Genomic DNA, 56,557 nt, shown 5'->3' with positions numbered 1-56,557 from the left:
GCTGGCGAAGTTCCTGCGCCGCAGCGGCGAGCTTGGCGTGCGCCGCGCGCTGGGTGCATCGCGGCGCGCGATCTTCCTGCAATGCCTGATCGAGGCCGGTGTGGTGGGCCTGGTCGGCGGCGTGTTCGGGCTGGCGCTGGCCGGGCTCGGCATGCTGCTTGTGCGCCACCAGCCCACCGACTACGCGGCGTTCATCCATATGGATCTGCGCATGCTGCTGGGCACGTTCGTGCTGGCCCTGACGAGCAGCCTGCTGGCCGGCCTGCTGCCCGCATGGCGGGCGATGCAGGTGGCGCCCGCCGCCGCGATCAAGTCGAATTAGGAGAGCGCCCATGCACTTCCGCCACATCCTCAGCGCGCTTGGCCGCCACCGTATCGCGGTATGCCTGCTGGTGCTGGAAATCGCCTTCTCCTGCGCGGTGGTCTGCAACGCGCTGTTCCTGATCGGTGCACGGCTGGATCGCATGCATCGACTCACTGGCGTCGATGAGGCGCACCTCGTGGAAGTGGGGGTGCGCAGTGTCGCGCCCGGTTCGCCGGAGGCGATCATGGCGCAGACGCGCACCGACCTCGCTGCGCTGGGCACCATTCCCGACGTGGCCAGCGTGTCCATCATCAACCAGACCCTGTTCGGCGACTCGTTCAGCGGAAGCGGCGTCGGCCTCAGCGACGCGCCCAATGCGCCGACCATCACGGTGACCCAGTACTTCGGCAACGCGCAGCTGGCTGGCACGCTGGGCCTGAAATTGGTCGACGGGCGCTGGTTCAAGCCGGACGAATTCGTCAGCGACGAACAGCTGGAAGGCGGCGGCGCCACCGTGCCGGTCATCATCACCCGTGCGCTGGCCGAGCATTTTTTCCCGGGCCAGTCGGCGGCCGGCAAGGTGATCTATGCCTTCGGCACCAACCGCGTCGTGGGCGTGGTGGATCGACTGGTGCAGCCGAAGGATTACGGGCCTGCGGAGTCCTACGAATACGCCATGCTGTTCCCGGTGAACCTGTCGTATGCGCAAGGTGCCTACCTGCTGCGCGTGAAGGACGCGTCGCAGCGCGATGCGGTGATCCGCACTGCCTTGCAGGCATTGAAGGGCGATGGCCCGTTGCGGCTGGTGTCGCCGAAGAACGCCCGGACGCTGGAAGCGGCGCGCGCCAAGTACTACCGCAACGACCGCGCGATGGCCTGGATGCTGGTGGGCGTGTGCCTGCTGCTGTTGATCGTCACCGCAGTCGGCATCGGTGGCCTGGCCAGTTTCTGGGTGGCGCAGCGCCGCCGGCAGATCGGCATCCGTCGCGCCGTCGGGGCGACGCGCAGCGACATCCTGCGCTACTTCCAGACCGAGAACTTCCTGATCGCCACGCTCGGCATCGTGCTGGGCATGGTGCTGGCCTACGGCCTCAACCTGGTGCTGATGCTGCATTACGAACTGGGGCGCCTGCCGGGTTGGTATTTCCCGGTGGGTGCCGTGACGCTGTGGATCATCGGCCAGCTGGCCGTGCTCGGCCCCGCGTTGCGCGCGTCGCACGTGCCGCCGGTGGTGGCGACGCGGAGCGTGTGACGGCTTTGAAGCCTCTCCCTTGAAGGGGGATTTGGAGGAGAAACAGAGATGTTCGGTTACTACCTCGACCTCGCCTTGCGCAGCCTCCGGCGCAACAAGGCGCTCACCGCGCTGATGGTGCTGGCGATCGCGCTGGGCATCGGTGCTTCGATGACCACGCTTACCGTGCTGCACGTGCTGTCCGGCGATCCGCTGCCGGGGCGCAGCGGGTCGCTGTATTACCCGCAACTCGACCCCCGTGACGGCCATGGTTACCTGCCAGGCAAGACGGAGCCGATGGATCAAATGGCCTGGATCGACGGCATGAACCTGCTGCAGGCGAAGCGCGCGGACCGGCAGGCGCTGATGACCGGCGGCGATGCGGCGATACAGCCCGAGAACGGCGCGTTCGATCCGTTCTACGAGGACATGCGCTTCACCACGGCAGGCTTCTTTCCCATGTTCGGCGTGCCGTTCGAGTATGGCCATGCCTGGGGCGAGGCGGAAGACGATGCGCATGCGCGGGTAGTGGTGATCAGCAGCCAGCTCAACGACAAGGTTTTCGGCGGCGGCGACAGCACCGGCAAGACGCTGCGGCTGGATGGCTCGGCCTTCCGCGTCGTCGGCGTGATCGGCGACTGGCACCCCAATCCGAACTTCTACGACCTGAACCGCAAGAACTACAACGAGAACGAAGGCGTGTTCCTGCCGCTGTCCACCTCGCAGGACCTCGGCATGGCCCACGACGGCAGCGTCGACTGCTGGGGCAACGGGGGCTCCGGCCAGGCGCCGGACCATGACTCGCCTTGCGCGTGGCTGCAGTTCTGGGTGCAGTTGGACAGCCCGGCCAAGGTCGCCGGGTACAAGGAGTTCCTTCTGCACTACGCCGAGCAGCAGAAGGCGCTGGGGCGTTTCCAGCGGCCACCGAACGTGCGGCTGCGCAACGTGATGCAATGGCTGGCTTACCAGCAGGTGGTGCCCGACGACGTGCGCCTGCAGGCGGGGCTGGCCTTCGGTTTCCTGCTGGTATGCCTGGTGAACACGGTGGGCCTGATGCTGGCGAAGTTCCTGCGCCATGCCGGCGAACTGGGCGTGCGCCGTGCGCTGGGTGCCTCGCGCCGCGCGCTGTTCGCGCAGCTCCTGGTGGAATCCGGCGTGGTCGGGCTGGTCGGTGGCGCGGGCGGCCTGCTGCTGGCGCTGGCCGGCCTGTGGCTGGTGCGCCGTCAACCGGCGGAGTACGCGTCGCTGGCGCATCTCGATCCGATGATGCTGCTGGCCACCTTTCTGCTGGCGCTGGGTGCGAGCCTGCTGGCCGGCCTGCTGCCCGCGTGGCGCGCCTGCCAGGTGACGCCTGCCCTGCAATTGAAGAGCAATTAATCCGCTTGCCCTGCACGCGGGAGCGGCCGTCGATGGCCGCACTTCTCAAGAAAACGCTCCGCTTGGGGCATGAGGCGACACCATGGAATTGCGACCGATCCTTTCCACCCTGCGGCGGCACAAGACCACGGCGTGGTTGCTGATCCTGGAAATCGCGCTGACCTGCGCCATCGTCTGCAACGCGGTGTTCCTGATCGGCCAGCGCCTGCAGCGCATGGATCTCCCCAGTGGCATCGCCGAGCACGAGCTGGTGCAGATCCAGCTGGGCCACGTCGGCAAGAACGTCGATGCCAAGGCGCAGACGGAAGCGGACCTGGCCGCCTTGCGGCAGATTGCCGGAGTACGGCAGGTGGCGGTGGCCAACCAGTTGCCCTTCAGCTTCGGCAGCGACTCCAACGGTAGCCTCATGCTCGATCCGCGCCAGCAACAGAAGACCGCGCAAGTCGCGGAGTTCATGGGAGGGCCGGGTCTGTTGCCCACCCTGGGTGCGCAACTGGTGGCGGGACGCGATTTCCAGCCCGGCGAGTACGTCGATTTCGATGCGGCGGTGCAGGCGTTGCACGATGGCGACGCGCGTGGCCTGCCGCAGGAGATCATTCTCACCCGCGGGCTTGCCAAGCGCCTGTGGCCAGGGCAGGACGCATTGGGCAAGACGGTCTATTTCGGCAACAACCTGCCGTTCCGCGTCATCGGCGTGGTCGCGAGCCTGGCGCGGCCGAAACAGCTGGAGCAGGGCGTCCAGTACAGCACGGTGCTGCCGATAAGCATGACGGCGGCCGACGGTTCCAGCTACATCCTCCGCACGTCGCCGCAGGAGCGCGGAGCGGTGCTCAAGGCCGCAGTGGCCAAGCTCAAGCAACTTGATCCCAATCGCGTGGTGCTGGTGAAGCGCACCTACGACGCGGCGCGCCGCGAGTATTTCGCCGACGACCGCGCGATGGCCGGCATCCTGGTCGGCGTGATCGTGGCGCTGCTCACCGTCACCGCGCTGGGTATCGTGGGCCTGGCCAGTTTCTGGGTGGGGCAGCGCCGCCGCACGATTGGCGTGCGCCGTGCGCTGGGCGCCACGCGCGGCGACATCCTGCGCTACTTCCAGACCGAGAACTTCCTGCTCGCCAGCTTCGGCATCGCGCTCGGCATGGTGCTGGCCTACGGCCTCAACCTGTTCCTGATGCTGCATTACGAACTGCCGCGCCTGCCCGGCATCTACCTGCCGGTGGGCGCGCTGGTGCTGTGGGGCATCGGCCAGCTTGCGGTGCTCGGTCCCGCGCTGCGTGCGTCGAACGTGCCGCCGGTGGTGGCGACGCGCAGCGTGTGAACTCTTCCTTCTCCCGCCTGCGGGAGAGGGCTGCAATTGAGGAGAAGCGGACATGTTCGGTTATTACCTAGACCTGGCCTTGCGCAGCTTGAAACGCCACCGGGTGCTCACCGGATTGATGGTGCTGTCGCTGGCGCTGGGCATCGGCGCCTGCATCACCACCACGACCGTGCTGCGGCTGCTTTCGGGCGATCCGCTGCCGCAGAAGAGCGACCGGCTGTTCTATGCGCAGGTCGATCCCAACGCCAAAGAAGGCTATATCGCCGGCCAGACCGAGCCGCCGGCGACGATGACCTACGTCGACGCGATGTTCCTGCTGCACGCGCACCGCGCGAAGCGGCAGGCGGCGGTGGCGCTGACCTCGGGCAAGATCGCGCCGCAGCGGGCCAACGAGCGGCCCTTCTACAGCGACGGAGTGCAGACAACGGCGGATTTCTTCGGCCTGTTCGATGCGCCGTTCGAGTACGGCAGCGGCTGGACGGCGGCGGACGACGAGGGTGGTTCCCGGGTGATCGTGATCGCGGGCTTCCTCAACCAGAAGCTGTTCGGCGGCGCCAACAGCGTGGGCAAGACGATCCGCATGAACGACCACGACTTCCGGATCGTCGGCGTGCTCAAGCCGTGGTCGCCGCAGCCGCGCTTCTATGCGCTGGACCTGGGCGGCCATGACTACGGCGGCGATGGCGATGCGATGTTCCTGCCGCTGAAGACCGCCATGGACCTGAAGATGGGGCCGCAGGACATCGAGTGCTACAACGCGGTCACCGATGTCGACAACCTCGCGGCCGCGCCGTGCATGTGGCTTGGCATGTGGGTCGAGCTGCCGGACCAGGCGGCCGTGGCCGACTACCGGACGTTTCTCGCCAACTATGCGAAGCAACAGGTGGCCCAGGGTCGCTTCAGCCGCGACGAGACCGCGCTGCTGGATCTGATGGGCTGGCTGCGCGACCAGCAGGTAGTGCCCGACGACGTGCGGCTGCAGGCCGGCCTGGCGTACGGCTTCCTGTTGATCTGCGTGCTGAACACGGTGGGCCTGCTGCTGGCCAAGTGCCTGCGCCGCTCGCGCGAGATCGGCGTGCGTCGTGCGCTGGGCGCCACGCGCGGTGCGATCTTCGGCCAGTTCATGGTCGAGGCCGGCATCGTCGGCCTGGTCGGCGGCCTGCTCGGCCTCGGCTTTGCCGAGCTGGGCCTGTTCGGGATACGCCACCAGCCTGCCGAGTACGCCAGCCTCGCGCACCTGGACCTGTCGATGTTCCTGTTCACCTTCGTGGTGGCACTGGTGGCCAGCCTGATCGCCGGGCTGCTGCCCGCATGGCGTGCCTGCGCGGTGGCGCCGGCACCGCAACTCAAGGCCAGCTGAGGAGATACCCATGGAAATCCGTCCGATACTCGCCAGCCTGAGCAAGCACCGCATCCCGACCGTGTTGATCGTGCTGGAGATCGCGCTGACCTGCGCCGTGCTGTGCAATGCCGTGTTCATGATCGGCCAGCGCGTGAGCGCCATCCGCCTGCCCAATGCCATCGACGAGCACAGCCTGAGCATGGTCGGGCTGAGCGGCACCGACGAGAAAACCGCCGGCAGCGACATCCCGCGCAACCTCGCGGCGCTGCGCGGCATTCCCGGCGTGCAGGCGGCAGGGGCAATCAGCACCTTGCCGCTCAGCCACAACAACTGGGGATGGAGCTTCGGTACCTCGCCGGATGTGTCCGTCTTCGACAAGAAGACGGTCAACTTCTCGCTGTTCTTCCTCGGCGAAGGTGCCGACAAGGCGTTGGGCCTGCGCCTGCTGGAAGGGCGCTTCTTCAACGCCGACGACTACGCGGACAGCTCGTTCGGCAGCGCGCCCCTGCCGGAGACGCACGTGACTCTGGTGACGCACAGCATCGCGGAGCGCATGTGGCCCGGGCAGTCGGCGCTGGGCAAGACCTACTACACCACGTCGCATTACTACACCGTGGTCGGCGTGATCGCCGACGTGCTGCGCCCGAACATCGATGGTCCGGGCGAGGCGGCCAACTACTACAGCGCCTTCTTCCCGATGAGCGCGGAAGGCTCCAAAGGCAACCTCCGGCGCTATGTGCTGAGCAGCGCGCCGGGCGACCGTGATCGTGTGATGCGCGCTGCGGAGCAGAAGCTCGACGAGCTGAATCCCAACGGCGTGACCAAGAGCGCGATCTACTCGGACATGCGCGACCAGTACTTCGCCGACATGCGCAGCATGGCGTGGATGCTGGTGCTGGTCTGCGTCGTGATGCTCGCGGTGACCGCGTTCGGCATCGTCGGCCTCACCAGCTTCTGGGTGGGGCAGCGGCGCCAGCAGATCGGCATCCGCCGCGCGGTGGGCGCCAGCCGCAGCCACATCCTGCAGTACTTCCAGACCGAGAACTTCCTGCTCAGCGGCGCCGGCGTGGTGCTCGGCATGTCGCTGGCCTACGGCATCAACCTGTACCTGATGCGGCACTACGAAATCACGCGGATGCCCTGGTACTACCTGCCGGTCAGCGCGATCGCGCTGTGGGTACTGGGCCAGCTCGCCGTGCTCGGTCCAGCGCTGCGCGCAGCGAACGTGCCGCCGGTGGTGGCGACGCGGAGCGCGTGAGTTCCCCTTCTTCCGCCAGCGGGGGAAGGAAATGCAACAAGGAGAAACGGAAATGTTCGGCTATTACCTGGACCTGGCCTTGCGCAGCCTCAAGCGCAACAAGGTGCTCACCGTGCTGATGGTGCTGGCCATCGCGGTGGGTATCGGCGCGTCCATGACCACGCTGACGGTGATGCACATCCTGTCCGGCGACCCGCTGCCGGGCAGGAGCGCGCACCTGTTCTATGCGCAGTTGAATCCGGACATCGCCCGGCCACATGCCAAGGAGCCGGCTTACGTAATGGATTACCACTCCGCGATGGATCTGTGGGGAGCACATCGCGCCGACCGCCAAGCGTTGATCGTGAACAGCGCGATCAAAGTAGTCGCGCCGGAGTCCGCCGTGCCGCCACTGCAGCTGGACATGCTTTCGACCACGACGGATTTCTTCCCGATGTTCGGCGTACCGTTCCACTATGGCAGCGGCTGGAGCGCGGACGATGACGCGCAACATGCGCGGGTAGTGGTGATCTCCGACGATCTCAACAACAAGCTGTTCGGCGGTGCCAATAGCGTGGGCCGCACCCTGCGTCTGGGTCGCAGCGACTTGCATATCGTCGGCGTGCTCAAGCCGTGGCGGCCTGCGCCGCTGTTCTACGAGGCATGGGGAAACTACACCAGGCCGCAGGACGTGATGACGCCGCTGACCTCCGGCCTGGAGATCAACGACGGCCATTTCATGCAGTTCACCTGCTGGGATATGCCATCCACGCCAGGCCATCTGCAGAATGCACCATGCGAATGGGTTGGGCTGTGGGTGCAACTGGACGATGCCGCCAAGGTGTCCGCGTACAAGCAGTTTCTGGGCGATTACGCCGCGCAGCAGAAATCGCTTGGCCGCTTCACCAGCGGCGTCACGCGTTTGCGCAGCCTGATGCAGTGGCTGGATTACCTTGGCGTGGTGCCGGACGACGTGCGCCTGCAAAACTGGCTGGCCTTCGCCTTCCTCGCCATCTGCCTGTTCAACACCATTGGCTTGTTGCTGGCGAAGTTCCTGCGTCGGAGCGGCGAGATCGGCGTGCGCCGCGCCTTGGGCGCGAGCCGCGCGGCGATCTTCGCACAATGCCTGGTGGAGGCGGGGCTGCTTGGCCTGCTCGGTGGCATCGGCGGCTGGCTGCTGACGATGGCGGGCCTGTGGTTGGTGCGCCGGCAGCCGACTGACTACGCCGACCTCATCCGCCTCGACCTGCCGATGTTCCTGGCCACGTTCGCGGTGGCGATCGCCACCAGCGTGCTGGCCGGCGTGTTGCCAGCGTGGCGTGCCTGTCGCGTCGCGCCGGCGCTGCAACTGAAGGCTTTGTGATGCGCACTCCCAACCAGAGCGCTTTCCATAAAGGTACCGCCACCATGCAGATCAAGCCCATTCTTTCGGCACTGCGCAAACATCGCCTCGCCACGCTGCTGATCGCGCTGGAAGTCGCGCTTGCCTGCGCGGTGTTATGCAACGCTTGCTTCCTGATCGCCTCGCGCATGGAGGCGATGAACATCCACAGTGGCGTGGACGAGGCCGCACTCGCACAGATCACGCTGGATTGCGACGACTGCAATGCAAACGACGTCAATGCGCGCGTGCTGTCCGGCCTGGGTAAGTTGCCCAGCGTGCAGTCGGTGAGCGTGATCAACGCGGTGCCCTTCGGCAACCATGCCGGCACCGCAGGCATCACACTGGACGCGGCAGGCCAGCATTCCGGTGGCGTGGTGGATTTCTATGTCGCAGGGCCGGGCAGCTTCGAGGCGCTTGGCCTGCAAGTTGTAGCCGGTTCGGCGCCTGCGCAGGGCGATTTCCAGGCCGTCGAAAACTTCCTGCCGGCGGACGCCTCCGTATGGGTGACGCGCGCGCTGGCCGGGCATCTGTGGCCGGATGAATCGCCGCTGGGCAAGGAGTTCTGGATGGGCAAGTACCACTTTCGCGTGGCCGGCGTGCTGGCGCATTTCGCGCGACCAGGTGGCGGCGAGGGCGGGCCGTCCACGCGCGAATGGTCGGTGTTCGTGCCGGCATTGCCCGGCAAGCAACTCACCAACAACTACCTGTTACGTGCCGACCCGGCGCATTTGCAGCAGGTATTGCGCGATGCGCGTGCGGCGATCGCCAGCATCGTTCCCGAGGCCGTGCTCGACCAGCAGGCCAGTCGCACGATTGGCGAATTGCGCGATAGTTACTTTCAGGCGGATCGCGCGATGGCCGGCATCCTGGTCGGCGTGATCGTCGCGCTGTTGCTCGTCACCGCACTGGGCATCGTCGGCCTCGCCAGCTTCTGGGTGGCGCAGCGGCGCAAGCAGATCGGCATCCGCCGTGCGATCGGCGCCACGCGCGGCGACATCCTGCGCTACTTCCAGACCGAGAATTTCCTGATCGTCACGTTCGGCATCGCGCTCGGCATGCTGCTGGCCTACGTGATCAACGCGGTGCTGATGAAGTTCTACGAACTGCCGCACCTGCCGCTGTACTACCTGCCGATGGGCGCGCTGGCGCTGTGGGTGCTGGGGCAGCTCGCGGTGCTCGGCCCGGCGTTGCGCGCGGCGGCGGTGCCGCCGGTGGTGGCGACGCGGTCCGTGTGATTTTCCATGGGCGGGGGAACCCGCCACCAATCGTTGACCTTGATGGAGTGATGCATGAAGAAGATTCGGCGGGCAGTCGGTGCCCTGTTGGCTGCGGCCACGCTCGTGACGGCAGGTGTCGCGGGTGCCACCGCGGCGGAACAGGATGCCGCGCATTGGATGACGCGAGCCCAGGTCACCGGCGTCATCGCCGCCAACCAGAAGATCGTTTCGCAGAACGGCATCCAGGAGCAGATCAAGGTACGCATCAACGGTATCGACCAGTGGCTGACGATACGCGGCCGCGATCTCCGCAACCCCATCCTGCTGGTGCTGCACGGCGGCCCGGCATCGCCGGACATGCCGCAGGCCTGGACGTTCGAGTCGCCGTGGCAGGACTACTTCACCGTGGTCGAGTGGGACCAGCGCGGCGCAGGCAAGACCTATGCCGCCAATACCGAAGCGCTGATGGCGCCGGGCATGAGCATCGAGGGCATGACCGACGATGCGGCCCAGGTCGTGGACTACCTGCGCCAGCGCTTCCACAGGCAGAAGATCTTCGTGATGGGGCACTCCTGGGGCAGCGTGCTGGGCGTGGAACTGACGCAGCGCCACCCGGACTGGTTCTACGCCTATATCAGTGTGGGCCAGGTCGTGAACATGCGCCGCAACGAAGAGGACGGTTACGCCTTCGCCATGCGCGAAGCCAAGGCGCACGGCAATGCCGCCGCCGTGCGCGAGCTGGAAGCGATCGCGCCCTATCCGGGGCTGAAGGGCATCACGCTCGACCAGATCAGCGTGCGCGACAAATGGGAGATGTACTACGGCGGCCTCGCCTGGGGGCGCCAGGACTACCAGTTCGCGGCGGATACCTGGGACCTGTCGCCCGACTACAGCGCAAGCGACGTCAGCGCCATCGGCAAAGGCAGCGTCTTCTCGCTGAAGCACCTGCTCAAGCCGCTGCTGTCGGTAGATTTCGACCGCACCACCCGGTTCGGTTGCCCCGTGGTGATGTTCGTCGGCGCGCATGACAACACCACGTCGCACACGTTGGCCGAGCAGTGGTTCGACAAGCTGCAGGCGCCGTCCAAGCGGCTGGTGGTGTTCGCCGATTCGGCGCACATGATCATGCTGGAGCAGCCTGGTCGCTTCCTGATCCACCTGGTGGACGACGTGCTGCCGTATGCGCAGAAGGCGGGCGACGCGGCGCCGGCCGAGACGGTGCGCGACCACTGATCCGGGGGGCGGCCGTGATGCCCTGGCATCGCGGCCGGCTGCGTGGGATGGCCGTGGTACATACACACATGGAGATGCGATGTTCACTTATTACCTCGACCTGGCACGGCGCAGCCTCAGGCGCACGCCGGTCCTCACCGGCCTGATGGTGCTGGCGATCGGCCTGGGCATCGGCGCGTCGATGACCATGCTGACGGTGCTGCACGTGATGACGGACGACCCGATGCCGGGGCGCAGCGCGCAGTTGTACACGCCGCACCTCGATCCGCTGCCACTGGATCACAAGCGGCGCGGCGACGGCCCCGACCCCACCGCCGACCTGACCTGGCCCGATGCGATGGCGCTGCTCGCGGCGCGGCGCGGCGTGCGGCAGGCGGCGATGGCGGGCGGTTCGCTGCTGCTGCGGCCGGAGCGGGCAGGACTGCGGCCGTTCTACGTGGCGGGACGCTATGCCACGGCGGATTTCTTCGCGCTGTTCGGCGTTCCGTTCGAGCGCGGCGGCGGCTGGAGCGCGGCGGCCGACGCGGCCGACGCGCAGGTGGTGGTGCTGAGCGACGCGTTGGCGCGCAAGCTGTTCGGCGCAGGCAATGCGGTCGGCCAGACGGTGCACCTGGGCGAGCACGATTTCCGCGTGATCGGCGTGACGGCGGATTGGGCGCCGAAGCCCTTGTTCTATGCCGACCAGACCGGCACCCAATACAGCGACGCCGACCTGTTCTTCCTGCCGTTGTCGGTGGCGGTGAGCCAGAAGTTTCAGGTCAGCGGCAACCAGTCCGGCTGGGGCAAGGGCGATTCGATGTCGCTGACCAGCGCGAACATGAGCTGGCTGCAGTTCTGGGTGCAGCTGGATACGCCGGCACAAGTCGCGGCGTATCGGCAATACCTGGTCGACTACTCCGCGCAGCAGAAGGCGCTGGGCCGTTTCCAGCGCCCGCCGACGAACGCGAAGCTGTACGGCTTGATGGGCTGGCTGGCGCACGAGAACCTGGTGCCCAACGACGTGGACCTGCAATTGTGGCTGGCGCTGGGCTTCCTGTTCGTGTGCATGCTCAACATCGTGGCGCTGCTGCTGGCCAAGTTCCTGCGCCGTGGCGGCGAGATCAGCGTGCGCCGCGCGCTGGGCGCCAGGCGGCGTGACATCTTCGTCCAACTCGGCATCGAGTCGGCGCTGATCGGCGTGGCCGGCGGCGTGCTGGGCCTGGCCATCGCGCAACTCGGCCTGTGGAGCATCCGCCAGCGCCCGGACGACTACGCCAGGCTGGCGCAGATGGACGTGCCGATGCTGCTGGGCACGCTGGCGCTGGCCGTCGTCGCCAGCGTTCTGGCCGGCCTGCTGCCGTCGTGGCGCGCCTGCCGGGTGGCGCCCGCGCTGCAGTTGAAAACCATGTAGTAGCGCGCCCTGCGCGCGATGGAGCCGGCGTCGCCGGCTCCCGTCCCGGAGAAAACACGATCATGCAAATCCGACCGATCCTTTCCACCCTGCGTCACCACAAGCTCACCGCCATCCTGCTGACCCTGCAGGTGGCCTTCACCTGCGCCATCGTCTGCAACGTGGCCTTCATGGTGGCCAAGCGCGTGCAGCGCATCAGCGTGCCCACCGGCATCGCCGAGAACGAGCTGTCGGCGATCTCCAGCAGTGGCATCGAAAAAGGCGAAAACATGCAGGCGCGGCAGACGGCCGACCTGGCGGCCCTGCGCGCGATTCCCGGGGTGCGTTCCGCCGTGGCGGTCAGTTATTCGTTGCCGCTGAACCAGAGCGAGTCGTCCAGCGGCATCTGCCCCAGCAAGCAGGCGCTGGACCGGGCGATGCAGCTCAATTCGATCGACGGCAGCGGTTGCGTGCAACCCGCCTCGTACGACGGTACGCCGGGTTTGATCGCCACGTTGGGCCTGCAGCTCGTGGCGGGGCGCGACTTCCTGCCGGACGAGTACGTGGGCAAGGGCAAGCCCGCGGTGGCGATCATCACGCGCGCATTGGCGCAGAAAATGTATCCGGGGCGGCCGGCGCTGGGGCAGAGCATGTACGACGGCGACCACTTCATCCGCGTCGTCGGCATCGTGGATACCCTGCTGCGGCCGGCCTTGCGCAAGCCGGGCGTCGACGGCGACAGCCTGATCTGGCCGCAGCGCCCCGACGGCTCCGGCGTCACCTATGTGCTGCGCAGCGCCCCGCAGGACCGCCAGCGCGTGCTCAAGGCCGCCGAGGCCGCGTTGCTCCAGGCCAGCCCCAACCGCATCATCGCCCCCGGGCAGATGCAGACCTACACGCAGATCCGCCGCGCCTATTTCCAGCGTGACACCACCATGATCGGCCTGCTGATCGCCTCCGCGCTGGGCCTGCTGTTCGTCACCGCGCTGGGCATCGCCGGGCTGGCGAACTTCTGGGTGCAGCAGCGCACGCGCAGCATCGGCATCCGCCGTGCGATAGGGGCGACGCGCGGCGACATCCTTCACTACTTCCAGACCGAGAACTTCCTGATCGTCACCGCCGGCGTCGTGCTTGGCGTGGTGCTGGCGGTGGTGCTGAACCTTTTGCTGATGACGCACTACGAATTGCCGCGCCTGCCGCTGTGGTACCTGCCGATCGGCGCGCTGGCGTTGTGGGCGCTGGGCCAGCTTTCGGTGCTGTCGCCCGCGCTGCGCGCGGCGGCGGTGCCGCCGGTGGTGGCGACGCGCAGCGTGTGAAGTTTTCCCCTCTCCCGCCTGCGGGAGAGGGTGCTTGAAGGGCGGGAGAGGGCAGGGCGGGGCGTGACATTGCGCGCTGGCCAAGCCCCCTCCCCCGACCCCTCTCCAGCAAGCGTGAGAGGAGAGAGCTCAACGAAGGAGTGACGGATGTTCGGCTACTACCTCGACCTGGCCTGGCGCAGTCTCGGGCGCAACAAGGTGCTCACCACGCTGATGGTGCTGGCCATCGCGCTGGGCATCGGCGCCAGCATGACGATGATCACGGTGCTGCACGTGATGACGGCCGACCCGATCCCGGGGCGCAGCGGGCAGCTGTTCTATCCGCAGGTCGATCCACAGGGCATGGAGGGCTACAGCAAGGCCAGCGATCCGCCGGACCAGTTGACGTGGCTCGATGCGATGAGCCTGCTGCATGCGCGCAAGGGCGTGCGCCAGGCGGCGATGTCGGCCGGCCGGGTGACGGTGGTGCCGCCACAGGGGGCGACGCACGCCTTCATTGCGGATGCCCGTTACGCCACGGCGGATTTCTTTCCGATGTTCGACGTGCCGTTCGCCGATGGCGGCGGCTGGGCGGCCAGCGACGACGACAAGCATGCGCGCGTGGCGGTGATCGCGCGCGAGCTGGCCGACAAGCTCTACGGCACGCCGCATGCGGTGGGCCAGTTGCTGCGGTTGGGCAAGTACGACTTCCGCGTCGTCGGCGTGCTCGACGACTGGAACCCGGCACCGCATTTCTACGATCTCTCGATGGGCAGCTACGCCAAGCCGGAACAGGTATTCCTGCCGTTCGAGACGGCCATGGAGCTGAAGCAGGGCACCCAGGGCAGCATGATGTGCTGGGGGGATTTCCCGACGGACGGCGACATGACGAAGGCCAACGGGTGCGCCTGGGTGCAGTTCTGGGTGCAACTGGACACGCCGGCGCGAGTCGCCTCCTATCGCGACTTTCTCGCCGGCTACTCGGAACAGCAGAAGGCGCTGGGCCGTTTTGCGCGACCGCCGAACGTACGGTTGCGCGACGTGATGCAATGGCTGGACTACAACCACGTGGTGCCGGGCAGCGTGCAGCTGCAGACCCTTCTGGCGCTGGGTTTCCTGCTGGTGTGCCTGGTCAACACGGTGGCGATGCTGCTGGTGAAGTTCCTGCGCCGCGGCGGCGAGCTCTCCGTGCGCCGCGCCATGGGCGCCTCGAAACGCGCGGTGTTCGCGCAGTTGCTGGTGGAGGCTGCGCTGGTCGGCCTGGCGGGTGGCGCCGTGGGGCTGCTGCTGGCGGCCTTCGGCTTGTGGGTCGTGCGCCAGCAGCCGGTGGAATATGCGGCGTTTGCGCACATGGACGGGGCCATGCTCGCCGCCACCTTCGTGCTGGCCGTGTGCGCCGCCTTGCTGGCGGCCTTGTTCCCGGCATGGCGGGCCTGCCGCATCGTGCCGGCCCGCCTGCTGAAGACACAATGAGGACGTGAGCATGCATCCCATCGTTTCCGCCCTGAAGCACCACAAGACCACCGTCGTACTGGTGGCGCTGGAGATCGCGCTGACCTGCGCCATCGTCACCAATGCGCTGTTCCTGATCGGCGACCGCGTGGCGGCCATGCGCGTGGTCACCGGTGTGGCCGACCATGAACTGGTGTGGGCGCGCACCACCGGCCTCGACCTTGGGCAGGACACCAGGATGGGCGCCGATATCGATGCCGACCTGGCCGCCCTGCGCGGCATGCCCGGCGTCGAGTCGGTGGCGATGGCCAACACGCTGCCGTTGAGTCGCAACTACATGAGCGTGGGAGCATGGCGCCGCCCCGGCGACAAGAAAAGCGAAATCGACAACGTGGTCGAGTACGCGGGAACGCCCGGCCTGCTGCATACGCTGGGCATCAAGCTGTCGGCGGGGCGCGATTTCCTGCCGCAGGACTATGTGCCCTACACCCCTGGCCTCTTTGGCAGTCCGGACAGCAAGGCGCCGCCGCCAACGGCCGCCATCGTCACGCACACGCTGGCCGAGGCGCTCTGGCCCGGCGAGAACCCGCTGGGGAAAACCTTCTGGCTGGACAGCGACGGCAAGGAGCCCGTGCAGGTGGTGGGGGTGACCGGCCATCTGCTCAATCCGCGCATCACCAAATACCAGGGCGCGGACCGCAACATGATCTTGCCGTCGACCAGGCTGGTCGGTGGCGTGTACGTACTGAACGTGAGGCCGGACATGCGCGGCGCGGTCGCGCGCGACCTGCCCGGCGTGCTCACCCGCATCGACCCCGCGCGCATGGTGAAGGCGGAGATCTACGCCGATACCATCGCGGACTACTACCACGGCGACCGCGCCATGGTCTGGGTCCTGCTGGTGGTCACCGGCTGCCTGCTGGCGCTGACCGCACTGGGCGTGGTGGGCCTGTCCAGCTTCTGGGTGCAGCAGCGCACGCGGCAGATCGGCATCCGCCGCGCCATCGGCGCCACGCGGCGCGACATCCTGCGCTACTTCCAGTTCGAGAACCTGCTGATCGTCACGATGGGTATCGCGGTCGGCTCGCTCGGCGCGGTCGGGTTGAACCTGTGGCTGATGCGGCGTTACGAGCTGGCGCACATGCCGCTGGCGTGGCTGGCCTCGGGCGCCGTCGTGCTGTGGTCGCTGGGGCAGTGCGCCGTGCTCGGTCCTGCGCTGCGCGCGTCGCGCGTGCCGCCGGTGGTGGCGACGCGGACGGTGTAGGAGCGCACCCCGTGCGCGAATGCCCTTGGCTTTGATCCGGCATCAAGGCATTCGCGCGCAAGGTGCGCTCCTGCGGAAACGAAATGAAGGAGTGATGGATGTTCGACTACTACCTGCGCCTGGCCCTGCGCCGCTGCCGGCAGAACGTGCCGATGGTGCTGCTGCTGGTGCTGACCATGGCCATCGGCATCGCCGCGTGCATGACGGCGATGACCATCTTCCGCGCGCTGTCCGGCGCGCCGTTGCCCGGCGTCAGCCCGTACCTCTACGTGGCGACGATGGACGCGCGCGAGGAAGTGGACAAGGATAACCCCGACTACAAGCAGCCCGACAGTCTGCTCAAGCTGGTCGACGCCAGGGTCCTGGTGGACGCGCATCGCGCCGTGCAGCAGGTGGCGGTGGCGCAGAGCCTCACGCTGCTGGGCGACATGGACGGCAGGAAATCCGAGCAGGCCTATGGCCTGATGGCCTACGGGCTGGCGGTGCAGGCCCTGGGCGTGCCGCTGCGCTACGGGCGGCCGTGGACCGAGGCCGAACTGGCCGCGAATGCGCCGGTGCTGGTGATCGACACGCACGTGGCGCAGAAGCTGTTCGGCACCGAGGACGCCGTCGGCCGCAGCGTCATGCTGGGGCAGCGCAGCTTCCGCGTGATCGGCGTGTCCGGCGAATGGAAGCCGCGCGTGCAGATCTTCAACCTGGCCGAGAACGCCGGCAGCGTGATGGGGCAGGAGGAGAACTTCTTCGTGCCGGCGCAGGCCGCGCTGGACGCGGGCGTGGGGCCGCTCATCGCGGGCGAATGCGGCAAGGGGGCGCCGGTGGTCAGCTTCCAGTCGGCGGCGGTGGCGCAGTGCCGCTGGATGGAGACCTGGGTGCGGCTGGACACGCCGTCGCAGCTGGCCGACTACGGCCGCTTCCTTGCCGGTTACGCGGATGCCCAGCACGATGCCGGCCGCTTCGCCTATCCGCCGCAGGCGAAGCTGTACGGCACGCAGGCGTGGATGACGCTGAACCGCGTGGTGCCGGACGACGTGCACCTCAACCTGATGCTGGCGGGCGCCTTCCTGCTGCTGTGCCTGGTCAACGTGGCGGGCCTGCTGGCCGCGCGCTTCCTGCGCCGGCAGGGCGACGTGGCGATCCGCCGCGCGCTGGGCGCCTCCAGGCGCGACGTGTTCGTGCAGCACCTGGTCGAGACCGGGCTGCTGGGCCTGATCGGCGGCGCGCTGGCGCTGCCGCTGACCTGGCTGGGGCTGTGGATCGTGCGCATGCAGCCGGTGAGCTACGCGGAGGCCGCGCGTTTCAGCCCGGGCGTGTTCGTCATCCTGTTCGCGCTCTCGGTGGGCGTGGGCCTGCTGGTCGGCATCCTGCCGGCATGGCGCGTGTGCCGGCAGCCGCCGGCGTTGCAGATCAAGATCGCGTAAGGGAACCGCCATGCGACACATCATCAAGCCGCTGTTCCGCCATCGCATGATGCCGCTGCTGGTGCTGCTGCAGGTGGCGCTGGCCTGCGCCATCGCGTGCAACGCGCTGTTCCTGCTGCAGCAGAAACTGGTGCCCATCGTGTCCCCGGACGGCGTGGGGAACCCGGATCGCCTGATCGTGGCGTGGAACATCGCGCCGCGCGGCCAGCCCTGGCCGACCAGCCGACTCGACCAGGTCGCGGCGGAACTGCGCGCCATTCCCGGAGTGGGCTCGGTCAGCGTGGCCGGCTCCTTCCCGATGGAGACCGTGGCGCAGATGAACGGCGGCGTGTACGGCGAAGGCGCCCACCCGGCCAAGGCCGATACCGCGGTCTACATCGGCACCCATCTGCGCGACACGCTGGGCCTGAAGCTGGTGGCGGGGCGCGACTTCAGCGCCGCCGAGGAAGGCGTGTCGTACAAGGGCATGGGCCTCGACGAGAACGGGCCGGCGATCATCACGCGCGCACTGGCGGAGCGGCTGTTCCCCGGTGGCGACGCGCTGGGCCATGTGCTGCGCCTGGGCGATGCCGCGGACGCGGGACGGCGCACCGTGGTCGGCGTGGTCGAGCACCTGATGCGCAACAAGTTCGGCCAGGACGACCGCGAGGACATCGACTACAGCATGCTGTTCCCGAGCATACCCACGAACTGGCCGATGCCGATATTCGCGCTGCGGGCGCGCTCGGCCGCGGAGGTGGACGGCGTGCTCAAGGCGGCCAAGGCCACGCTCAAGCGCGAACTCGGTCCCGAGATGATCCAGGGCATCGACCCCGCCTACGAGATGTACGGCGACATGCGCGAACGCCAGATGGCGCAGCCGAAGGCCGCGGTGTGGCTGCTGTCCGGCGTCAGCCTGATCGTGCTGCTGGTCACCGTGGTCGGCATCATGGGCCTGACCAGCTACTGGGTGCAGCAACGCACGCGGCAGATCGGCATCCGCCGCGCGCTGGGCGCGCGCCGCGGCAACATCCTGCGCGACGTGCAACTGGAGAACCTGCTGGTGGTGGGCGGCGGGATCCTGCTCGGCATGGCGCTGGCCTACGCGATCAACCTGTGGCTGATGCACCACTACGAGCTGGCGCGCCTGCCGTGGACCTACCTGCCATATGGCGCGGCGCTGATGCTGCTGCTCGGCCAGCTCGCCGTGCTGTCGCCGGCATTGCGTGCCGCGCGCGTGCCGCCGGTGGTGGCGACGCGGTCGGTGTAGGAGCGCACCCTGTGCGCGATGGCTCCGATGCTTGATCGAAGCAAAGGCAATCGCGCACAGGGTGCGCTCCTGCAGGCACGAGACAAAGGGGGATGGATGTTCGGCTACTACCTTGAAATCGCCGTGCGCAGCCTGCGCCGCAGCATGGGGCTCACCCTGTTGATGGTGCTTGCCATCGGCTTTGGCGTGGGTGCATCGATGACGGCCTACGCGGTATTCCGTGCAGTATCGGGAGACCCGATCCCATGGAAGTCATCCCGTTTGTTCGTGCCGCAGATCGACGCATGGGGGCCGGCGGAGCGTGGCGGGAGCGGCGAGCCGCAGGATGCGCTGGCCTACGCCGATGCGATGGCCCTGATGCGCGATCACCGTGCCGCACGGCAATCGGCGATCTATGCCGTAGCCCCTTCGGTGCTGCCCACGGACGCCAGCCGCACGCCGATTCCGCTGGATGGCTTCGCGGTGTATGGCGAGTTCTTCCCGATGCTGGATGTCCCGTTCGAATACGGCAGCGGCTGGGGCTCGGGGGACGATGCGCGCGGCGCGCCCGTGGCGGTGATCGGCGATGCGCTCAACCGCAGGCTGTTCGGCGGTGCGAACAGTGTGGGCAGGACGGTGGGCATCGACGGGCGCGGCTACCGCGTGGTCGGCGTGATGAAGCCATGGAACCCGCAGCCGGCGTTCTTCGACGTGGTGGACACCGGCGGTTTCGGCGGCGACGGCCCCGATCTGTTCCTGCCCTTCCAGGCCGCCATTGCAGCCGGCATGGAGAACGCCGGCAGCACCAACTGCCCGAAGGGCGGCACGCCGGCCGCGCCGGGTTTCGCCGGCCTGCAATCGTCGGCCTGCACGTGGATCGTCTACATGGCCGAACTGGATGATGCGGCGGCGGTGCGCGGTTACCGGCAATACCTCGACGAGTATGCGCGCGAACAGCAGCGGCTCGGCCGCTTCGGCTGGTCGCCCGACAACCGGCTGCGCGGCCTGCGGGCCTGGCTGGACCACGAACACATCGTGCCCGACGACACCAGGGTATCGATGCTGGTGGCCCTGGGTCTGCTGTTGGTGTGTCTGCTCAACACGGTGGGGCTGCTGCTGACGAAGTTCCTGCGACGCAGCGGAGAGATCGGCGTGCGCCGCGCGTTGGGAGCCTCGCGCAGCGCGGTCTGCATGCAGTTCCTCGCCGAGGCCGCGGTGATAGGCATGGCCGGTGGAATGCTTGGTCTGTTGCTGACCGGGTTCGGCGTGCTTGCGGCCGACCAGGTGCTGCCCATGGACCTGACCGGCCTGGCGCATGTGGACGTGAGCCTGCTCTTGCTCGCCGTGGCGGTGGCCGTGCTGGCGACCATGCTGGCCGGCCTGTATCCGGCGATACGGGCTTCGCGCGTGCAACCCGCGTGGCAGTTGAAGACGCAATGAGGGGAATGCGATGAGACTGCACCCGATCCTCGCCGCCCTGCGCCCCCACAAGACCGGTGTCGGGTTGATCGCGCTGCAGATCGCGCTGACCCTGGCGATCGTCTGCAACGCGACCTTCATCATCGGCCAGCGCATGGTGCGCATCGATCGCCCGACCGGTGTGGCCGAAGCTGGCCTGGTCCGCATTTCGCAACAATGGCTGGACGCGCCGGTGGGCGACGATGCCGCCGCCGTCGAGCAACTGGACGCCATGCAACGCACGGATCTCGCCGTGCTGGGCGGCCTGCCCGATGTCCAGCAGGTCGCGGCCTCCGCCAGCATGCCACTGCAAGGCATGATCTGGAGCGGCTACCTCACGCTTGTGCCGCAGCCGACAGCGCCGAACGTGCAGGCGGCCTACTACTACGGTGACGAACATCTGCGCAGCACGCTCGGCCTGCAACTGGTTGCGGGGCGCGACTTCACGGCCAGCGAAATCCAGCACCGCGCGATCCGCGGCACGGCCGGTTCGTCCGTGGTCATCGTGAGCCAACCGGTGGCGGATGCGCTGTTTCCACGGGGCGGCGCGCTGGGCAAGACGATCTACCAGGACGGCAAGCCGGCGACCATCGTCGGCATCGTGCGGCGGTTGCAGACGCCGACGCTGTCGGCCTGGGGCAGCGGCTGGTCGTACAACTCGGTGCTGGAGCCGATGCGCCTGGACGGTGCCGCGGCCAGCTATGCGCTGCGCGCGAAGCCGGGCCGCGAGCAGGCCGTGATGCGCGAGGCGCGCAAGGCGTTGCTGGCGGTCGATCCGATGCGGCTGATGCCGGACAGCTGGGGTGTCCAGCCGTTCTCCGAAATCCGGGCCAAGGTCTATCGTGCCGACCGCGGCATGGCGCTGTTGATGGGCGCGATCTGCCTGATCCTGCTGTGTGTCACCGCCGCCGGCATCGTCGGCCTCACCAGCTTCTGGGTGGGTCAGCGGCGCAAGCAGATCGGCGTGCGCCGTGCATTGGGTGCGCGCAGGATCGACATCCTGCGGTATTTCCAGCTCGAAAACCTTTTCATCGCAGGGATGGGCGCCGCGTTGGGCCTGTTGCTGGCGATTGGTTTCAACTTCTGGTTGATGCACCGCTACGCGCTCGAGCGGTTGCCCACCGCCTACGTGCTGGCCGGCATGGTTGCCATGCTGCTGCTGGGGCAGGCGGCGGTGTTCGTGCCGGCGCGGCGGGCATCCCGCGTGCCGCCGGTGGTCGCCACGCGCAGCGTGTGATGTGCGCAGAATTTCATATACGTAGGCCAATCGTCATGGCAACCTTTTCGACCGGAGCCGCATCCATGCGGACATGTGCAGGAAAAGCATGAGAACCGTACTGATCGTCGACGACAACCCGGCCGTGGGCGAGGCGCTGTCGCTGCTGCTGTCGCTGCACGACATCCGCCCGCTGGTGGCGCTGAACCAGGCCGAGGGGCTGGCGGCGCTGGAGCGCGAGCGGGTGGACGTGGTGATCCAGGACATGAACTTCACCGCCGACACCACCTCGGGCGAGGAGGGCGTGGAGCTGTTCCGCGCGATCCGCGAGCGGCACCCGGACCTGCCGGTGATCCTGCTCACCGCGTGGACGCACCTGGAGACCGCGGTGGAACTGGTGAAGGCCGGCGCCGCCGACTACCTCGCCAAGCCGTGGGACGACAACAAGCTGCTGGCTACGGTGGAGAATCTGCTGGAACTGTCCGAGTCCACGCGCGAGGCGAGCCGCGCGCGGCGCGAGCGCCGCCGCCGCCGCGAAGTGCTGCAGAACACCTATGAACTGGATGGCCTGGTGTTCGCTTCCGAGGCGATGGCGCGCACGCTGGACCTGGCCTGCCAGGTGGCGCGCGCCGAGGTGCCCGTCCTCATCACCGGGCCGAACGGTGCGGGCAAGGAGCGCATCGCGGCGATCGTGCACGCGAACTCGCTGGTGAAGAAGGGCCCGTTCGTGGCGGTGAACTGCGGCGCGTTGCCGGGCGAGCTGATCGAGGCCGAGCTGTTCGGCGCCGATGCCGGTGCCTATACCGGCGCGAACAAGGCGCGCGAGGGCCGCTTCGAACTGGCCGACGGCGGCACGCTGTTCCTCGACGAGATCGGCAACCTGCCGCTGCCTGGCCAGATGAAGCTGCTGCGCGTGCTGGAAACCGGGCAGTTCGAGCGGCTCGGTTCCGGCCGCACGCGGCAGGCCAAGGTACGCGTGCTCTCCGCCACGAATGCCGACCTCAAGGCGATGATCCGCGCCGGAACCTTCCGCGAGGATCTGTATTACCGCCTCAACGTGATCGAGGTGAACCTGCCGCCGCTGTCCGAGCGCACGGACGACGTGCTGCTGCTGGCCGAGCATTTCCTTGCCGGCCGCGCCACGCTGGGCGACGCCGCGCGCGAGGCGCTGCTGGCCTATCCGTGGCCGGGCAACGTGCGCGAGCTGAAGAACGCGATCGAGCGCGCCGCGCTGCTGGCCGGCGGCAAGCCGATCACGCCGGAGCTGCTCAATTTGCCGCAGGTCGCGCCGGCCGCCGCGCGCAACCTCGACGAACCCAGCCGCGAGGCGGTGGAGGGCGCGTTGCACCAGGCCGAAGGCGTGGTGAGCCGCGCGGCGCAGTCGCTGGGCCTGTCGCGCCAGGCGCTGTACCGGCGCATGGAGCGTTACGGGCTGACGGCGCCGGCATGAGTTGCCTTTTCTCCCTTTGGACGCGGGGAGCAGGCATGGGTGGCCGTGTCTTGAGGAGCGAGGAAGAGGGGAGGGGATGAGGAGGCGGTCGAGGTGCGTTGCCGATGTCTTGTGCAAGTCATCGGCGTTTCGCTCCGCCCGAACCCTCACCGCCCAGCAATCCCCTCTCCCGGAGGGAGAGGGGATTGCTGGGCGGTGTTCCCGTGTGTGCCGGGATGGTGGCAGGGGTGCCATACCTCCCTTGTCGCTGCCGCAGGTTGCGACGAAACTGCCGCGAGTAACCACTGGGAGCACATCATGCGTATCCTGAAGTTCGTTGCCTTGCCGCTCTGCCTGTCCGCCTTTGCCGCGTCGGCGCAGACGACGACCGCTTCCGACCAGTGGGCTCCCGTCACGCCTGCCGCCAGTGTCGTTTCCGACGGCAACCATGCGGCGCACGCCGGCGACGCGGCGGCCAGGCCTTCGCCGTTCAAGTTCAAGGAGCCGCGCAAGACCTGGGAGAAGGAGCCGCCGCCGCCGCGCGCCAACGACCAGGAGACGGTGATGGGTACCCAGCACGCATGGATGAACGGCCAGCCGCCGGTCGCCTGCGCACAGACGCCGCACGACCCCGCATGCCGCTGATGTGGCGCCACCTGAGCTCGCTGCAATTCCGGCTGACCGTGCTGCTCGCGGTGGCAGCGGTGACCGGTGCGCTGGTCTACGTGGGGCTGACCCAGTGGCCGCTGCCGCAATTGATCGGCTGGCTGCACAAGGACCTGTCGGTGTCGCTGCGCACGCCGGCGCAGATGGGCGTGTATGGCGGCCTCGTGGTCAGCGTGCTGGTGCTGCTGCCGCTGGCGTGGTGGCTGGCCTACCAGGTGATGTCGCCAGTGAGCCGGATGCTGCGGGCGCTGGAGGGCGCGGTGGCGAGCTACCGCGACGGCGACTTCAGCTTCTCCATCGCCACGCGCCGCAGCGACGAACTGGGCGAGCTGATCCGCATGCACAACGCGCTGGGCCAGACCCTGCGCGACCAGCGCCAGAGCCTGGTGCAGCGTGAACTGCTGCTGGAGACGGTGGTGCAGAACACGCCGGTGGCGCTGGTGCTCACCGACGTCGGCGGCCGCGTGGTGTATTCCAACATCGCCTCGCGCCATCTCTTCAACGACGGCAGGAGCCTCAACGGCCTGGACTTCGCCGAGGTGCTGAAGACCGCACCGGAGGCGCTGTCACGCGCGGTGGAAAGCGGCGAGGATGCCCTGCTCAGCGTGGAGCTGGACGGCACCGAGGAAACCTTCCACCTGTCGCAGCGCGCGTTCCGCCTGCAGGGCCGGCCGCACCGGCTGCACCTGTTCCGGCGCATGACGCGCGAGCTGTCGCGGCAGGAAGTGGCGACGTGGAAGCGGGTGATCCGCGTGATCAGCCACGAGCTCAACAACTCGCTGGCGCCGATTTCCTCGCTGGCGCATTCCGGCGCGGAGCTGGCGCGCCGCGGCGACCTGGAACGCCTGCCCGGGGTGTTCGCCACCATCAGCGGGCGCGCCAAGCACCTGCACGGCTTCATCGCCGGCTACGCCAGCTTCGCCAAGCTGCCGGCGCCGCAGCCGCAGGTGGTGGAGTGGGAGCCGTTCCTTGCCTCGCTGGCGCTGCATTGCCGCTACCAACTGGCTTCGCCCGTGCCCACGCATCCCAGCCGCTTCGACCCGGTGCAGATCGAGCAGGTGCTGATCAACCTGATCAAGAACGCGCACGAATCGGGCAGCGCGGAGGACGAGGTGAGCCTCGCCATCCTCGACGTCGGCAGCGAGCTGCGCATCGAGGTGGCCGACCGCGGCCCCGGCATGAGCGAAACCGTGCTGGCGCAGGCGCTGCTGCCGTTCTATTCCACCAAGCGCTCCGGCACCGGCCTGGGCCTGGCGCTGGCGCGCGAGATCGCCGAGGCGCACGGCGGGCGCGTGCTGCTCGCCAACCGCGAGGGCGGCGGCCTGCGCGTGAGCCTGCGCCTGCCGCAATACGGCGCACGCTAGGCGGGAACCGGCAGGAGCGCACCCTGTGCGCGAATGCCCTGATGTTCGATCGGAGCAAAAGCCATCGCGCACAGGGTGCTCCTACGATGGCGGGTGCGCTCGCCTATACTGCAGGCCTCACTGGGAAGAGGGGCAAGTCATGGGATCGGTTCTCGCGTTGGTCATCGTGGTGCTGGTGGTGGTCGCCCTGCTGAAGATGGTGCGCATCGTGCCGCAGGGCTACGAGTGGACGGTGGAGACCTTCGGCAAGTACACGCGCACGCTCGAGCCCGGGCTGCACCTGCTGGTCCCGGTCTACCAGTCGGTCGGGCGCAAGATGAACCTGATGGAGCAGGTGCTGGACGTGCCCTCGCAGGACGTCATCACCAAGGACAACGCCGTGGTGCGCGTGGACGGCGTGGTGTTCTACCAGGTGCTGGACGCCGCCAAGGCGGCCTACGAGGTGGCGCAGCTGGAACAGGCCGCGCTGGCGCTGGTGATGACCAACATCCGTACCGTGCTCGGTTCGCTGGACCTGGACGAATCGCTCAGCAAGCGCGACGAGATCAATGCGCGCCTGCTCAAGGTGGTGGACGAGGCGACGCATCCGTGGGGCGTCAAGGTCAACCGCATCGAGATCAAGGACATCGCACCGCCGCGCGACCTGGTGGACGCGATGGCGCGGCAGATGAAGGCCGAGCGCGAGAAGCGCGCCAACATCCTCGACGCCGAGGGCTTCCGCCAGGCGGCGATCCTCAAGGCCGAGGGCGAGAAGCAGTCGGTGATCCTTGCCGCCGAAGGCGAGAAGGAGGCCGCCTTCCGCGCCGCCGAGGCGCGCGAGCGCACGGCGGAAGCCGAGGCCAAGGCCACGACGATGGTGTCCGAGGCGATCGCCGGCGGCAACGTCAATGCGCTCAATTACTTCGTCGCCAACAACTACGTCGAGGCGCTGAAGGCGATGGCCGCCTCGCCCAACCAGAAGATGCTGCTGCTGCCCATCGAGGCCACCGGCGTGATCGGCGCGATGGCCGGCATCGCCGAGCTGGCCAAGGAGTCGCTGGGCCAGCAGCAGGCGGCGGCCAAGGTCGTGCCGCCGCCGCGTTGAGGAAAGGCGCCCGCTCCCCCGGCCCCTCTCCCGCAAGCGGGCGAGGGGAGTCTGCGGTCCGAGGGGTTTTGCTCCCCTCTCCCGCTTGCGGGAGAGGGGAGGGGTTGGGGGAGAGGGGCTTTTCACGGAGGAACCAGGCATGAGCCATCTGGACCACGCCAAATCCCTGCGCTCGACCCAGACGCCCGCCGAAGAACGCCTGTGGTATCACCTGCGGGCACACCGCTTCCTCGGTCTCAAGTTCTAGCGACAGAAACCGCTCGGCCCCTACATCGTCGATTTCGTCTGCATGGAATGCATTCCTGGTGGTCGAGCTGGACGGCAGCCAGCATGGCGATCAAGTCGCCTATGATCGTGGGCGTGAGGCGTGGCTGGCGGGGCAGGGTTTCACCGTGCTGCGCTTCTGGAACCACGATGTATTGAACCGGACGGAAAGCGTGCTCGAACGAATCAGGCAATTCGTCGAGGGCGTGCCCTCTCCCCCAACCCCTCTCCCGCAAGCGGGAGAGGGGAGTTGAACGGAAACCTCCCATGCTCGGACAGATCGCAACGCACTACCTGTGGTGGATCCTCGCCCTGCTGCTGATCGCGGGCGAGGTGATGATGCCCGGCTACTTCCTGCTGTGGGTCGGCATCGCGGCGGCGGCGATGGGCGTGCTGCTGTGGCTGTTCCCGGGCCTGGGCCTGCTGGCGCAGGCGGTGTTGTTCGCCGTGCTGGCGCTGGCCGCGTGCCTGGCCTATGCGCGCTGGCTGCGGCCGCGCGTCGAGCGCGATGCGCCCGGCGGCGAACGGCTCAACCGCCGTGCCGAGCAGATGGTCGGCCAGCGCTACGAACTGGTCGAGCCCATCGTCAACGGACGTGGCAAGGTGCGCGTGGGCGACGGCCAGTGGCTGGTGAGCGGGCCGGAGGACCTGCCGCTGGGCAGCACGGTGGAGGTGGTGGCGGTGGATGGCACCACGCTCAAGGTGCGTGCGGCCGCATGAGCGCATCGCCCGTGAGCGTGCACCCGCCGGTCACCGCGGCGTTGAACACGCGCATCGCCTTCCTGCTGGAACTGGCGCGGCGGCTGCACCAGTACGGCACCTCGGCGCCGCGGCTGGAGATGGCCATCGACCTCTGTGCGCGCCGGCTGGGCCTGCAGGCCGACGTATGGTCCAGCCCCACCGCGATCATCGTTTCCTTCGCGGACCTGGCGCAGGGCAACGAGGGCGTGGCGCAGACCACGCAGGTGATGCGGCTGGCCCCCGGCGACGTGAACCTGGCGCGCCTGTGCGAGGCGGATGCGATCGCCGACCGCGTGATCGCGGGCGAGCTGGACCTGCGCCAGGGCTGGCGCCTGCTGCGTGCGCTGGGCGCGCCGGAGTCGCGCAAGGCGATGGTCAACACCGTGGTCAGCTACGGCCTCTCCGCGGCCAGCATCGCGGCGCTGTTCCTGCACAGCTCCTGGGCCGACCTCGTGGTGGCGGCAGTGATCGGCATGCTGATCGGCGTGATCACCCTGCGCGCGGCCAGCCGGCCGCGGCTGGCCGCGGCCAGCGACGCGATCAGTGCCATCGTGGCGACCGCGGTGGCGATCCTGGTCAGTGCCTTCGTGGTGCCGCTGTCAATCAAGTCGGTGGTGCTGGCTGCGCTGATCATCCTGGTGCCCGGCATGTCGCTCACCACGGCGGTGCGCGAGGTGTCCAGCGGCCACCTGGTATCCGGCATGGCGCGCATGGGCGGCGCCACGGCGACCCTGCTCAAGCTGGTCTTCGGCACGGTGGCGGCCAGCGAGGTCTGCGACGCGCTCGGCATCCATGCGCGCGATTTCGCGCTGCCGCCGCTGCCGGAGTGGGCCGACTGGCCGGCCCTGCTGGTGGCCGCGGTGGCGTTCGCGATGCTGTTCCGCGCGGCATGGCGCGACTGGCCGGCGGTGATCGTGGCGGTGATCGCCGGCTACCTCGCCACGCGCTGGGGCGGCGAGTTCTCCGGCCGCCTGCCCAGTGCGCCATTCGGCGTGTTCGTCGGCGGCCTGCTGGTCAGCGCATTGTCCAACCTGTATGCGCGGCAGTGGCGGCGACCGGGCGCGGTGATCCGCGAGCCGGGCATCCTGCTGCTGGTGCCGGGCAGCGTGGGTTTCCGCAGCGTCTCCTTCCTGCTCGAGCGCGATACCAGCCTGGGCATGGATACGGCGCTGCTGCTGGTCACCCTGCTGGTGTCGCTGGTGGCGGGCCTGCTGTTCGGCGAATTGCTGGTGTCGCCGCGCCGCTCCCTGTAATCAGCCACCGGTCGTATCCCGAATAAGCTGGAACAAAAACGCCGACCCGGAAGTCGGCGTTTTCGTCAAGAGTGCGGCCAGGGATGGCCGCCCGTTTGATCTCCGCGATCACGGATGATCGCAAAGCATCGAATCAGACCAGCAGGTCCTTTTCCTTCTTGCCGGCCTTCAGCGCGTCGTTGAACCAGCGCGGGCGCTTGCCGCGGCCGGACCAGGTCTGCTCGGCATTCGCCGGGTTGCGGTACTTCGGGGGCACCACGCCACCGCTGCGGCGCTTGCCGCGGGTGCCGCCGAAAATGTCGTCGAAGCTGTAACCCTCGGCCTTGATCAGGGCGTGGATCTTTTCGCGCAGCTTGACGACCTTTTCCTTTTTCATTTCGTGCTGGCGCGACTGCGCCTTGCTGATCAGGTCGTTGAGCTGGTTGTGGTTGAGGTTCTTGATATCGATGGCGGCCATCGGAGACTCCAGTGACAGGATGGATTTAATGCGATCCGGATGCGCGCAGACGGGCATTGCCGGTGCGGTCGCCATTTTTACCCGAATAAATGCCATTTTGCAAAAGACATGGCGTCGCGAATTGGCCGTTGCGCGCATTTAGGCAATTAGCCGGGATAATCCGTGGCGCGGGCACGAAAGCAAACGGCCGCGCGAGGCGGCCGTTTGTCGTTGCATTTGAAACCGTTTTCAGTCGAGCATTCCCAGCAATTCGTCGCGCGTTACGGCGCGGCTTTCCGCTTCGTGGCGCGCGCGGTATTCCAGCGTGCCGGCGGCGAGGCCGCGTTCGCTGACCACCACGCGGTGCGGAATGCCGATCAGTTCCATGTCGGCGAACATCGCGCCGGGGCGCAGGCCGCGGTCGTCCAGCACCGTCTCGATGCCGCGCGCGGCGAGCTCCTGGTACAGCGATTCGCCCGCGGCGGCGATCTCCGGGTTGCCCTTGGGATTGATCACGCACACCGCCATGCGCCACGGCGCCATCGCCTCCGGCCAGACGATGCCGGCCTCGTCGTGGCGCTGCTCGATGGCGGCGGCCACGATGCGGCTGATGCCGATGCCGTAGCAGCCCATCATCATCACCTGGGCCTTGCCCTGGTCGTCCAGCACGGTGGCGCCCAGCGCCTCGGCGTACTTGCTGCCGAGCTGGAACACGTGGCCCACCTCGATGCCGCGGGCCAGGCGCAGCGTGCCCTTGCCGTCGGGCGAGGGATCGCCCTCGACCACCTGGCGGATGTCCTCGACGCGCGTGATGCGCGCGTCGCGCTCCCAGTTGGCGCCGGCATGGTGGGTGCCGTCGGCATTGCCGCCGCAGACGAAATCGGCCAGCACGGCCGCGCTGCGGTCCACGATCACCGGGATGGTTCCCGGCAGGCCGGCGGGCCCGATGAAGCCGGGGCGCGTGCCGGTGGCGGCGAGGATCTCCGCCTCGCTGGCGAGCTCGACCTCGTCGGCCAATTCGGCCAGCTTGCCGGCCTTCACTTCGTTCAATTCGTGGTCGCCGCGCAGGCACAGCGCCACCAGCCCGTCGCGGCCTTTCACCAGCAGGGTTTTCACGCATTGCGCGGGTGAAACGCCGAGGAATGCGCTGACCTCGGCAATGGTTTTCTGGGCGGGCGTGTCGACGCGCTGCAATTCGGCGCGGGCGGCGGGGCGCGAAACGGCCGGCGCCAATGCCTCGGCCTTTTCCACGTTCGCCGCGTAATCGGAACCGTCGGAAAACACGATGGCGTCCTCGCCCGAATCGGCCAGCACCTGGAATTCGTGGCTGGCATTGCCGCCGATCGCGCCGGTGTCGGCCTGTACCGCGCGGAACTGCAAGCCCAGCCGGGTGAAAATGCGCGAATAGGCGTCGTACATCGCCTGGTAGGTTTCGGCCAGCGATTCCTGCCCGAGATGGAAGGAATACGCGTCCTTCATCAGGAACTCGCGCGCGCGCATCACGCCGAAGCGCGGGCGGATCTCGTCGCGGAACTTGGTCTGGATCTGGTAGAAGTTGACCGGCAGTTGCTTGTAGCTGTTGAGTTCGTTGCGCGCGTAATCGGTGACGACTTCCTCGGCGGTGGGCGCGTAACAGAATTCCTGTTCCTTGCGGTCCCTGATCTTCAGCAGCTGCGGACCGAATTTCGCCCAGCGGGCGGTTTCTTCCCACAGCTCCTTCGGCTGGATCGTGGGCATCAGCATCTCGATGGCGCCGGCGCGGTTCATTTCCTCGCGCACCACGTTTTCCACCTTGCGCAGCACGCGCAGGCCCAGCGGCGACCAGGTGTAGAGGCCGGAGGCGAGCTTGCGGATCATGCCGGCGCGCAGCATCAGCCGGTGGCTGGCGACCTCGGCGTCGGCGGGTACTTCCTTGACGGTGGCCAGGTGGAATTGGCTGAGGCGCATGCAGGCGGTTTCCGGCGTTGAAAGAGCCGGATTATAGCCGTGCGGAACCGTTCCGACGGTTCCGCAAAACAGGCGCCGCTTCCGATGTGCCGGGTTATGCGCTACGCGTGAAGCGACTATTTGCCCGAGCAATACTGCTGGTATTGCGCATTGGCGGTATCGACCTGCTGCTTGCGCTGCGCGTCGTCCAGCACGGCAGGCTTGCCGCCCTGCTGCATCACCACCGGGCCGCTGCCCTGCAGGGCGGCGAGGTTGGACTTCAGCGTGGCACACAGCTTGGCGCGGTTGTCGGGCGTATCGGCCATCGGCGCCGCGGGCGCGGGAGCAGGGCTGTCGGCCGGAGCGGGCGTGTTGTTGTCGGTGGCCGGCTGCTCGGCCGGCGCGTCGCCGTTGGCGGATTCCACCCCGCCGGCCAGCTTCACCTGCTGGTACTTGGTGCCTTGCGCCGGCGCCGACTGCGAGTAGTGCACCGTGCCCGACGCATCGGTCCACTTGTAGATTTGCTGGGCGGTGGCCAGCGGGGCGAGCAGCAGCAGCGCCACGGCGATCAGCGAACGGGACATGGAGTTCTCCGGTGGACCGGGGCTCCCCGCCCCGTCAGGTGCATTAGTAGAACTCCCGCGCCGCCAGGACTCAAGCGGGCGATGGCGGGGAGCCTGCTCGCTGCCTTCCCGGCGCGGGCCATGCGAAGGCATCGAACAGGCTCTAAACTGCGTGCAACCTGTCACGGATAGCTCCATGAGCGACTCGCTGCCCGCCCGCCAGCCCCGGCACCGCGGCATCTACCTGCTGCCGAACCTGTTCACCACCGGGGCGATGTTCGCCGGCTTCTACGCGATCCTGGCGAGCATCGGCGGCCATTACGCCGACGCGGCGGTGGCGGTGTTCGTCGCCGCGCTGCTGGACGGGTTGGACGGCCGCGTGGCGCGGCTCACCGGCACGCAGAGCGAGTTCGGCGTGCAGTACGACTCGCTGTCGGACCTGGTGAGCTTCGGCCTGGCGCCGGCGCTGGTGATGTACACGTGGTCGCTGTCCACCCTGCGCGACTTCGGCCCGCTGTGGGGCAAGCTGGGCTGGGCCACCGCCTTCATCTACGCCGCCTGCGCCGCATTGCGGCTGGCGCGTTTCAACACCCAGGCGGGCGTGGCGGACAAGCGCTATTTCCAGGGCCTGGCCAGTCCGGCGGCGGCGGCGGTGTGCATGTCCTTCGTGTGGACGATGGACAAGTTCGGCATACCGGGCGCCGAGCTGTGCTTCATCACGCCGGGGATCGCCGCGGTCACCGGCCTGCTGATGGTCAGCCGCATCCGCTATTTCAGCTTCAAGTCGCTGCCGCTGGGCGACCGCCAGCACGTGCCGTTCGGCTGGATCGTGGCGGCGCTGCTGATCCTGGTGCTGCTGTACCTCGATCCCCCGCGCGTGTTGTTCGTCGGCTTCAGCATCTACCTGTTGTCCGGCCCGGCGATGACGCTGTGGGGCCTGGCCGCGCACCGCCGGCGCGCACGGCGCGGGGGCGCCTGATGTCCGCCGTCGCGCACCGCGGGCGCGTGCTGCGCGCGCTGGGGCTGGAGCCCTGGCAGCGCCGGCAGCCAGTCGATGGTGAGGCGCCGGCCGTGGCGGACGAGGCACCGCCGATGGCCGTCGCCGGCGCCGAGTGCGTAGTGCTGCTGCCGGCGGCCTGCGAGGCGCGCGAACTGGACCTGCTGGGCCGTGCCCTGACCAGTGGCGGCGCGGCATTGGCGCGCGCCGCGCGCGTGCGGGTGCAGCCCGGGGCGGCGGAGGTCGACGTGCCGCAGGCCCGGGCCTACCTGGCCTGCGGCGAGGCACAGGCGCACGCGCTGGGCCGCAGCCTGCCGATGCAGGTGACGTCGCAAGCGCAGATCGTGCTGGTGGACGAGCCGGCACGGCTGCTGGGCGACGCCGCGGCCAAGCGGCGCTTGTGGATCGCGTTGCGCACCCTGCGCCGCGGTCTTGCGACGGGGCAGTAGGCGCGCGATGGTCGCGGTGGCCAGGCCGGCCAGCCACATGCGCCTGATGCGCATGGACGACCTCGATGCGGTCGCGGCGGTGGAGCAGGCCTCCTACGATTTCCCGTGGACGCGCGGCATCTTCGCCGACTGCCTCAGGGCGGGGCACCCGTGCTGGGTGCTGTGCATCGACGAGGAGGTGGCCGGCTACGGTGTCCTCTCGGTGGGCGCGGGCGAGGCGCACGTGCTCAATATCTGCATCGCTCCCGTGCACCGGGGGCTTGGCCTGGGGCGCCACCTGCTGGGGCGGTTGCTGGACGTGTCGCGCTGGAGCGGTGCGCAGCGCGTGTTCCTGGAGGTGCGGCCCTCGAATCCGTTGGCCAAGGCGCTGTACGAATCGGTGGGCTTTCGCGAGATCGGCCGCAGGCCGCGCTACTACCCCGCGAAGGATGGGCGGGAGGATGCGATCGTGATGGAGTTGCCCGATATGGCCGGATCGCGCACCTAGGCCGCGTCGCGGCAGGAGCGCACCCTGTGCGCGAATGCTCTTGGCTCCGAACGGGCGTCAGAGCCATCGCGCACAGGGCGCGCTCCTGCGCGCGGTGGATTCAGCCGGCCAGCTTCTCCGCCTGCTCGCGCATCGCCGCGAGCTGGGTGTTCCAGTCCACGATGCGCTGGCGCTCCTGCGCCACCACTTCCGCTGGCGCGTTGGCGACGAAGTTCGCGTTGCCTAGCTTGCCTTCGCACTTCCTGATCTCGCCTTCGACGCGGGCGATCTCCTTGGCGAGGCGGGCCTTTTCCGCGCCCAGGTCGATCAGGCCGGCCAGCGGGATCAGCACGCGCAGCGAGCCGACCACGGCGGCGGCGGCGGCGGGTTCATCCGCGTCGGGCGCTATCCAGGCGGGAGATTCGGTGCGGGCGAGGAAGGCGATCTGCGCGGCGAACTTCGCGGCGCGCGCGCGATCCGCGGCCTCGCCGCCGGCGAGCAGCAGCGGGATGGTCTTGCCCGGCGCGATGTTCATCTCAGAGCGGATCCTGCGGACGCCCGAGAGCACCGCCTTGAACCACTCGATCTCGGCGGTGGCCGCGTCGTCGGCCGTGAAGTCCGACGCCTGCGGATACGCGCATTGCAGAATGCTCTTCGTTGAAGAGTCCGGCAGGGATGCCGGTTTGTTCTTTGCGCTCATGGAGGAGCGCACAAGTGCATGCGAAACTTCTTGATAGATCTCCTCGGTGATGAAGGGGATCACTGGATGCAGCGCGCGCAGCACCGCTTCCAGCACCACCAGCAGGGTGTGGCGGGTGGAGGCGGCGGCTTCGGCGTCATCGCCATTCAATGCGGGCTTCGACAGTTCGAGGAACCAGTCGCAGTACTCGTTCCACACGAACTCGTAGAGCGCCTGCGCCAAGTGGTCGAAGCGGTACGAGGCGAAGTGCTGCTCCGCTTCCGCCAGCGTCTGCCCGAGGCGCGTCAGGATCCAGCGTTCGGCCTCGGTGGCCGGTGCCAAGCCCCTCTCCCCCCGGGAGAGGGGTTGGGGTGAGGGTTCGGCCGTGCCGGGAGCTCGCGCTCCGCCCGAACCCTCTCCCGGCGCATCCGCGCCACCCTCTCCCGCAGGGAGAGGGGAGACGTTCATCAGCACGAAGCGCGCGGCGTTCCACAGCTTGTTGCAGAACGCCTTGTAGCCTTCGGCGCGCTTGATGTCGAAGTTGATGGTGCGGCTGTAGCTGGCCAGCGCGGCGAAGGTGAAGCGCAGCGCATCGGTGCCGATCGCCTTGATGCCTTCGGGGTATTCCTTGCGGATGCGCTTCTCCACCTTCTCGCGCACCTGCGGGATCAGCAGCGACCGGGTGGATTTCTCCACCAGCGGTTCCAGCGCGATGCCGTCGATCAGGTCCAGCGGGTCCAGCGTGTTGCCCTTGGACTTGGACATCTTCTGGCCTTCGGCGTCGCGCACGATGGCGTTGATGTACACCTCGCGGAACGGCACCTGGCCGGTGAAGTACCTGGTCGCCATCACCATGCGCGCGACCCAGAAGAAGATGATGTCGAAGCCGGTGACCAGCACTGCGCTGGGCAGGAAGATCTTGTCGGCCTGCCAGTCGGCGACGACTTCGCCGCGCTCGTTCTTGACCGGGCCATCGGCCGGCCAGCCCAGCGTGGAGAACGGCCACAGCGCGGAGGAGAACCAGGTGTCGAGCACGTCCTCGTCCTGCTTCAGTGCGCCCACCGGTGGAACGGCGGCATGTGCGCGCGCGTCGGCCTCGTCCTCGCCCACGAAGATGTTGCCGGCCTCGTCGTACCACGCCGGGATGCGGTGGCCCCACCAGAGCTGGCGGCTGATGCACCAGTCCTGGATGTTGTCCAGCCATTGCGTGTAGGTGGTGGTCCAGTTCTCGGGCACGAACCTGATCTCGCCGGAACGCACGGCGTCCAGCGCGGGTTCGGTGATCGCCTTGCGGCCGCCCGGACGGCCGTCCGCCTGGACGTCCGAGGTGAGGTCGACGAACCACTGGTCGGTGAGCATGGGCTCGATCACCGCGTCCGAGCGTTGGCTCACCGGCACCTGCAGCTTGTGCGCCCTGGTCTCGACCAGCAGGCCGGCGGCTTCCAGGTCGGCCAGCACGCGCTTGCGGGCGTCGTAGCGGTCGAGGCCGCGGTAGGCCTCCGGCGCGTTGTCGTTGACCTTGGCGTCCAGCGTGAAGATGGTGATCGGCGCCAGCTTGTGGCGCTGGCCGATGGCGTAGTCGTTGAAGTCGTGCGCCGGGGTGATCTTCACGCAGCCGGTGCCGAATTCGCGGTCCACGTAGTCGTCGGCGATCACCGGGATCTGGCGGTTCGACAGCGGCAGCGTGAGCGTCCTGCCGACGAGGTGCGCGTAGCGCTCGTCCTCCGGATGCACGGCCACGGCGACGTCGCCCAGCATGGTTTCCGGACGGGTGGTGGCGACGACGATGCTTTCGTCGCTGCCGGTGACCGGATAGCGGATCGACCACATGTGGCCGTCACGCTCCACATTGTTCACTTCGAGGTCGGAGACGGCGGTGCCCAGCGCCGGGTCCCAGTTCACCAGGCGGTTGCCGCGGTAGATCAGCCCGGCGCGATACCACTCCACGAACACCTTGCGCACCGCGGCGGACAGGCCCTCGTCCATGGTGAAGCGCTCGCGCGACCAGTCGGCGGCGGCGCCGATGCGGCGCATCTGGTGGGTGATGGTGGAGCCGGATTCCTCCTTCCACTGCCACACGCGCTCCACGAACGGCTCGCGGCCGAGGTCGTGGCGCGTCTTGCCCTGCGCGGCGAGCTGGTTTTCCACGATCTTCTGCGTGGCGATGCCGGCATGGTCGGTGCCCACCTGCCACAGCACGTTCATGCCGCGCATGCGCTGGTGGCGCACCAGCATGTCCATCACGGTCTGCTGGAACGCGTGGCCCATGTGCAGCGTGCCGGTGACGTTGGGCGGCGGCAGCAGGATGCAGTAGGGCTCGCCCGGGCCGCCCGGCTTGAACGCGCCGCTGGCTTCCCAGCGGGCGTACCACGTCGACTCGATCTGGGCGGGTTCGAAGCTCTTTTCCATGGGGACTCGCGTTGGCACGCACCGGCCGGGTGCGAAATCTGGCGTCAAAGCCATGAATTGTACGGGGCGGGGGCAGGGCTGACAAAACGCCGATGCCGCCGGCAACCCAGCCGCCAGGCGGCCATGGCTCAGGGTTCGACCAGCTCGCCGCCCCAGTCGGCGGGATCCACATCGGCCACCGTCTGCGTGAACGTCCACAGGTGGCCGCCGATGTCCATGGCCGAATACTGGCGTTCGCCAAAGGGCCAGCTGGCCGGCTCGCGGACGATGCGCGCCCCCGCGGCGACGGCATGCGCATGATGTGCGTCGGCATCTTCCACCCGCACCATCACGGATTGCCGCGGCGGCCGTTCGTCGCTTTCCGGGCCGGCATCGCTGGCCACCATCGCGCCGTCACCGTAGACAAGCTGGATGCGATGGTCGCCGATGCGCAGCTTGGTACGGAGCCCGAAAGCCCGGCACAGCCAGTCGGCGGCCTCGTGCACGTCGGCATAGCCGAGCACGGGGATGATGGTGGCGTTGGGGACGGATCGGTTGGTACGCATGAGTGGACCTCGATGCGGGGTGGCGACTTCAGCCAGGTGCCGTGGCGACGCTTCCTCCGGGGATCATTCCAGCTTTCGCGCGATGACGTAAGTGGCGATGGCACAGGCGCTGGCGACGTTCATCGAGGAATTACCGCCGCGCATCGGGATGTGCACGGTGGCGTCCGAGGCGTCCAGCAGCGACTGGCAGACGCCGGCGCTCTCGTTGCCGAGGACCAGGCAGATGCGCTCGCCGGGCGCGATGGCGAGCTTGGCGAGGTCGATGCTGGTCGAACTGATTTCCAGGCTGACGATGCGGTAGCCGGCCTGCTTCAGCGCGGCCACGACCGGCAGCGGATCGTCGGCCTGCTCGAACGGCACGCGTTGCTCGGTGGTGCGCGCGGCCTTGCGTGCCTTCGGGTGCGCCGGCGTGCAGGAGCCGCCGGTCAGGAAGATCTTCTCGATGCCCAGCGCGTCGGCGAGACGGAACAGGCCGCCCACGTTCGCGGGTCGCCGCACGTCGTGCGCCAGCAGGCAGAGTGCGTGCTTCGCGGGCGCGGGCTGGTGCGTGCGGTGGCCGAGCTGCGTGTTCGACATGCCTGGAGGCGGCTGGTGGGGTTGTGTAGGAGCGCACCCTGTGCGCGATTGCTTTTCGCTCTGATCGAAGCGCCAGAGCCATCGCGCACAGGGTGCGCTCCTACGGAGGCGCAATCAGGCGTGGCGGTGCCGGTTGATGTCGTCGCGCAGCGCCTGCGCGGCGGCGCGCGCGGCCTGCGCGAAGTCCTCGCCGTTGCCGGCGTAGAGGATGGCGCGCGAGGAGGAGATCATCAGGCCGTCGCCGCCGGCGGTGAGGCCGTGCCTGAGCACGGCTTCCAGGTCGCCGCCCTGCGCGCCGATGCCGGGCACCAGCAGGGGCATGTCGCCCACCACGCCGCGTACCCGGCCCAGTTCCTCCGGCCAGGTGGCGCCGGTGACCAGGGCGCAGTTGCCGTTGGCGTTCCAGTCGCGGGCGATGGTTTCGGCCACGCGCAGGTAGAGCGGGGCGCCGCCGCAGTCCAGCGCCTGGAAGTCGGCGCCGCCGGGGTTGGAGGTGCGGCAGAGCAGGATCACGCCCTTGTCGGCGCGGTCGAGGAAGGGCGCGATGGAGTCGCGGCCCAGGTAGGGGTTCAGCGTCACCGCGTCCGCGCGGTAGCGCTCGAACGCCTCGCTGGCGTAGTGCTGCGCGGTGCTGCCGATGTCGCCGCGCTTGGCGTCGAGGATCACCGGCACGCCGGGGTGCTTGTCGTGGATGTGCGCGATCAGGCGCTCCAGCGCTTCCTCGGCGCGCAGCGCGGCGAAGTGCGCGATCTGCGGCTTGTAGGTGCAGACGAGGTCGGCGGTGGCGTCGACGATGGCGCGGCAGAACTCGAAGACCGCGTCAGGATGGCCCTTCAGGTGCGCGGGGAATTTCGCGGGTTCCGGGTCGAGGCCGACGCAGACCAGCGACTGGTTGCGGTTCCATGCGTTTTGCAGGGATTGCATGAAGTGCATCACAGGCTCCGTTCCAGGTGTTTCCCTGCTCCCGCCGGGAGAAGGTGCCCCGCAGGGGCGGATGAGGGTGCGGGCGGAGCGGGGCGATGGAGCTTTCCGGTCGAGTCGGTGGTGCGCTCCGCCCGGACCCTCACTCCAACCCTTCTCCCTCCAGAACCTGATCAGCGTAGAGTCCCAGCGGTGAGCCGATTTGCTCCACCCCCTGCTTGCAGGGGGAGGTTGGGAGGGGGTGAAACCTTGCGAAAGACGCTCATGGATGGCTTTCGCAAGCGCTTGACCCCACCCCAGCCCTCCCCTGCACGCAGGGGAGGGAGACAGAACATGGCACGACTGAGACTCGACGCCAATCAGGCCGACAGCAGAGGGGCTTGAAGCCTGCTCAGGCCAGTTTCTTGTACTTCACGCGGTGCGGTTTGGCGGCCTCGTCGCCCATGCGGCGCTTCTTGTCCGCCTCGTACTCGTTGTAGTTGCCGGGGAAGAACTCGACGTGCGAGTCGCCTTCGAACGCGATGATGTGCGTGGCGATGCGGTCGAGGAACCAGCGGTCATGCGAGATCACGATCGCCGCGCCGGGGAATTCCAGCAGCGCGTCTTCCAGCGCGCGCAGGGTTTCCACGTCGAGATCGTTGGACGGTTCGTCGAGCAGCAGCACGTTGCCGCCCTGCAGCAGGGTCTTGGCCATGTGCAGGCGGCCGCGTTCGCCGCCGGACAGGCTGCCGACGATCTTCTGCTGGTCGGTGCCCTTGAAGTTGAAGCGGCCGATGTAGGCGCGCGACTGGATCTCGAAGTTGCCGATGGTGAGGATGTCCGAGCCGCCGGAGACTTCCTGCCACACGTTGTTCTTCGGGTCGAGCGCGTCGCGCGACTGGTCGACGTAGGCCAGCTTGGTGGTGTGGCCCAGCTTCACCTCGCCCGAGTCCGGCGTTTCCTTGCCCATGATCATCTTCATCAGGGTGGATTTGCCGGCGCCGTTCGGGCCGATCACGCCGATGATCGCGCCCGGCGGCACCTTGAACGACAGGTCCTCGATCAGCACGCGGTCGCCGAACGACTTGGTGACGTTTTTGAACTCGATCACTTCCTGGCCCAGGCGCTCGCCCGGCGGGATGAAGATCTCGTTGGTCTCGTTGCGGCGCTGGTAGTCGACCGAGTTCAGCTCCTCGAAGCGGGCCAGGCGCGCCTTGCCCTTGGACTGGCGGCCCTTGGCGGCCGAACGCACCCACTCCAGCTCCTTCTCGATCGCCTTCTGGCGCGACTTCTCCTGGTTGGCTTCCTGCTTCAGGCGCGCGTCCTTCTGCTCCAGCCACTCGGTGTAGTTGCCCTTCCACGGGATGCCGCGGCCGCGGTCGAGTTCGAGGATCCACTCGGCGGCGTTGTCGAGGAAGTAGCGGTCATGCGTGACCGCCACCACGGTGCCGGGGTAGTCGTGCAGGAACTGCTCCAGCCAGTCGACGGATTCGGCGTCGAGATGGTTGGTGGGTTCGTCCAGCAGCAGCATGTCGGGCTTGGACAGCAGCAGGCGGCACAGCGCCACGCGGCGCTTCTCGCCACCGGACAGCGGGCCGACCTTGGCGTCCCACGCCGGCAGGCGCAGCGCGTCGGCGGCCACTTCGAGCTGGCGCTCCAGCGCGTGAGCGTCGTTCGCGGCGAGGATGCCTTCCAGCTGTTCCTGTTCCTTGGCGAGCGCGTCGAAGTCGGCACCTTCCTCGGCATAGGCGGCGTAGACCTCTTCCAGCCGCTTCTGTGCGTCGAGGATCACCGACACGCCTTCCTCGACCACTTCGCGCACGGTCTTTTCCGGGTTCAGGTCCGGCTCCTGCGCCAGGTAGCCGACCTTGGTGCCGGGCTGCGCACGCGCCTCGCCCTGGAAGTCGGTATCCACGCCGGCCATGATCTTCAGCACGGTGGACTTGCCCGCGCCATTGACGCCGAGCAGGCCGATCTTCGCGCCGGGGAAGAACGACAGCGAGATGTCCTTGATGATCTGGCGCTTCGGCGGGACGATCTTGCTGACCCCGTTCATGGTGTAGATGTATTGCATGGGTGCTCCTCAGGGCAGCCCGCAGGCCGTGATGGCGGGCTGGGTGGGCAAGGGGAAACAAAAGACCCCCAATTATCGCCGATAGCCTCTTTCCCCGCCATCGCGGGCTGGCAAAATGCCGGCTTCACGCTTTGCTCGTCATTCCTGCGCAGGCAGGAATCCGGTGTCCTTGCACTCACGATCCGCCGGCGCTGGATCCCGGCCTCCGCCGGGATGACGAGCAAAGCCAGGTAACTGGACCATTTCACGTCAATCCCGGATCCCATGCCGATGCCCGCCGCCTGGTCGCTGCCCCTGCTCATCCTCGTCTCCTTCGCCGCCGGCGTGCAGAATGCGCTGGCGGGCGGCGGCTCGTTCATGACGTTCCCGGCGCTGCTGTTCGCCGGCCTCGATCCGCGCATGGCGAACATCGCCTCGACCATCGCGCTGTTCCCGGGGCAGGTGACCACCGGGCTGGCGGGTCGCAGGCAGGTCTCGGGCGCCGAGGGCCTGTCGTTCCGCACGCTGTTCTGGATCAGCCTGGCCGGCGGTGCGGCGGGCGCGGTGCTGCTGCTGGTGACGCCGGTCAGCGTGTTCACCCGGCTGGTGCCGTTCCTGGTGCTGTTCGCCACCGTGGTATTCACCTGGGGCAGCTTTTTCCGCAAGCCGCGCAAGGAGGGCGAGCCGCCGGCGCTGGGTCACAAGGCGGCGCTGGCGGCCCAGGTCGGCATCGCCATCTACGGCGGCTACTTCGGCGCCGGCATCGGCATCCTGATGCTGGCGGCGCTGACCGCGGCGGGACTGGGCGTGCGCGTGGCCGCCGCCACCAAGAACGTGCTGGCGGCAGTGATGAACGCGGCGGCGGTGGTGATCTTCATGGCGCAGGCGCATGTACTGCCGTGGCTGCTGATCGCCTGCGTGGCGGTGCCGGCCATCGTCGGCGGCCAGATCGGCGCCTACCTGCTGCGCCGGGTCAACGAGAAGGTGCTGCGCGTGGTCGTGGTGTGCATCGGCGTGGCGCTGACCGTGGGGCTGTTCGTCAGGCAGTAAACCGCGTCCGGACGGCCATACGCAGCCTGTCGCGCCGGCTGCGCTATCATGGGCGGCCATTTCCCATCCCCGCATTCACGAGGTTCGAATGTTCCCGAAGGACTGCACGATCGCCGGTTACGACCCCGAACTGGCCCAAGCCATCGCCGACGAAGGCCGCCGCCAGGAAGACCACGTCGAGCTGATCGCCTCCGAGAACTACGCCAGCCCGCGGGTGATGGAGGCGCAGGGCTCCAAGCTCACCAACAAGTACGCCGAAGGCTATCCGGGCAAGCGCTATTACGGCGGTTGCGAGTACGTGGACGTGGCCGAGAAGCTGGCCATCGAGCGCGTGAAACAGCTGTTCGGCGCCGACTACGCCAACGTGCAGCCGCACTCCGGCTCGCAGGCCAACCAGGCGGTGTACTTCGCACTGCTGCAGCCGGGCGACACCATCCTCGGCATGTCGCTGGCGCACGGCGGCCACCTCACCCATGGTGCCAAGGTCAACCTCAGCGGCAAGATCCTCAACGCCGTGCAGTACGGCGTGGACGCCAACGGCATCGTCGACATGGACGAAGTCGAGCGCCTCGCCGTCGAACACAAGCCGAAGATGATCGTGGCCGGCTTCAGTGCCTACTCGCAGGTGATGGACTGGGCACGCTTCCGCGCCATCGCCGACAAGGTCGGCGCCTACCTGTTCGTGGACATGGCCCACGTCGCCGGCCTGATCGCCGCGGGCGTGTACCCCAGCCCGCTGCCGCATGCGCACGTGGTCACCTCCACCACCCACAAGACCCTGCGTGGCCCGCGCGGCGGCATCATCGTCGCCAGCAAGCAGGGCATGGGCGAGGCGGCCGAGGAGATCGAGAAGAAGCTGCAGTCCATCGTCTTCCCCGGCATCCAGGGCGGCCCGCTGATGCACGTGATCGCGGCCAAGGCGGTGGCGTTCAAGGAAGCGCTGGAGCCGGCCTTCAAGGACTACCAGGCACAGGTGGTGAAGAACGCCAAGGCGATGGCGAAGACCATCATCGAGCGCGGCTACAAGATCGTCTCCGGCGGCACCGAGAACCACCTGATGCTGATCGACATGATCGGCAAGGGCGTCACCGGCAAGGATGCGGAGGCCGCGCTGGGCAAGGCGCACATCACGGTCAACAAGAACGCCGTGCCGAACGACCCGCAGAAGCCCTTCGTCACCTCCGGCCTGCGCGTGGGCACGCCCGCGGTCACCACCCGCGGCTACCAGGAAGCCGACTGCGTGGACCTGGCCAACTGGATCTGCGACGTGCTCGACGCGCCGAACGACGAGGCGGTGATCGCTGCCGTGCGCGGCAAGGTCGAGGCGCAGTGCAGGAAGTACCCGGTGTATGGTTGAGAGGCCGGGATTCGGGAGACGGGATTCGGGATTCGAAAGAGCCCGGGTCTCGCGAGCTTCCTGCTTTTCCGAATCCCGTATCCCCAATCCCGAATCCCGTCGCTGAATGCATTGCCCCTTCTGCCAGCACGAAGACACCCGCGTGATCGATTCGCGGCTCACCGAGGACGGCGCCACCGTGCGCCGTCGCCGCGAGTGTCCGCAGTGCGGCGAGCGCTTCAACACCTTCGAGACGGCGGAGCTCAAGCTGCCGGCGATCGTGAAGAGCGGCGAGCGGCGCGAGGCCTTCGATGAGCGCAAGCTCAGGGTGAGCTTCGAGCGCGCGCTGCAGAAGCGCCCGGTGGCCAGCCACGACGTGGACAGCGCGGTGCGCGAGATCGTCAACGACCTGCGCCGCAGCGGCGAGCGCGAGGTGCCATCGCGCCAGCTCGGCGAACTGGTGATGCGCGAGCTGAAGAAGCTCGACCAGGTGGCCTACGTGCGCTTCGCCTCGGTCTACCGCAAGTTCGAGGACGTGCAGGCCTTCCTCGAGGAGATCGCGCGGCTGGAACACGACCTGCCCGAGCTGGAGAAGCTGCAGTTGTCGCTGCTGGCCAGCGAGCGCTCCGAGCCGCGCCGCCCCCGCAAGGGCTGAGCCGCATGCTTGTCTCCCTCTTCCCTCCGGGGAGAGGGTTGGGGTGAGGGGCCAATCTGGCCTCGACGCATGTTCGAAGCACGCTCCGATGCAGCATTATCGCCAGCCTCGTCCCCTCACCTCAGTCCTCTCCCCGGAGGGGAGAGGAAGACAAGCATGAGCTTCACCGCCACCGACCACCAGCACATGGCGCATGCATTGCGCCTCGCCGAACGCGGCCTGTGCACCACGCAACCCAACCCGCGCGTGGGCTGCGTGATCGCGCACGGCGACGAAGCGGTCGGCAGCGGCTGGCACCAGCGGGCGGGCGAACCGCACGCCGAGGTGCATGCGCTGCGCGAAGCCGGCGAACGCGCACGCGGCGCCACCGCCTACGTGACGCTGGAGCCCTGCGCGCACCACGGCCGCACGCCTCCCTGCGCTGATGCCCTGGTCGCCGCCGGCGTGGCGCGCGTGGTGGTCGCCGCGGAAGACCCATTTCCGCAGGTGGCCGGCCGCGGCCTCGAAAAGCTGCGCGCCGCCGGCATCACCGTGGATACCGGCCTGCTGCGCGACGAGGCGCGCGAACTCAACATCGGTTTCTTCAGCCGCATCGAACGCGGCCGACCTTTCGTGCGGCTGAAGCTGGCGATGAGCCTGGATGGCCGCACTGCGCTGGCCGGCGGCGAGTCGAAGTGGATCACCGGCGAAGCCGCCCGCGCCGACGTGCAGCGCTGGCGTGCGCGCAGCAGCGCCATCCTCACCGGCAGCGGCACCGTGCTGGCCGATGACCCGCGCCTCACCGTGCGGTTGAACGACAGCTTTTCCCTCTTCCCTGCGGAGAGGGTGCCGGGTGAGGAGTGGGAACCCGCGACGCCCCCCCACGTGCCACCCTTGCGCGTGATCCTCGACCGCCACCTGCGCACCCCTGCCGGCAGCCACGTCCTGGATGATTCGGCCCCCACGCTGTTGCTGCACGGCCCGGAAGCGACCTGCACGGGCGACCGCTTCGCCGGCGTCCGGCTCGCCACGGTGGCGGAGCGGGACGGCATGCTCGACCTGCACGCCGTGCTGGCCCTGCTGGCCAAGCGCGACTGCAACGAGGTGCATGTCGAGGCCGGCCCGACCTTGTGCGGCGCCCTGTTCGCGGCGGGCCTGGCCGACGAGCTCCTGCTCTATGTCGCACCCATCCTGCTGGGCGACACCGCGCGCCCGCTGCTGGTGCTGCCGCCGCTCGCCGACATGGCCGCGCGCTGGAAGCTGCGACTGGTCGACCAGCGCATGCTGGGGTCGGACATGCGCCTGCGGTTTCGCCCGGAACGTTGAGGGGTGGCCGCGTGCACGCAGCGTTCCGCCGGCGTGCCAGGGCGGCCAGGGCGGCCAGGGCGGTGATGCTAGAATGCGCCGGCCGGTTCGCCGGCATTGCACGACGTCTTCAGGGCGGGGCGGAATTCCCCACCGGCGGTAGGCCTTCCGAGGCGAGCCCGCGAGCGCCTTCGCCACCCGGCGAAGGGTCAGCAGATCCGGTCGAATGCCGGAGCCGACGGTCAGGCCAACCCGTTCGCCGGGGTGGTCCACAGTCCGGATAAAGAGAAGACGGTTCGACGCGCGGCTTGCCGTGCGGCGGCCTCATGCCTTGAGGCGTTCTCGCTGTCACCACACGGAGAACGTTTCATGATTCGATCCATCGCAAGCACGACGGCCGCCTTCGCCAGGAAGGTGCGCTGATGTTCACCGGCATCATCCAGACCGTGGGCCGCATCGCGCGGCTGGAACCGCGCGGCGGCGACCTGCGCCTGCACGTCGATACCGCCGACCTCGACCTCGACGACGTGCAGTTGGGCGATTCCATCGCCGTCTCCGGCGTGTGCCTGACGGCGGTGGCGCTGGAAGCGCGCGGCTTTGCCGCCGACGTCTCCAACGAAACGCTGTCGCTCACCACGCTGGGCGGGCTCAAGGCTGGCGATCCGGTGAACCTGGAGAAGGCGCTGCGCCTTGCCGACCGCCTGGGCGGCCATCTGGTTTCCGGCCACGTCGATGGCCTGGGCAAGGTGGCGGCGGTGACACCCGATGGCCGCTCGCAGCGCTGGACCTTCGAGGTGCCGGCCAGCCTGGCGCGCTACATCGCCGCGAAGGGCTCGGTGTGCATCGACGGCACCAGCCTCACCGTCAACGAGGTGGGCGGCAACCGCTTTGGCGTCAACCTGATCCCGCACACCGTCGAGCGCACCACCTTCCACGCGAAGCGCGCGGGCGACGCGGTGAACATCGAGGTGGACGTGATCGCGCGCTACGTCGAGCGGCTGATCAGCGGCGACGCGCCGAAACTCGACGAGGCCTTCCTCAAGCAGCACGGCTTCGCTTGACGCAATAACCCCTCTCCCGCCGGGAGAGGGGTTGGGGTGAGGGTTCGGGCGGAGCGCGACGCTTCGCTCCGCCCGAACCCTCATCCGCCCCTTCGGGGCACCTTCTCCCGGCGGGAGAAGGAACACACCACGGATACCCCCATGTCTTTCAACACCATCCCCGAAATCCTCGACGACCTGCGCGCCGGCCGCATGGTGGTGATCCTCGACGACGAGGACCGCGAGAACGAAGGCGACATCGTGATGGCCGCGCAGATGGTGCGGCCCGAGGACGTCAACTTCATGGTGCGCGAGGCGCGCGGCCTGCTGTGCCTCACGCTCACCGAGCAGCGCACGCGTCAGCTCGGCCTGCGCCCCATGGTCAGCGACAACACCTCGCCGTACCACACCAACTTCACCGTCTCGATCGAGGCGGCCGAGGGCGTCACCACCGGCATCTCCGCGCATGACCGCGCGCGCACGATCCAGGTGGCGGTGAAGAGCGATGCGCAGCCGCAGGACCTCTCCCAGCCCGGCCACATCTTCCCGCTCACCGCGCAACCCGGTGGCGTGCTCACTCGTGCCGGCCATACCGAGGCGGGTTGCGATCTCGCGGCACTGGCCGGGTTGGAACCGTCGGCCGTGCTGATCGAGATCCTGCACGAGGACGGCTCGATGGCGCGTCGTCCCGAACTGGAAGTGTTCGCGCAGAAGCACGGCCTGAAGATCGGCACCATCGCCGACCTGATCCGCTATCGGCTGGAAACCGAGAAGACCGTGCAGCGCGTGCACGAGGAAGACGTGGACACCGAGTTCGGCCCGTTCCGGCTCGTGGCGTATCGCGACGCGATCCGCCACGGCCTGCACTACGCCCTGGTGCGCGGTGCGGTGGACGACGGCGCGCCGGTGCTCAGTCGCGTGCATGTACGCAACACCTTGTCCGACGTGCTGCATCTCAAGCGCGACGACCTCGGCCTCACCGTCACCAGCGCGTTGCGTCGCATCGCCGACGAGGGGCGCGGTGTGCTGCTGGTGCTCTCCGGCGAGGACACGCCCGACGCACTGCTGGCCCGTCTCAAGCGCCAGCCCGCCACGCTGGCGCCGGAGGATGCGCAGCAACAGGAGTGGCGCCAGCTCGGCCTCGGCGCGCAGATGCTGGCTGACCTCGGCGTGCACAAGCTGCGCGTGCTGGGCACGCCGCGCAAACTGGTGGGCCTCGCCGGTTTCGACCTCGCTGTGGTCGAGTACGTGTAGGAGCACCCTGTGCGCGAATGCTCTTGGCTCCGATCGAGCACCAGAGCCACCGCGCACAGGGTGCGCTCCTGCGGAATTGCCCGCGGCGTGCCAGTTGCCGGCCATGTCTTGCGCGTCGCCTGCCCGCATAATCCGGGAACCCCTGCCGACCGACCATGACCATGCCCGCGACCCGCGTCCGATTGATCGCCCCTTCCGGCTACCCGCACGACCGCGCGGCGATGTCGCGTGGCGTGGCACGCCTGCGCGAATCTGGCTGCGCGCTGGAAGGCCTCGAAGTATTCGAACGCACCGAATTGCGCTACGCCGGGGGCGATGCCGAACGCGCCGCCGACATCAACGCGTTGGCCGTGCTGGACACGCTGCCCGACATCGCGCTGTCGATCCGCGGTGGCTACGGCGCCACGCGCCTGCTGGAGCATTTGCACTACGACGCGCTGCGCGAACGCTTGGCAGGCACGGGCACCGTACTGGTGGGGCACAGCGATTTCACCGCGATCCAGTTGGCGTTGCATGCGAAAAGCGGCCTGCTCAGCTTCGGCGGCCCCATGCTCGGACCGGACTTCGGCGCGGAGACCCTGAGCGGAGTGACCCTGCCGCATTTCTGGCGCACGGTCCGTTCGGCGCATGGCCATGCCGAGTGGGCCAGCAGCGGCGAGCACGCGCTGGATCTCGCAGGCCCGCTGTGGGGCGGCAATCTCGCCATGCTGTGCAGCCTGTTGGGCACGCCGTATTTCCCGCGCATCGACGGCGGCATCCTGTTCGTGGAGGACGTGGGCGAGCCGCCGTTCCGCATCGAGCGGCTGCTGTACCAGTTGCATCTGTCCGGCGTGCTGGGGCGGCAGCGTGCCCTGATCCTCGGCGACTTCACTGACTGCCGGCCCAGTGCCTACGACAACGGCTACGACCTCGCGGCAGGCTTCGCGCAGATCCGTCGCGTGGCCGGCATTCCGGTGCTGGACGGCCTGCCGTTCGGCCACGCACCGGACAAGTTCACCCTGCCGTTTGGCGTACCGGCACGGTTGCGCGTGGATGGTGGCGCGGCGCGGCTGGATTTCTCCGGCTACCCGCATCTGGCGTAGGAGCGCACCCTGTGCGCGAATGCTTTTGGCTTTGATCCAGCATCAGAGCCATCGCGCACAGGGTGCGCTCCTACCGGGCCGCCGCGAGTGCGAGGTAGCGCCGGTGCAGCGTCGCCACAGCCGCATCCAGCGCCGCCTCGTCGCCACTGTTGTCGATCACGTCATGGGCCAGCGTGAGCCGCTGCTCGCGGTTGGCCTGCTGCGCCAGCATGCGCAGGGCCAAGGCCTCGTCGATGCCGTCGCGGGCTATCAGCCGGGCCAGTTGCAGTTCCACCGGGGCATCGACCAACAGCACGCGGTCGACCCAGCGGTAATGCCCGATGTTCTCGACCAGCAGCGGGATCGCCAGCAGGCAGTACGGCGCCGTGTCGGCCAGCGCCCGTTCGTGCAGCCACTGGCGCACGCGCGGATGGACGATGGCCTCCAGCGTCCGTCGCGCCGCGGGATCGGCGAACACATGGCGGCGCATGGCGGGGCGATCCAGCCGGCCTTCGGCATCCAGCACCCCGTTGCCGAAAGCGGCGACCACGTCGGCCAGCCCTTCGTTGCCGGGCGCGACCACGTCGCGCGCGGCCACGTCGGCGTCGTGCACCGGCACGCCCAAGGCGGCGAAGCGCCGCGTCACCGCGCTCTTGCCGGCGGCGATGCCGCCGGTGAGGGCGATGATGTAATTGCTCATCGCAGGCCCGTGAGCCGCAGGTAGGCGTGCAGCAGGCTGTCGCCGGCCACGAACCACACCCAGCCGGCCATGGCGATGAAGGGGCCGAACGGCATGGGCGCGCCGCTTTCGTGGCGGCGCAGGGCGATCAGGCCGCCGCCCACGATGGCGCCGACCAGCGAGGAGAGCAGCACGATGGGCAGCAGCGCCATCGGTCCCATCCACGCGCCCAGCGCGGCCAGCAGCTTGAAGTCGCCATGGCCCATGCCTTCCTTGCCGGTGAGCAGCTTGAACAGCCAGTACACGCTCCACAGGCTGAGGTAGCCGATGACCGCGCCGACGATGGCGCCGGACGTGGCGACGAACGTGGCCTTCAGCGCCAGCAGCAGGCCCAGCCACAGCAGCGGCAGGGTGAGCTGGTCGGGCAGCAGCTGCGTGCGGAAGTCGATGCCCGAGAGCGCGACCAGCGTCCAGGTCAGCACGAGCCCGGCCAGCGCCGGCCAGGTCGGGCCGAGTTTCCACACCACGATGGCGCTGAGCACGCCGCTCAGCAGTTCCACCAAGGGGTACTGGATCGAGATCCCCGTCTTGCAGTAGCGGCAACGTCCGCCGAGCAGCAGCCAGCCGAACAGCGGGATGTTGTCCGCCGCCGAGAGCGGATGCTTGCAGTGGGGGCAGTGCGAAGGTTCGCGCACGATGCCGGGCGGCAGGGCTTCGTCGGTGGCTTCCAGCTCCAGCACGTCGCGCGCCTCGCGCCGCCATTCGGCGGCCATGCGCTCGGGCAGGCGCAGTATCACCACGTTGAGGAAGCTGCCCACCAGCAGGCCGAGCACGGCGGCAAGGGCGATCCACGCGGGTAGGGGGAAATCGGGCATGCGCGTCGGATGGCGGCTGGGGGCGCTCGAAGCTTACGGTGTCGCATGCAGGAGCGCACCCTGTGCGCGAATGCTCTTGGCTCCGAACGAGCGCCAGAGCCATCGCGCACAGGGTGCGCTCCTACCGCAACAAGAGGATCAGAACGTGCCGGCGAGCTTGAAGATCGGCAGGTACAGCGCCACCACCATGCCGCCCACCACCACGCCCAGGATCACCATGATCATGGGTTCGAGCAGGGTGGAGAGGGTGTCGACCGCGTTCTCGACCTCTTCCTCGTAGAACTCGGCGACCTTGAACAGCATGTTGTCCAGCGCGCCGGATTCCTCGCCGATGGCGGTCATCTGCACCACCATGTTGGGGAACAGGCCGGTCTGCTTCATCGCCAGCTGCAACTGGTGGCCCACCGAGATGTCGTCGCGCATCTGCTTAACGGCATCGCCGTAGACCACGCTGCCGGTGGCGCCGGAGACGGAGTCCAGGGCTTCCACCAGCGGCACGCCGGCGTGGAAGGTGACGCCCAGGGTGCGGGCGAAACGCGCGATGGCCGATTCGCGCATGATCTTGCCGAATACCGGCAACTTCAGCGTGACACGGTCGAGGAAATGGGCGAACTTCACCGAACGGCGCTTGCCCTCAATCAGGCCCACCACGCCGCCGATGACGATGACGATGATCAGCAACCACCAGCTCTTCATGAACTCCGAGGCGCTGACCACGAACTGGGTGGGGGCGGGCAGGGAGGCGCCGGCGTTCTTGAAGGTGTCCGCGAAGACCGGCACCACGAACAGCAGCATGATCATGCTGACGGCAAAAGCCACTGCAACCACCATGATGGGATAGAACAGCGCCTTCTTGATCTTCTTCTTCAGCGCCTCGGTGCGTTCCTTGTAGGTGGCCACGGTGTCCAGCACGGTGTCCAGCACGCCGGAGGCTTCGCCGGCGCGGACCAGGTTGCGGTACAGCTCGTCGAACTGTACCGGGTAGCGGCCCAGCGCCTCGTGCAGCGCCTGGCCGCCCTCGAGGCCCTGCTTCACGTCCATCAGGATGTTCTTGAAGCGGACGTTCTTCTGGCCGTCGGCGATGATGTCGAAGGACTGCACCATCGGCACGCCGGAGGTCATCATGGTGGCGATCTGGCGGCTGAACACCGCGACGTCGCGCGGCGTCACCTTGCTGCCCGCGGCGCCGAACAGCGGCTTGGCGCGCTCCTTCACGGTCTGCGGGTTCATGCCCTGGCGGCGCAATTCGGCCTTCACCAGCGAGGCGTTCTTCGCCGGCATGTCGCCCTTCATGAGCTTGCCGCGCTTGTCCAGCGCCACCCACTCGTAGACGGTGAGCTTGCTGACCGCACTGCGCTCGGCGCCGAGCGCGCGCGTGTCTTTCTTTACGGTTGCGGGTGCCGTAGCCATGCGCTGTTCCCCTGTGGTGCGTTCCGGCAGGCAATCTGGGCCGCGGAACCGTTCCGATACCGTAGCTTACGTCATTTTCCTGCCTTAAAACCGTGGCGTCCGCCGCAGCTTCGCGGTGTGAAGTCCGCGTGGCTGTCCTGTAGGAGCGCACCCTGTGCGCGATGGCTCTTGGCTCTGATCAAGCACCAGGGCCATCGCGCACAGGGTGTGCTCCTACGGGGCGGCAACGTCAATCCTTGGTCACGCGGTCGATCTCGGTGAGGCTGGTAAGGCCCTGCTTAACCTTGAGCATGGCCGAGGCACGCAGGTCGTTGATGCCGGCCGCCCGCGCGACCTCGGCTATCTGCAGCGCATTGCCGCCCTGCAGCACGATCTTCTGGATCTCTTCCAGCATGGGCATCACCTGGTAGATGCCGACGCGGCCCTTGTAGCCGTCGTTGCACTCGTCGCAACCCACGGCTTCGTAGAGGGTGAACCCCTCGTCGATTTCCTTCTGGGTGAAGCCGGCGGCCAGCAGGGCCTGCGGCGGCAGGTGCTGCTCGCGCTTGCAACTGTGCAGGCGGCGCGCCAGGCGCTGGGCGATGATCAGGGTGACCGAGGAGGTGATGTTGTACGGCGCGATGCCCATGTTCATCAGGCGCGAGATGGTCTGCGCCGCGTCGTTGGTGTGCAGGGTGGAGAGCACCATGTGGCCGGTCTGCGCGGCCTTGATCGCGATCTCGGCGGTTTCCAGGTCGCGGATCTCGCCCACCATGATCACGTCCGGGTCCTGGCGCAGGAAGGAGCGCAGCGCGCTGGCGAAGGTCATGCCGCGCTTGGCGTTCTGCTGCACCTGGTTGATGCCCTCGACGCGGATTTCCACCGGGTCCTCGGCCGTGGAGATGTTGCGTTCGGCGGTGTTGAGCATGTTGAGGCCGGTGTACAGCGACACCGTCTTGCCCGAGCCGGTGGGGCCGGTGACCAGCACCATGCCGTAGGGCTTGTGGATGGCGTCGACGAACAGCTTCTGCTGGTCCGGCTCGTAGCCCAGCTTCTCGATGCCGATCTTCGCCGCCGCGCCGTCGAGGATGCGCAGCACGATCTTCTCGCCGAACAGCGTGGGCAGGGTGCTGACGCGGAAGTCCACCGCCCGGCTCTTGCTGAGGTTGAGCTTGATGCGACCGTCCTGCGGTACGCGCTTCTCGGCGATGTCGAGCTGCGCCATCACCTTCAGGCGCGAGGCGATGCGGCTGGACATCTTCAGCGGCGGGCTGGCCACCGCGCGCAGCATGCCGTCCATGCGCAGGCGCACGCGATACTGGGTCTCGAACGGCTCGAAGTGGATGTCCGAGGCGCCGCGGCGGATCGCGTCCACCAGCACCTTGTTGACGAACTTCACCACCGGCGCGTCGTCGTTGGCGTTGGCGTCGATGCCGGTCGAGCCTTCCTCGCCGTCGCCGCCTTCGGTGTCCAGGTCGCCGAAATCCTCGCCACCCATGTCCGGCATCACGTCGTGCATGCTGCTGAGCGCGACGTCGATGGCGCGGTTGAGCTGGGCGCGCTCGACCAGGATCGGCTCCACCATGCAGCCGGAATGGAACTTGATCTCCTCCAGCGCATTCAGCTGCATCGGGTCGGCGATGCCCACGAACAGGCGCTTGCCGCGCTGGAACAGCGGCAGGGCCCGGTGCTTGGTCAGCAAGGCCTCGCTGACCAGGTTGACCGGCAACTGCGCCGGATTCATCACCGTCACGTCCAGCATCGGCATGCCGAACTCCTGCGAAGCCAGCCGCAGCAGGCGCAGGCCATCCACCAGGTTCTGGTCCAGCAGCCACGAGGTCAGCGTGGCCCGCTGCTGGGTGCTTTCCTGCACCGCGCGACGGGCATCCGCTTCCGGCAGCAGCCCTTCGGTCACCAGGCGACGGGCAAGCCCGGTCAGCCCCGCGAGCGGCGTTTGCATTGTCGATGACATGGATGGCGCCCCCTTGGTCTTTCGCTGCGGCCGAATCTACCCCAGTCCACCCCGCAGGTCATCCGTGCGGTCCGCCGCGGTCGTGGCGCGGGCTTCACGTTATGATTCACGGAGACCAGGGGAACACACCGTTGAACCGCCTCAGCATCATCCTTCCCGCCAAGAACGAAGCACCGGCGCTGGCCGAGCTCCTGCCGCGCCTGCGTGCCGCGCAGCCTGCCGCCGAGATCATCGTGGTGGACGACGGTTCCACCGACGACACGCGCCGGGTCTGCGCCGAGGCCGGCGTCGCCTGCCTCTCCTCGCCGTACCCGATGGGCAACGGCGCGGCCATCAAGCGCGGCGCGCGCGCAGCCCGGGGTGACGTGCTGGTATTCATGGATGGCGACGGCCAGCACGACCCGGCCGACGTGGCGCGCCTGCTGGCCAGGCTGGAAGAGGGGTACGACATGGCGGTGGGCGCCCGCGACTGGGGCAGCCAGGCCGGCGTGGGCCGCGGCGTCGCCAACACCCTCTACAACTGGCTGGCCACCCGCATGACCGGGCACCAGGTCGTCGACCTTACTTCCGGTTTCCGGGCCGTGCGCGCGGACAAGTTCCGCGAGTTCCTTTACCTGCTTCCGAACGGCTTCAGCTATCCCACCACCAGCACCATGGCCTTCTTCCGCAGCGCCTACCCGGTGGCCTACGTGCCGATCAAGGCGGCGCAGCGGGTGGGCAAGAGCCATATCAAGCCGATCAAGGACGGCGTGCGCTTCCTGTTGATCATCTTCAAGATCGCAACGCTGTACTCACCGCTCAAGCTCTTCGCACCGGCTAGTGCAGTGTTCTTTCTGAGTGGATGTGCCAACTATGGTTGGACTTTCTTGCACGAAAGCCGACTTACCAATGGCAGCACATTGCTATGGAGCGCCGCGGTGATCGTGTTCTTGATCGGACTGGTATCAGAACAGATCACGGCGCTGATGTATCGCCGAGATGCTTGACTTGCCAAGGCCCCGTATTCTGTTAGTCACTCGCAATCTTCCCCCGCTTGTGGGGGGGATGGAACGGCTCAACTGGCATATGGCAGATGAGCTTTCGCGTCATGCGGATGTTCGAATTGTTGGTCCCGTGGGCTCTGCGGCCATTGCACCGATAGACGTGACGATTGATGAGGTGCCGTTCAAGCCATTATGGAAGTTTCTGATCCATGCACAGTGGCAGGCATGGCGCGTGGCCCGTGTTTGGAGGCCCGATGTGGTTCTGGCTGGTAGTGGTCTCACTGCCTTGGCGGCATGGTTCGTGGCGCGGGCAAGTGGTGCGCGCGCCGCGGTGTACGTACACGGGCTGGATCTTGCCGTACGCCATCCAGTGTATTGCTGCCTGTGGCGGCCAGCTTTGCGCTGCATGGATCGTGTGATTGCCAACAGTCGACCTACTGCAGTGTTGGCACAAGGCATTGGCGTGGAGCCTGAGCGTATCGGCATCGTACATCCAGGTGTTGATCTACCTGTTGCTGCAATTCATAAGCTTATGGTCGCAAATTCTGCTGGAATTTATGGTGCGCAAGAGCTTGATAGAGATGCAGATAGGGCGATTTTTCGACAGAATCATTGCCTTGGTAGTCGCCCCGTGCTGCTCTCTGTTGGTCGCCTGTCTACGCGAAAGGGGCTGCGCGAATTTGTTACTCATGTACTGCCGCTCATTGTTGCTGTTCATCCTGACACCTTGCTGTTGATAGTGGGCGGTGCGCCCGAGGATGCGTTGCATGCACAGGCGCAGACACCACAAAGCATTCGGGCTGCAGCCAAGCAAGTAGATGTGGAAGGAAATCTGCGCTTTCTAGGTACGATTACCGACTACCAAGTACTTGGTTCAATCTACCGTGCTGCAGACGTACACGTGTTTCCCGTGCGTGATATTCCTGGTGATCCGGAAGGATTCGGTATGGTGGCAGTGGAGGCGGCGGCTCATGGTCTGCCTACGGTAGCTTTTGCCACAGGCGGTGTAGTTGATGCAGTCGCCGAGGGCAAATCGGGTTATCTAGTGAACAGTGGCAATTATGCCGCTTTCGCAGAAGCGACTCTCCTCACTTTATCCATGCGCGGAGCCTTGTGTGGGTCATGCATGGCTTTTGCTGAGCAATTTGCGTGGCCGCAATTTGGCGATCATATAAGCGGACAGCTCGCAGGGTTGCGAGGTTGATTCATTTTTAGGGGGTATTTTTATTCAGGCCGGGGCGTGAATTAGTCATAACCCTCATGTGCGCGGAGCTTGTATTAATTTTCTCTAGCAGGCTGTTGAGAAACATCTCGCAGTCGCGACAATGATAGCCCTCATCAATGATCGGGTTGTCACGGTGCGCGGAGCAGATATCCAGCAGTTGGGCATGTTCTCGTATGTATCGGTGGACGAGCGCGTGCCAGGCGATCATCCGATCCGCAAGCTACGCATGCTGGTCGACACGATCCTGAAGGAACTCGACGAACTCCTGGCGTCGCGCTATGCACCGGGTGGCCGCCTCTCGATTCCGCCGGAACGGCTACTGCGGGCCTCGCTGCTGCAGGTGGTCTACAGCGTGCGCAGCGAGCGGCTGCTGATGGAGCAGTTGAACTACAACCTGCTGTTTCGCTGGTTCGTGGGCCTGAATATCGACGACCCGGTGTGGGACCACTCCACGTTCTCGTTCAACCGCGACCGCTTGTTCGACGCCGAGATCGCTCAGCGGTTCTTCGCGCACACGGTCCTACTGGCCCGGCTGGGCGAACTGGTCAGTGACGAGCACTTCTCGGTGGATGGCACGCTGCTGGAAGCCTGGGCCTCGCACCGCAGCTTCCGTCCCAAGGACGGTGCGGACGATGGGGATGGAAGCGACTTCCGTGGTCAGAAGCGCAGCAACGACACGCATGCCTCCACCACTGACCCGGACGCGCGGCTGGCCCGCAAAGGTCAAGGTCAACAGGCACGTCTGGCCTATCTGGCCAATGCCTTGATGGAAAACCGCCACGGCTTGCTGGTGGGCGTGGACGTCCGTCACGCCACGGGCACGGGAGAGCGCGATGGCGCTTTGGCCTTGGTTGATGCGCACCTGCATCGTGGCGCGACGCTGGGTGCCGACAAGGGTTACGACGTGCGCGACTTCGTCGGCCAGCTGAAGCAGCGCGGTATCAAGGCGCACATCGCCCGCAACACCGCCAACGGTCGGCGCAGCGCCATTGACGGGCGCACGGCGCGTGGCAAGGGCTACGCCATCAGCCTGCAGGTGCGCAAACGCATCGAACAGGGCTTTGGCTGGGTCAAGACCGTCGGCGATCTACGCAAGCTGCCCCTGGTCGGTTTGGCGAAGGTCAGCGCCTGGGTGCACTGGAATTTTGCGGCCTACAACCTGATCCGGCTCGGCGGTATTGGTGAGTGGTGGAATCCCTCGCCGACGTGAGGGGACGTGCGTCCAGCGACGACAACGCCATGCCATGGCGGCCGTTTCATGATTCACCGAACCTATTGTGCGATCGCTGGATGGGTGCTTCTCAACAGCCTGCTAGCAGGCTGTTGAGAAACCCCTATCGCCAAGCCGATCGATCGATTTTGTTGATCGAAAACCCCCGGTAATGGCCCCCCCGGACGCACGTTTCCTCAGGTCGGCGAGGGATTCCACCACTCGCCGATACCGCCCAGCCGGATCAGGTTGTAGGCCGCGAAGTTCCAGTGCCCCCATGCGCTGACCTTAGCCATCCCGACCAACGGCAACTTGCGCAAATCACCGACGGTCTTGGCCCAGCCGAAGCACTGCTCGATGCGTTTACGCACCTTCAAACTCATGGCGTAGCCCTTGCCGCG

The 56,557-nt window shown here is 67.5% G+C and carries 51 protein-coding genes and 1 riboswitch (1 of these 52 cut by a window edge); of the genes, 38 read left to right on the top strand and 13 right to left on the bottom strand.

The window, feature by feature from the left end; all coding sequences use genetic code 11:
* The 25 genes from IHE47_RS01845 to IHE47_RS01730 form a co-directional block, all read left to right on the top strand.
* Positions 1 to 322, top strand: partial view of an ABC transporter permease gene (locus tag IHE47_RS01845; protein WP_192103645.1) — the final stretch only. Its footprint begins 971 nt before the window's first position; 322 of the gene's 1,293 nt are visible here — the last part of the coding sequence; its start codon lies off the left edge, out of view; it ends in the stop codon at positions 320 to 322.
* A gap of 10 nt (positions 323 to 332) precedes the next feature.
* The gene (locus tag IHE47_RS01840) at positions 333 to 1,556 is read left to right on the top strand and encodes an FtsX-like permease family protein (protein ID WP_192103642.1); all 1,224 of its coding nucleotides are present in this window, start codon (positions 333 to 335) and stop codon (positions 1,554 to 1,556) included.
* A gap of 48 nt (positions 1,557 to 1,604) precedes the next feature.
* Positions 1,605 to 2,912, top strand: a complete 1,308-nt coding sequence (locus IHE47_RS01835; protein ID WP_192103641.1) for an ABC transporter permease — start codon at positions 1,605 to 1,607, stop codon at positions 2,910 to 2,912.
* Positions 2,913 to 2,994: 82 nt separating this feature from the next.
* Complete coding sequence (locus IHE47_RS01830; protein ID WP_192103638.1) at positions 2,995 to 4,230, top strand: FtsX-like permease family protein; 1,236 nt, start codon at positions 2,995 to 2,997, stop codon at positions 4,228 to 4,230.
* Between the two features lie 52 nt (positions 4,231 to 4,282).
* Positions 4,283 to 5,590, top strand: a complete 1,308-nt coding sequence (locus tag IHE47_RS01825) for an ABC transporter permease (RefSeq protein WP_192103636.1) — start codon at positions 4,283 to 4,285, stop codon at positions 5,588 to 5,590.
* Between the two features lie 10 nt (positions 5,591 to 5,600).
* Entirely contained in the window at positions 5,601 to 6,830 is a 1,230-nt protein-coding gene (locus IHE47_RS01820; RefSeq protein WP_192103634.1) for an FtsX-like permease family protein, read from the top strand.
* A gap of 52 nt (positions 6,831 to 6,882) precedes the next feature.
* Complete coding sequence (locus tag IHE47_RS01815) at positions 6,883 to 8,172, top strand: ABC transporter permease (RefSeq protein ID WP_192103632.1); 1,290 nt, start codon at positions 6,883 to 6,885, stop codon at positions 8,170 to 8,172.
* Positions 8,173 to 8,216: 44 nt separating this feature from the next.
* Positions 8,217 to 9,428 carry an FtsX-like permease family protein gene (locus IHE47_RS01810; protein ID WP_192103630.1) on the top strand — a complete coding sequence of 404 codons (1,212 nt, stop codon included), beginning with the start codon at positions 8,217 to 8,219 and terminating at the stop codon, positions 9,426 to 9,428.
* A gap of 54 nt (positions 9,429 to 9,482) precedes the next feature.
* Positions 9,483 to 10,643 (top strand): alpha/beta fold hydrolase, encoded by a 1,161-nt coding sequence (locus tag IHE47_RS01805; protein ID WP_192103628.1) that lies wholly within the window; start codon positions 9,483 to 9,485, stop codon positions 10,641 to 10,643.
* A 79-nt stretch (positions 10,644 to 10,722) separates the two neighbouring features.
* Entirely contained in the window at positions 10,723 to 12,033 is a 1,311-nt protein-coding gene (locus tag IHE47_RS01800) for an ABC transporter permease (RefSeq protein WP_192103626.1), read from the top strand.
* Between the two features lie 62 nt (positions 12,034 to 12,095).
* Positions 12,096 to 13,328 (top strand): FtsX-like permease family protein, encoded by a 1,233-nt coding sequence (locus tag IHE47_RS01795; protein WP_192103624.1) that lies wholly within the window; start codon positions 12,096 to 12,098, stop codon positions 13,326 to 13,328.
* A gap of 147 nt (positions 13,329 to 13,475) precedes the next feature.
* A complete protein-coding gene (locus IHE47_RS01790; RefSeq protein ID WP_192103622.1) occupies positions 13,476 to 14,780 on the top strand; it encodes an ABC transporter permease in 1,305 nt (434 codons plus the stop codon).
* A gap of 10 nt (positions 14,781 to 14,790) precedes the next feature.
* The gene (locus IHE47_RS01785; protein ID WP_192103620.1) at positions 14,791 to 16,023 is read left to right on the top strand and encodes an FtsX-like permease family protein; all 1,233 of its coding nucleotides are present in this window, start codon (positions 14,791 to 14,793) and stop codon (positions 16,021 to 16,023) included.
* A gap of 98 nt (positions 16,024 to 16,121) precedes the next feature.
* Complete coding sequence (locus IHE47_RS01780) at positions 16,122 to 17,441, top strand: ABC transporter permease (RefSeq protein ID WP_192103618.1); 1,320 nt, start codon at positions 16,122 to 16,124, stop codon at positions 17,439 to 17,441.
* Positions 17,442 to 17,451: 10 nt separating this feature from the next.
* Positions 17,452 to 18,690 (top strand): FtsX-like permease family protein, encoded by a 1,239-nt coding sequence (locus tag IHE47_RS01775; RefSeq protein WP_192103616.1) that lies wholly within the window; start codon positions 17,452 to 17,454, stop codon positions 18,688 to 18,690.
* A gap of 96 nt (positions 18,691 to 18,786) precedes the next feature.
* Positions 18,787 to 20,109 carry an ABC transporter permease gene (locus tag IHE47_RS01770; protein WP_192103614.1) on the top strand — a complete coding sequence of 441 codons (1,323 nt, stop codon included), beginning with the start codon at positions 18,787 to 18,789 and terminating at the stop codon, positions 20,107 to 20,109.
* Between the two features lie 10 nt (positions 20,110 to 20,119).
* The gene (locus tag IHE47_RS01765; RefSeq protein WP_192103612.1) at positions 20,120 to 21,364 is read left to right on the top strand and encodes an FtsX-like permease family protein; all 1,245 of its coding nucleotides are present in this window, start codon (positions 20,120 to 20,122) and stop codon (positions 21,362 to 21,364) included.
* Between the two features lie 88 nt (positions 21,365 to 21,452).
* Positions 21,453 to 22,793 (top strand): sigma-54 dependent transcriptional regulator, encoded by a 1,341-nt coding sequence (locus tag IHE47_RS01760; protein WP_192103610.1) that lies wholly within the window; start codon positions 21,453 to 21,455, stop codon positions 22,791 to 22,793.
* Positions 22,794 to 23,090: 297 nt separating this feature from the next.
* A complete protein-coding gene (locus tag IHE47_RS01755; RefSeq protein WP_192103608.1) occupies positions 23,091 to 23,417 on the top strand; it encodes a hypothetical protein in 327 nt (108 codons plus the stop codon).
* The gene (locus tag IHE47_RS01750) at positions 23,417 to 24,802 is read left to right on the top strand and encodes an ATP-binding protein (protein WP_192103705.1); all 1,386 of its coding nucleotides are present in this window, start codon (positions 23,417 to 23,419) and stop codon (positions 24,800 to 24,802) included. Before IHE47_RS01755 ends, IHE47_RS01750 begins: the two co-directional genes overlap by 1 nt.
* Before the next feature lie 139 nt (positions 24,803 to 24,941).
* Positions 24,942 to 25,886 (top strand): SPFH domain-containing protein, encoded by a 945-nt coding sequence (locus IHE47_RS01745; protein ID WP_192103606.1) that lies wholly within the window; start codon positions 24,942 to 24,944, stop codon positions 25,884 to 25,886.
* Between the two features lie 139 nt (positions 25,887 to 26,025).
* Positions 26,026 to 26,133, top strand: coding sequence for a DUF559 domain-containing protein (locus tag IHE47_RS17945; protein WP_343227421.1), 108 nt, complete (start codon positions 26,026 to 26,028; stop codon positions 26,131 to 26,133).
* A gap of 58 nt (positions 26,134 to 26,191) precedes the next feature.
* Positions 26,192 to 26,404 (top strand): DUF559 domain-containing protein, encoded by a 213-nt coding sequence (locus tag IHE47_RS17940; RefSeq protein ID WP_343227420.1) that lies wholly within the window; start codon positions 26,192 to 26,194, stop codon positions 26,402 to 26,404.
* Between the two features lie 13 nt (positions 26,405 to 26,417).
* Entirely contained in the window at positions 26,418 to 26,870 is a 453-nt protein-coding gene (locus tag IHE47_RS01735; RefSeq protein ID WP_192103604.1) for an NfeD family protein, read from the top strand.
* Positions 26,867 to 28,144 (top strand): threonine/serine exporter family protein, encoded by a 1,278-nt coding sequence (locus tag IHE47_RS01730; RefSeq protein WP_192103602.1) that lies wholly within the window; start codon positions 26,867 to 26,869, stop codon positions 28,142 to 28,144. Before IHE47_RS01735 ends, IHE47_RS01730 begins: the two co-directional genes overlap by 4 nt.
* A 133-nt stretch (positions 28,145 to 28,277) precedes the next feature.
* Here IHE47_RS01730 and IHE47_RS01725 read toward each other — a convergent pair whose 3' ends face one another.
* The 3 genes from IHE47_RS01725 to IHE47_RS01715 all read right to left on the bottom strand — a co-directional run bounded on the left by IHE47_RS01725 (position 28,278) and on the right by IHE47_RS01715 (position 31,090).
* A complete protein-coding gene (locus IHE47_RS01725; RefSeq protein WP_192103600.1) occupies positions 28,278 to 28,601 on the bottom strand; it encodes an H-NS histone family protein in 324 nt (107 codons plus the stop codon).
* Between the two features lie 228 nt (positions 28,602 to 28,829).
* The gene (locus tag IHE47_RS01720) at positions 28,830 to 30,527 is read right to left on the bottom strand and encodes a proline--tRNA ligase (RefSeq protein ID WP_192103598.1); all 1,698 of its coding nucleotides are present in this window, start codon (positions 30,525 to 30,527) and stop codon (positions 28,830 to 28,832) included.
* 116 nt (positions 30,528 to 30,643) lie between these two features.
* Complete coding sequence (locus IHE47_RS01715) at positions 30,644 to 31,090, bottom strand: DUF4124 domain-containing protein (RefSeq protein ID WP_192103597.1); 447 nt, start codon at positions 31,088 to 31,090, stop codon at positions 30,644 to 30,646.
* Positions 31,091 to 31,265: 175 nt separating this feature from the next.
* Between IHE47_RS01715 and IHE47_RS01710 the strand changes: the two genes are divergently transcribed.
* The 3 genes from IHE47_RS01710 to rimI are packed head-to-tail and all read left to right on the top strand — an operon-like array spanning position 31,266 to position 33,002.
* Positions 31,266 to 32,048: a phosphatidylcholine/phosphatidylserine synthase gene (locus tag IHE47_RS01710; RefSeq protein WP_192103595.1), complete on the top strand. Its 783-nt coding sequence runs from the start codon at positions 31,266 to 31,268 to the stop codon at positions 32,046 to 32,048.
* On the top strand, positions 32,048 to 32,515 hold the full coding sequence (locus IHE47_RS01705; protein WP_192103593.1) for a hypothetical protein: 468 nt from the start codon (positions 32,048 to 32,050) through the stop codon (positions 32,513 to 32,515). Before IHE47_RS01710 ends, IHE47_RS01705 begins: the two co-directional genes overlap by 1 nt.
* A 7-nt stretch (positions 32,516 to 32,522) precedes the next feature.
* Positions 32,523 to 33,002 (top strand): ribosomal protein S18-alanine N-acetyltransferase, encoded by a 480-nt coding sequence (gene rimI, locus IHE47_RS01700; protein ID WP_192103591.1) that lies wholly within the window; start codon positions 32,523 to 32,525, stop codon positions 33,000 to 33,002.
* A 100-nt stretch (positions 33,003 to 33,102) separates the two neighbouring features.
* Here the strand turns inward: rimI and IHE47_RS01695 are convergent, their stop codons facing one another.
* From IHE47_RS01695 to ettA, 5 genes are all read right to left on the bottom strand, one after another.
* Entirely contained in the window at positions 33,103 to 36,069 is a 2,967-nt protein-coding gene (locus IHE47_RS01695; RefSeq protein ID WP_192103589.1) for a valine--tRNA ligase, read from the bottom strand.
* 128 nt (positions 36,070 to 36,197) lie between these two features.
* Positions 36,198 to 36,614 (bottom strand): VOC family protein, encoded by a 417-nt coding sequence (locus IHE47_RS01690; RefSeq protein ID WP_192103582.1) that lies wholly within the window; start codon positions 36,612 to 36,614, stop codon positions 36,198 to 36,200.
* A gap of 63 nt (positions 36,615 to 36,677) precedes the next feature.
* Positions 36,678 to 37,190, bottom strand: coding sequence for a TrmH family RNA methyltransferase (locus tag IHE47_RS01685; protein WP_192103580.1), 513 nt, complete (start codon positions 37,188 to 37,190; stop codon positions 36,678 to 36,680).
* Between the two features lie 114 nt (positions 37,191 to 37,304).
* Positions 37,305 to 38,123, bottom strand: coding sequence for an orotidine-5'-phosphate decarboxylase (gene pyrF, locus IHE47_RS01680; protein ID WP_192103578.1), 819 nt, complete (start codon positions 38,121 to 38,123; stop codon positions 37,305 to 37,307).
* A gap of 379 nt (positions 38,124 to 38,502) precedes the next feature.
* Positions 38,503 to 40,164 (bottom strand): energy-dependent translational throttle protein EttA, encoded by a 1,662-nt coding sequence (gene ettA / locus IHE47_RS01675; protein WP_192103577.1) that lies wholly within the window; start codon positions 40,162 to 40,164, stop codon positions 38,503 to 38,505.
* A gap of 270 nt (positions 40,165 to 40,434) precedes the next feature.
* Between ettA and IHE47_RS01670 the strand changes: the two genes are divergently transcribed.
* The 7 genes from IHE47_RS01670 to ldcA all read left to right on the top strand — a co-directional run bounded on the left by IHE47_RS01670 (position 40,435) and on the right by ldcA (position 47,844).
* Positions 40,435 to 41,193: a sulfite exporter TauE/SafE family protein gene (locus tag IHE47_RS01670; protein WP_192103575.1), complete on the top strand. Its 759-nt coding sequence runs from the start codon at positions 40,435 to 40,437 to the stop codon at positions 41,191 to 41,193.
* 88 nt (positions 41,194 to 41,281) lie between these two features.
* Positions 41,282 to 42,550, top strand: a complete 1,269-nt coding sequence (glyA, locus tag IHE47_RS01665; RefSeq protein ID WP_192103573.1) for a serine hydroxymethyltransferase — start codon at positions 41,282 to 41,284, stop codon at positions 42,548 to 42,550.
* A 106-nt stretch (positions 42,551 to 42,656) separates the two neighbouring features.
* Complete coding sequence (gene nrdR, locus IHE47_RS01660; RefSeq protein WP_192103571.1) at positions 42,657 to 43,184, top strand: transcriptional regulator NrdR; 528 nt, start codon at positions 42,657 to 42,659, stop codon at positions 43,182 to 43,184.
* Between the two features lie 156 nt (positions 43,185 to 43,340).
* A complete protein-coding gene (gene ribD, locus IHE47_RS01655) occupies positions 43,341 to 44,489 on the top strand; it encodes a bifunctional diaminohydroxyphosphoribosylaminopyrimidine deaminase/5-amino-6-(5-phosphoribosylamino)uracil reductase RibD (protein ID WP_225561559.1) in 1,149 nt (382 codons plus the stop codon).
* A gap of 101 nt (positions 44,490 to 44,590) precedes the next feature.
* Positions 44,591 to 44,765, top strand: a riboswitch (FMN riboswitch).
* 125 nt (positions 44,766 to 44,890) lie between these two features.
* Positions 44,891 to 45,529, top strand: a complete 639-nt coding sequence (locus IHE47_RS01650) for a riboflavin synthase (RefSeq protein ID WP_192103569.1) — start codon at positions 44,891 to 44,893, stop codon at positions 45,527 to 45,529.
* Positions 45,530 to 45,670: 141 nt separating this feature from the next.
* On the top strand, positions 45,671 to 46,762 hold the full coding sequence (ribB, locus tag IHE47_RS01645; RefSeq protein WP_192103567.1) for a 3,4-dihydroxy-2-butanone-4-phosphate synthase: 1,092 nt from the start codon (positions 45,671 to 45,673) through the stop codon (positions 46,760 to 46,762).
* Between the two features lie 161 nt (positions 46,763 to 46,923).
* The gene (gene ldcA / locus IHE47_RS01640) at positions 46,924 to 47,844 is read left to right on the top strand and encodes a muramoyltetrapeptide carboxypeptidase (protein WP_192103701.1); all 921 of its coding nucleotides are present in this window, start codon (positions 46,924 to 46,926) and stop codon (positions 47,842 to 47,844) included.
* A 70-nt stretch (positions 47,845 to 47,914) separates the two neighbouring features.
* On the opposite strand, the gene coaE is transcribed toward ldcA, so the two are convergent.
* From coaE to pilB, 4 genes are all read right to left on the bottom strand, one after another.
* Entirely contained in the window at positions 47,915 to 48,523 is a 609-nt protein-coding gene (gene coaE, locus IHE47_RS01635; protein ID WP_192103565.1) for a dephospho-CoA kinase, read from the bottom strand.
* Entirely contained in the window at positions 48,520 to 49,377 is an 858-nt protein-coding gene (locus tag IHE47_RS01630; RefSeq protein WP_192103563.1) for an A24 family peptidase, read from the bottom strand. Before IHE47_RS01630 ends, coaE begins: the two co-directional genes overlap by 4 nt.
* Positions 49,378 to 49,515: 138 nt before the next feature.
* On the bottom strand, positions 49,516 to 50,787 hold the full coding sequence (locus tag IHE47_RS01625; protein ID WP_192103561.1) for a type II secretion system F family protein: 1,272 nt from the start codon (positions 50,785 to 50,787) through the stop codon (positions 49,516 to 49,518).
* Positions 50,788 to 51,016: 229 nt separating this feature from the next.
* Positions 51,017 to 52,738, bottom strand: a complete 1,722-nt coding sequence (pilB, locus tag IHE47_RS01620; protein ID WP_192103559.1) for a type IV-A pilus assembly ATPase PilB — start codon at positions 52,736 to 52,738, stop codon at positions 51,017 to 51,019.
* A gap of 131 nt (positions 52,739 to 52,869) precedes the next feature.
* On the opposite strand from pilB, the gene IHE47_RS01615 reads away from it, so the two are divergent.
* The 3 genes from IHE47_RS01615 (at position 52,870) to IHE47_RS01605 (ending at position 56,156) form a co-directional block, all read left to right on the top strand.
* Positions 52,870 to 53,724 carry a glycosyltransferase family 2 protein gene (locus IHE47_RS01615; RefSeq protein ID WP_192103557.1) on the top strand — a complete coding sequence of 285 codons (855 nt, stop codon included), beginning with the start codon at positions 52,870 to 52,872 and terminating at the stop codon, positions 53,722 to 53,724.
* 58 nt (positions 53,725 to 53,782) lie between these two features.
* The gene (locus IHE47_RS01610; protein WP_255523483.1) at positions 53,783 to 54,925 is read left to right on the top strand and encodes a glycosyltransferase family 4 protein; all 1,143 of its coding nucleotides are present in this window, start codon (positions 53,783 to 53,785) and stop codon (positions 54,923 to 54,925) included.
* Positions 54,926 to 55,109: 184 nt separating this feature from the next.
* A complete protein-coding gene (locus IHE47_RS01605) occupies positions 55,110 to 56,156 on the top strand; it encodes an IS5 family transposase (RefSeq protein ID WP_192103699.1) in 1,047 nt (348 codons plus the stop codon).
* A 197-nt stretch (positions 56,157 to 56,353) separates the two neighbouring features.
* On the opposite strand, the gene IHE47_RS01600 is transcribed toward IHE47_RS01605, so the two are convergent.
* Positions 56,354 to 56,557: transposase (locus IHE47_RS01600; RefSeq protein ID WP_192103553.1), on the bottom strand; the 204-nt coding region annotated here is incomplete at its 5' end.

The sequence above is a fragment of the Rhodanobacter sp. DHB23 genome (assembly GCF_014842975.1).
GTDB lineage: Bacteria > Pseudomonadota > Gammaproteobacteria > Xanthomonadales > Rhodanobacteraceae > Rhodanobacter_A.
Note: the sequence above shows the minus strand (reverse complement) of the source record. Positions and strands in the feature narration are given on the sequence as shown.

Excerpts from the sequence above, each read along its gene's own strand:
- IHE47_RS01840 (WP_192103642.1), top strand. The coding sequence starts at position 333 with ATGCACTTCCGCCACATCCTCAGCGCGCTTGGCCGCCACCGTATCGCG.
- IHE47_RS01835 (WP_192103641.1), top strand. The coding sequence starts at position 1,605 with ATGTTCGGTTACTACCTCGACCTCGCCTTGCGCAGCCTCCGGCGCAAC.
- IHE47_RS01830 (WP_192103638.1), top strand. The coding sequence starts at position 2,995 with ATGGAATTGCGACCGATCCTTTCCACCCTGCGGCGGCACAAGACCACG.
- IHE47_RS01825 (WP_192103636.1), top strand. The coding sequence starts at position 4,283 with ATGTTCGGTTATTACCTAGACCTGGCCTTGCGCAGCTTGAAACGCCAC.
- IHE47_RS01820 (WP_192103634.1), top strand. The coding sequence starts at position 5,601 with ATGGAAATCCGTCCGATACTCGCCAGCCTGAGCAAGCACCGCATCCCG.
- IHE47_RS01815 (WP_192103632.1), top strand. The coding sequence starts at position 6,883 with ATGTTCGGCTATTACCTGGACCTGGCCTTGCGCAGCCTCAAGCGCAAC.
- IHE47_RS01810 (WP_192103630.1), top strand. The coding sequence starts at position 8,217 with ATGCAGATCAAGCCCATTCTTTCGGCACTGCGCAAACATCGCCTCGCC.
- IHE47_RS01805 (WP_192103628.1), top strand. The coding sequence starts at position 9,483 with ATGAAGAAGATTCGGCGGGCAGTCGGTGCCCTGTTGGCTGCGGCCACG.
- IHE47_RS01800 (WP_192103626.1), top strand. The coding sequence starts at position 10,723 with ATGTTCACTTATTACCTCGACCTGGCACGGCGCAGCCTCAGGCGCACG.
- IHE47_RS01795 (WP_192103624.1), top strand. The coding sequence starts at position 12,096 with ATGCAAATCCGACCGATCCTTTCCACCCTGCGTCACCACAAGCTCACC.
- IHE47_RS01790 (WP_192103622.1), top strand. The coding sequence starts at position 13,476 with ATGTTCGGCTACTACCTCGACCTGGCCTGGCGCAGTCTCGGGCGCAAC.
- IHE47_RS01785 (WP_192103620.1), top strand. The coding sequence starts at position 14,791 with ATGCATCCCATCGTTTCCGCCCTGAAGCACCACAAGACCACCGTCGTA.
- IHE47_RS01780 (WP_192103618.1), top strand. The coding sequence starts at position 16,122 with ATGTTCGACTACTACCTGCGCCTGGCCCTGCGCCGCTGCCGGCAGAAC.
- IHE47_RS01775 (WP_192103616.1), top strand. The coding sequence starts at position 17,452 with ATGCGACACATCATCAAGCCGCTGTTCCGCCATCGCATGATGCCGCTG.
- IHE47_RS01770 (WP_192103614.1), top strand. The coding sequence starts at position 18,787 with ATGTTCGGCTACTACCTTGAAATCGCCGTGCGCAGCCTGCGCCGCAGC.
- IHE47_RS01765 (WP_192103612.1), top strand. The coding sequence starts at position 20,120 with ATGAGACTGCACCCGATCCTCGCCGCCCTGCGCCCCCACAAGACCGGT.
- IHE47_RS01760 (WP_192103610.1), top strand. The coding sequence starts at position 21,453 with ATGAGAACCGTACTGATCGTCGACGACAACCCGGCCGTGGGCGAGGCG.
- IHE47_RS01755 (WP_192103608.1), top strand. The coding sequence starts at position 23,091 with ATGCGTATCCTGAAGTTCGTTGCCTTGCCGCTCTGCCTGTCCGCCTTT.
- IHE47_RS01750 (WP_192103705.1), top strand. The coding sequence starts at position 23,417 with ATGTGGCGCCACCTGAGCTCGCTGCAATTCCGGCTGACCGTGCTGCTC.
- IHE47_RS01745 (WP_192103606.1), top strand. The coding sequence starts at position 24,942 with ATGGGATCGGTTCTCGCGTTGGTCATCGTGGTGCTGGTGGTGGTCGCC.
- IHE47_RS17945 (WP_343227421.1), top strand. The coding sequence starts at position 26,026 with ATGAGCCATCTGGACCACGCCAAATCCCTGCGCTCGACCCAGACGCCC.
- IHE47_RS01735 (WP_192103604.1), top strand. The coding sequence starts at position 26,418 with ATGCTCGGACAGATCGCAACGCACTACCTGTGGTGGATCCTCGCCCTG.
- IHE47_RS01730 (WP_192103602.1), top strand. The coding sequence starts at position 26,867 with ATGAGCGCATCGCCCGTGAGCGTGCACCCGCCGGTCACCGCGGCGTTG.
- IHE47_RS01725 (WP_192103600.1), bottom strand. The coding sequence starts at position 28,601 with ATGGCCGCCATCGATATCAAGAACCTCAACCACAACCAGCTCAACGAC.
- IHE47_RS01720 (WP_192103598.1), bottom strand. The coding sequence starts at position 30,527 with ATGCGCCTCAGCCAATTCCACCTGGCCACCGTCAAGGAAGTACCCGCC.
- IHE47_RS01715 (WP_192103597.1), bottom strand. The coding sequence starts at position 31,090 with ATGTCCCGTTCGCTGATCGCCGTGGCGCTGCTGCTGCTCGCCCCGCTG.
- IHE47_RS01710 (WP_192103595.1), top strand. The coding sequence starts at position 31,266 with ATGAGCGACTCGCTGCCCGCCCGCCAGCCCCGGCACCGCGGCATCTAC.
- IHE47_RS01705 (WP_192103593.1), top strand. The coding sequence starts at position 32,048 with ATGTCCGCCGTCGCGCACCGCGGGCGCGTGCTGCGCGCGCTGGGGCTG.
- rimI (WP_192103591.1), top strand. The coding sequence starts at position 32,523 with ATGGTCGCGGTGGCCAGGCCGGCCAGCCACATGCGCCTGATGCGCATG.
- IHE47_RS01695 (WP_192103589.1), bottom strand. The coding sequence starts at position 36,069 with ATGGAAAAGAGCTTCGAACCCGCCCAGATCGAGTCGACGTGGTACGCC.
- IHE47_RS01690 (WP_192103582.1), bottom strand. The coding sequence starts at position 36,614 with ATGCGTACCAACCGATCCGTCCCCAACGCCACCATCATCCCCGTGCTC.
- IHE47_RS01685 (WP_192103580.1), bottom strand. The coding sequence starts at position 37,190 with ATGTCGAACACGCAGCTCGGCCACCGCACGCACCAGCCCGCGCCCGCG.
- pyrF (WP_192103578.1), bottom strand. The coding sequence starts at position 38,123 with ATGCACTTCATGCAATCCCTGCAAAACGCATGGAACCGCAACCAGTCG.
- ettA (WP_192103577.1), bottom strand. The coding sequence starts at position 40,164 with ATGCAATACATCTACACCATGAACGGGGTCAGCAAGATCGTCCCGCCG.
- IHE47_RS01670 (WP_192103575.1), top strand. The coding sequence starts at position 40,435 with ATGCCCGCCGCCTGGTCGCTGCCCCTGCTCATCCTCGTCTCCTTCGCC.
- glyA (WP_192103573.1), top strand. The coding sequence starts at position 41,282 with ATGTTCCCGAAGGACTGCACGATCGCCGGTTACGACCCCGAACTGGCC.
- nrdR (WP_192103571.1), top strand. The coding sequence starts at position 42,657 with ATGCATTGCCCCTTCTGCCAGCACGAAGACACCCGCGTGATCGATTCG.
- ribD (WP_225561559.1), top strand. The coding sequence starts at position 43,341 with ATGAGCTTCACCGCCACCGACCACCAGCACATGGCGCATGCATTGCGC.
- IHE47_RS01650 (WP_192103569.1), top strand. The coding sequence starts at position 44,891 with ATGTTCACCGGCATCATCCAGACCGTGGGCCGCATCGCGCGGCTGGAA.
- ribB (WP_192103567.1), top strand. The coding sequence starts at position 45,671 with ATGTCTTTCAACACCATCCCCGAAATCCTCGACGACCTGCGCGCCGGC.
- ldcA (WP_192103701.1), top strand. The coding sequence starts at position 46,924 with ATGCCCGCGACCCGCGTCCGATTGATCGCCCCTTCCGGCTACCCGCAC.
- coaE (WP_192103565.1), bottom strand. The coding sequence starts at position 48,523 with ATGAGCAATTACATCATCGCCCTCACCGGCGGCATCGCCGCCGGCAAG.
- IHE47_RS01630 (WP_192103563.1), bottom strand. The coding sequence starts at position 49,377 with ATGCCCGATTTCCCCCTACCCGCGTGGATCGCCCTTGCCGCCGTGCTC.
- IHE47_RS01625 (WP_192103561.1), bottom strand. The coding sequence starts at position 50,787 with ATGGCTACGGCACCCGCAACCGTAAAGAAAGACACGCGCGCGCTCGGC.
- pilB (WP_192103559.1), bottom strand. The coding sequence starts at position 52,738 with ATGTCATCGACAATGCAAACGCCGCTCGCGGGGCTGACCGGGCTTGCC.
- IHE47_RS01610 (WP_255523483.1), top strand. The coding sequence starts at position 53,783 with ATGGAACGGCTCAACTGGCATATGGCAGATGAGCTTTCGCGTCATGCG.
- IHE47_RS01605 (WP_192103699.1), top strand. The coding sequence starts at position 55,110 with ATGTTCTCGTATGTATCGGTGGACGAGCGCGTGCCAGGCGATCATCCG.